This is a genomic window from Streptomyces sp. VRA16 Mangrove soil, from assembly GCF_017377775.1.
Lineage (GTDB): Bacteria > Actinomycetota > Actinomycetes > Streptomycetales > Streptomycetaceae > Streptomyces.
This window is the reverse complement of the sequence record NZ_JAFVLN010000011.1, coordinates 167,094-224,367: the sequence shown is the minus strand read 5'-3', so window position 1 is coordinate 224,367 and position 57,274 is coordinate 167,094. Positions and strand designations below refer to the sequence as shown.

Below are 57,274 nucleotides of genomic sequence, written 5' to 3'. Positions count from 1 at the left end.
GCAGCGGGCGTTCGCCGCGCTGTGGCGAAAGGCCCGCCGCCTGCTCGACGAGCGCGTCCCCGGCCACGACGTCGGGGCGCTCACCGTGACCCCGCTCGCCCCCGGCGCCGGCGTCCACCCCGCGGCCCACGGCGAACCGGCGCTGGGCGTCGCTCCCGACGCCGAGCCCGACGCGGTGGCCCTCGGCGCCTGGCGCGCCCACCGCGCCGCCCGGCTGCGCGCCCTGCGCGAGTGCGCCGATCTCTGCCTGGCCGGCAGCCCCGCCGCCCGGCTCATCGACGAGGCCGAGCACTGGACGGCGACGGCGCGCTACACCGGCGACGGCACCGCCGCCGCCCGCGCCCGCGACGCGCTCTCCCGCATCAGCGGCGACCAACTGACCGGAAGCGGCAAGGAGTTGGTGTGCCGCCTGACGGACGAGGTGCCCCATGTCTGACGCCACCGGCCGGCTCCCCGGCTTACTGCGCTCCCTGGGCGTCCGCCGGGGCGGGGTCCTGCTCGTGCACGCCGCGCTCGGCGGGACCGGCCTCGACGCCGGTGCGGTGCGCGACGCGCTGCTCGACGCGCTGGGCCCCGGCGGCACACTCGTCGTGCCCGCCTTCACGCCCGAGAACTCCGACACCTCCACGGCGCACCTGAAGCGTGTCGCCCATCTGTCGCCCGCCGAACAGGACGCGTTCCGGGCGGACATGGCGCCGTTCGACGCGCGGCGCACACCGTGTCCGGAGATGGGCGCGCTCGCCGAGTGCGTGCGCGCGACGCCCGGAGCCGTGCGCAGCACCCATCCGCAGACGTCGTTCGCCGCGCTGGGCACGCGGGCCGCGCGGCTCATGGCGGGGCACGGCCTCGACTGTCACCTCGGGGAGCGGTCGCCGCTCGCCAAGCTGTACGCCGTCGACGCCCAAGTCCTGCTGCTGCGCGCCCCGTTCGGGTCGTGCACCGCGTTCCATCTCGCCGAGTACCGGCTCGATCCCGCGCCCGGGACGCGCACGTACCGGTGTGTGGTCGGTGAGCGGGCGGGAAACTGGATCGCGTACGAGGATCTGGAGCTCGACGACAGCGACTTCGACCGGGTCGGTGCCGGGCTGGCCGGAGATCTCGTCCGCGAGGGCACCCTGCACGGGCGGTCCGTCCGGTTGTTCGCACTGCGCGACGCTGTCGAGCATGCGCGCAGGAATCTGGCCGAACTACGCCCTTGGTTGACCTGAAATGCACGACGTGTGCTGAAGGTTCATCCGGCACATTAGGAGTCCGATCAGGGCCAGGGGGATGCATGGAGTCTTTGGGCGGCCAGGATCTGCGGAGTTCGTTCGGCACCGGGGAGCCGCAGGTCCCGTACTTCTTCCTGAGTTACGCCCACACGCCCGGCTTCCCCGGCGAGTCCGACCCCAATCACCTGGTGGGCAGACTCTTCAAGGACCTGTGCCATGTCATCCTCCAGCTGACGACGCTGTCCAGCCCGGAGGAAGCCGGGTTCATGGACCGCCAGCTGCGCACCGGCGACGGCTGGCCGGTGTTGCTCGGCCAGCGTCTCGCCACCTGCCGGGTCTTCGTCCCGCTCTACTCGCCGCGCTATTTCTCCAGTGCCGAGTGCGGGCGCGAGTGGTACGCGTTCAGCCGCCGGGTGCAGAACGCCCGGCACACCGGCAACGGCGAGTACCCGGCCATCGTCCCCGCCCTGTGGACCCCGGTGCACCACGTCGATCTGCCGCACCCCGCGAAGCCGTTGCAGGTGGTCCACGACGAGTACGGCGCCGAGTACGCGCGCGACGGCTTCTACGGGCTGATCAAGGTCAAGCGGTACGAGGACGCGTACCACGAGGCCGTGCTGCGGCTCGCCCGGCGCATCGTCGACGTGGCCCACCAGAGCGCGCCGCCGCCGTGCGCGGACATCGACTACATGGAGACCCCGAGCGCGTTCAGACCGGTCGGCCAGGCCACTCGCACGATCCGGCTGACCGTCGCCGCCCCGGCCCGCGACACGCTGCCCCTGGACCGCGCCCCGGACCACTACGGGTCCACGGCCCTCGAATGGCGCTCCTACCCGGCCGAGACCGAGGTGCCGGTCGCGAAGATAGCCGGGGAGCACGTCCGCTCCCTCGACCACCAGGCCACCACCGAGGACTTCGACGAGGGGCCTTCCGCGCACCCGCCCGGCGAGGCGCACGGCGGTCCGCACATCCTCGTGCTCGACCCGTGGGCCCTCGACGACGAGCTCCGCCGCGGCCGCCTCGCCCAGTTCGACTCCGCCGCCGAGCCCTGGACCAGCCTCGTCGTCCCGCACGCGCACGCCGACCTGCAGAACCGCTCCGAGCGGGGCCGGCGCCTGCTGGACCAGGTCGCCGAGACGCTGCCCGAACTCACCGGCCGGGGCCGTCTGTCGGCCACCCGCCGCGCCGTCAACGGGGTCCCGTCGCTGGACGTGTTCAACGACGTGCTGCCCAAGGTCATCGCCGAGACGACGGCCCGCTTCTTCCGCCACGCCAAAGCCCATCCGCCGGCCGGCGACAACCCGCCCAGGCCCCGGCTGCAAGGCCCCCTGTTCGGTCAGGACGACCCGCCCCACCCCTCGAACATCCCGCCTGCCACGCCTCCTGGAGGACCCGCATGACCGCGGCCCGCGACGGACGGATCATCACCTTCTACTCGTACAAGGGCGGCACCGGACGAACCATGGCGCTCGCCAACACCGCCTGGATCCTCGCCGCCGGCGGCAAGCGCGTCCTCACCGTCGACTGGGACCTGGAGGCGCCGGGCCTGCACAGGTTCTTCCACCCCTTTCTCGACCAGCAGGTTCTGGGGGCGACCAGCGGGGTGATCGACATCATCACCGAGTACTGCTGGCAGGCCATCACCGGCGGTCCGCGCGACGGCGCCTGGCACCACGAGGCGGCCCGTGTCGAACCCCATGTGGTCTCGCTGCGCCCGGAGAAGCTCGGCTGGCGCTTCCCGAAGAACGCCACCCTCGACTTCCTCTCCGCCGGGCGGCAGAACCGCGAGTACTCGGCGAGCGTGTCGTCGTTCGAGTGGGACAACTTCTACGAGCGGCTCGGCGGCGGCCTCTTCCTGGACGCGCTGCGCGCCGACATGAAGGCCACCTACGACTACGTGCTGATCGACTCGCGCACCGGCCTGTCCGACAACGCGGACATCTGCACGATCCACATGCCCGACGTCCTCGTCGACTGCTTCACCCTCTCCGACCAGGCGCTCGACGGCGCGGCCGCGATCGCGCGCAGCGTCGAGGCCGGGTACCGGGGCCGCCCCATCCGGGTGCTTCCGGTGCCGATGCGCATCGACGAGGGCGAGAAGGAGAAGGTCGACGCGGGCCGGGCGCTGGCCCGGATGAAGTTCGACGGGCTGCCCAGGGGCCTGTCGGGCGAGGAGCTGACCACGTACTGGGGCGCGGTCGAGATCCCGTACCGGCCCTACTACGCGTACGAGGAGACCCTCGCGACCGTCGGCGACGAGCCGGGGCTCGCCAACTCGCTCCTGTCGTCGTTCGAGCGGCTCACCGCCGTGCTCACCGACGGCGAGATCAACGGGCTCGTGCCGGTCCCCGAGCAGGTCAGGCTGCGCTGCCGGGACGCCTACATACGCCGCCGGCCGCAGGCCGCCGCCGTCGAGGTGACGCTCGTGTACGTGGCGGAGAACCGCATGTGGGCGGATTGGATCGAGTCCGCGCTGACCCGCGCCAACTGCCGGGTGACGCTGCGCGATCTGTCCACCGACACCGAGCCGGGCGTCCCGGAGACCCTGCCGGGCGCCCACACGCTCGTCCTGCTGTCCCCGTCGTTCCTCAAGTCCCGCCGCGCGGAGGCGGTCTGGCGTTCGCTGCTGCTGTCCGGCGGGCACGGCGGTCACGAGCTGCTGCACCCGCTGCGGGTCGAGGACGCCCGGCTCACCACCTCCTACCTGGAGCGCAACCCGGTCGACCTGCACCGGGTCGACGAGGCGCAGTGCCTGGCCGCGCTGCTGCGCTGCGTGGACCTGCCGGTGCAGGTCCCGGACGGGACCGGTCCGCGGTTCCCCGGCAAGATCCCCGCGATCTGGAACGCGCCGCCGCGCAACGTCACCTTCACCGGCCGCGACCTGGTCCTCGACGGGCTGCGCGACCAGCTGAGCGCCGGCATGTCCGCGGTGCTGCCGCAGCCGCAGGCCCTGTACGGGCTCGGCGGCGTCGGAAAGACGCAGGTCGCGATCGAGTACGTGCACCGGTTCCTCGCCGACTACGACCTGGTGTGGTGGATCTCCGCGGAGGACACCGACAACGTGGTGGCCTCGCTCGCCGATCTCGCGGCCCGGCTCGGCATCCCCGTCGACGACATCTCGCTGGCCTGCACCGAGGCGCTGCGGATGCTCGGCGCGGGGCGGCCCACGGACCGCTGGCTGCTGGTCTTCGACAACGCCGACGACCCCGAGCGGATCACCCCGTACTTCCCGCACCAGGGCGCGGGCGGCACCGGGCACATCCTGGTCACCTCCCGCAACCAGGCGTGGACGCAGCTCGGCGCCTCGCTCGGCGTGGACGTGTTCCTGCGCGAGGAGAGCGTCGAGCACCTCACCCGGCGCGCCCAGGGGCTCAGCCCCGCCGAGGCCGACCAGGTGGCCGCCGCCCTCGGCGATCTGCCGCTCGCGGTCGAGCAGGCGGCGGCGTGGCTCGCCGAGACGGCCACGCCCGTCGAGGAGTACCTGGCCCAACTGGCCGCGCAGACCACGGACGTGCTGAAGCTGATGGCGGACGCGCCCGGCTACCCGAAGTCGGTCGCCGCGACCTGGAACATCTCGATCGCGCGACTGCGTGAACGTTCCCCCGCGTCGGTCCGGCTCCTGGAGCTCTGTGCGTTCCTCGCCCCCGAGCCCATCTCCAACCAGCTGCTCTACAGCCGGGAGATGATCGAGGCGCTCAAGCCGTACGACCCGACGCTCCAGGAGAAGCTGGTCCTCGGCCGCGTCATCCGGGAGATCGGCCGGTTCGCGCTCGCCAAGATCGACCAGGTGGGCAACAGCATCCAGGTGCACCGCCTGGTGCAGGCCGTGATCCGCTCGCAGCTCAGCGAGGACGCGCAGCGCGAGGCCCGGCACGTCGTGCACACGGTGCTCGCGGGCGCCAGGCCCGACGACGACGAACCGATCGACGACCCCGGCAACTGGCCGCGGTTCGACCTGATCTGGCCGCACCTGGGCGCCAGCGACGCCCGGCACTGCAGCGAGCCGGAGACCCGGCGCCTGCTCATCGACCGTGTCCGCTACCTGTGGAAGCGCGGCGACTTCGAGCGCGCCCACGTCCTCGCCGAGGACCTGCTCGCCGACTGGCGCGACCTGCTCGACGAGAACGACGTGCAGTACCTCTATCTGCGCGGCCAGCTCGCCAACATCCAGCGCTCCCAGGGGCGTTACGTGGAGGCGCGCGACATCGACAAGGCGCTCCTCGCCGTCCAGCGGGACGTGCTCGGCGACAGCCACCCGCACACGTACGTCACCACGTCCAGCCTCGCCAGCGACCTGGCCGCGCTCGGCGCGTACGAGTCGGCGGTGGAGCTGGCCCGGGAGGCGCACACCGGGTTCAGCCAGATCTTCCACGAGTCGCACCCGCGGACCCTGTCGGCCGCCAACAACCTGGCGCTCGCGCTGCGCATGGTCGGCCGGTACGGGGAGGCGCGCGCCCTGGACCAGGACATCCTGGACCGGCGCATGGAGGTGCTCGGCCCCGAGCACCCGTACACGCTGGCCTCGGCCGCGGCGCTCGGCCGCGACCTGCGCGAGGTCGGCCGCTACGGCGACTCGGTCACCCTGCTCTCGCGCACGTACGAGTCGCACAAACGCCTCCTCGGCAAGGCGTTCCCCGGCACGCTCGCCTGTGCCAAGTCGCTGGCCGTGTCACTGCGCAGGGACGGGCAGTTCGAGGACGCGCGCCGGCTGACGACGGCGACCCGCGGCGAGTACCGCAGCCAGTTCTCGGTGCACACCCCGGACACGCTGGCCTGCGACCTGAATCTCGCCGCCGACCTGTTCGCCGCCGATGAGCGCGCCGAGGCGCTGCAGGTCGCCGAGGCGGCGCTCGCCGAGTACATGAAGGTCCCCGGCGAGAACCACCCGTACACCCAGGCCGCCCTCAACAACCTGGGGATATTCCACTGGGGCTGCGGCGATCCCGAGCGGGCCGCCGAGGTCCTGGCGCGGGCCCACCGCCGCATGGGCGAGGTGCTCGGCACCCGCCACCCCCACACGCTGTTCTGCGGCGTCAACTACGCCAACGCGCTGGCCGACATGGACCGGCTCTCCGAGGTGCACGAGCTGGAGGCGGAGGCGGCCGACACGCTCGGCGAGATCCTGGGCCACCATCACCCCGAAACCCTCGCGGTGCGCACCAACCACGCCCTGACCCTCGGTGCGCTGGGCCGCAAGGACGAGTCCCACCGCCTCCGCGAGGAATCCCTGGAGGAACTCCGCGTCCTCCTGGGCGAACACAACGGCCTCGTACGCGTGGCGGCGGACCAGCGCCGCGTCTACCGGGACCTGGAACCGCTGGCGGTCTGACTTTCGCGGGGAGCGTCCCCCTCCACCGGGAGCGCTCCCCCACGCGGCCGCCTACCGCACCACCTTGAACAATCCGCCACCCGGGGCTCTCCCACCCCGGTCGGCTACCGCGCCGCCTTGGGCAATCCGCCGCCATGGGGCTTCCCCACCCCGGCCGGCTACCGCGCCGCCTTGGGCAATCTGCCGCCATGGGCGGCAGGGTGGGCAAGGCGGCACCCCGGCGCGGGGTGAGCGCTCCCGGGCGGCCTCCAGCTCGGTCCCGGGCGCTTTGTCGCCGGGTGCAGCGCCGTCTCGGCTGGTCGCGCAGTTCCCCGCGCCCCTGCGGGGCGCGACCACCGCCGGTCGGGCCCGCACGGCAGAGCCGCAGATCGACACAACCCCGCACCCCCGACAGGGCACGACCACAACCGGCCACGCCCGCGCGGCGGAACCGCACACCGACACAACCCCGCGCCCCCCGACAGGGCACGACCACAACCCCCTGCTCAAGCAGCCCGTGCTCGTCGGCCCCCCGCACCCCCTTCATCCCCGTCGACCAACCACCGCAGCACCTCCGGCAACGCCCGCAGCGCCGCGAAGTGCGCCGCAGCCGGCTCCAGCACAGCCAACGCCCCAGGAATCCGCCCCGCCAGCCACTCCATGTGCGAGGCCGGAGAGAAGACGTCCCGCCGCCCGTGCCACAACAACACCGGCACCCGGATCGCCGCCGGCTCGAACCCCCACGGCCGCGCCAGCGCCAGCGCGTCGTCGATCCAGCCATAAGGAGAGCGCCGCACCGCCTCCCCATAGGTACGCAACAGCATCGACCGCATCCCGAGGTCGGAGACCACCCGCAGATCGTCGTCCGTCAGCTCGGCCCGCAACAGCTCGATGAGCCGCGCCGGATCACTCCGGATCTCCGCGGACCGCGGAATCAGCATCCGCGCGAACCCCTCCGGATCCACCGCGGCCGCCCGGAAGTCCGCGACGTTCGAACCGGCCATCCCCGCATACCAGTCGAGCCCGTCCGCGTCCCGCGGCGCGAGCCCCACCATCGCCGCCGCCCGCGTCACCCGCTCCGGCAACAGCGCCGCGCAGGCCAGCGCGTGCGGCGCGCCCGCCGACCGCCCGACGACCGCGAACCGCCCGACCCCCAGCGCGTCCGCCACCGCCACCACGTCCTTCACCCCGTCGACGACGCTCCGGCCGCGCTGCCGGCCCGAACCCCCGTACCCGGGGCGGTCGTACGAGATCAGCCGGGTGCGCCGCTGATAGAGCACCATGCCCCGGGGCCGCGGCCCGACCCTGCTGCCCGGCATCCCGTGCAGCAGGAACACCGGACTGCCCTGAGGGTCCCCCACCCATTCGACACGCAGTTCACGCCCGTCCCCCGTCGTCACCCTCACCCGCGGCTCCTCCTGATTCCTGCGGTCCCACCCCTGAGACGCCCTGAGACACACGCCTGCCCTTCCTCACCGCGGCACGATGTCCGGTGCCCCAAGCCGGGCCGCGTCGGCCGTCAGATCGTCCGGCTGCAACTGCGACTCCCGCTCGGCCTCGACCCGCTTCTCGTAGTGCTCGACCTCCCGCTCCACCTGGTCCTTGTCCCAGCCGAGGACCGGCGCCATCAACTCGGCGGCCTCGCGCGCCGACCGCGTCCCACGGTCGAACGTCTCGATCGAGATGCGCGTACGCCGGGTCAGGACGTCGTCGAGGTGCCGGGCCCCCTCGTGCGAGGCGGCGTACACCACCTCGGCCCGCAGATAGTCGTCGGCGCCGCCCAGCGGCGCCCCGAGTCCCGGGTCGGCGGTGATCAGTTCGAGGACCTCCTCGGCCAGCGCCCCGTACCGGTTGAGCAGATGCTCCACGCGCACGACGTGCAGCCCGGTGCGCGCCGCGATCCTCGCCCGCGCGTTCCACAGCGCCCGGTACCCCTCGGCGCCCACCAGCGGCACGTCCTCCGTCACGCACTCGGCGACCCGCTGGTCGAGCCCGTGCACCGCCTCGTCGACGGCGTCCTTCGCCATGACCCGGTACGTCGTGTACTTGCCGCCCGCGACGACCACGAGCCCCGGCACGGGGTGGGCGACCGTGTGCTCGCGCGACAGCTTGCTGGTCGCGTCGGACTCCCCGGCGAGCAACGGCCGGAGCCCGGCGTACACGCCCTGCACGTCGTCCCGCGAGAGCGGCACCCCGAGCACCGAGTTCACATGCTCCAGCAGGTAGTCGATGTCGGCGCTCGACGCCGCCGGGTGCGCCTTGTCCAGGTCCCAGTCCGTGTCCGTGGTCCCCACGATCCAGTGCCGCCCCCACGGGATGACGAACAGGACGCTCTTCTCGGTCCGCAGGATCAGCCCGGTCGTCGAGTTGATCCGGTCCTTGGGCACCACGAGGTGGATCCCCTTGGACGCCCGTACGTGGAACTGCCCGCGCTCGCCGACCATCGCCTGGGTGTCGTCGGTCCACACCCCCGTCGCGTTCACCACCTGCTTGGCGCGGATCTCGTACTCGCCGCCGCCCTCGACGTCCTGCACCCGCGCCCCGACGACCCGCTCGCCCTCCCGCAGGAAGCCGGTGACCCGGGCCCGGTTGGCGACCTTGGCGCCGTACGCGGCCGCGGTGCGCACCAGCGTGGCGACGTACCGCGCGTCGTCCATCTGCGCGTCGTAGTACTGCAGCGCGCCCACCAGCGCGTCCTTCTTCAGGCAGGGCGCGACGCGCAGCGCGTGCTTACGGCTGAGGTGCCGGTGCACGGGCAGCCCGCGGCCGTGCCCGCGCGCCATGGACATCGCGTCGTACAGGGCGACGCCCGATCCCGCGTAGAGCCGCTCCCATCCCTTGTGCTGCAGGGGATACAAGAACGGCACCGGCTTCACGAGGTGCGGCGCGAGCCGCTCCAGCAGCAGTCCGCGCTCCTTCAGCGCCTCGCGTACGAGCGCGAAGTCCAGCATCTCCAGGTACCTGAGCCCGCCGTGGATCAGCTTGCTGGAGCGGCTCGACGTGCCGGACGCCCAGTCCCGCGCCTCGACGAGGCCGGTGGCCAGGCCCCGGGTCACCGCGTCGAGCGCGGTCCCCGCACCCACGACGCCCGCACCCACGACCAGGATGTCCAGCTCCCGGTCCGCCATCGCCGCCAGCGCCTGTGCGCGCTGCTCGGGTCCCAGTGTCGCTGCCTTCACTGCTGCCTCCCGCTGTCGGCGTCATGCGGCATGCTCCCGATTCTGAGCCTCCTGCCCCATTTCAGCCACCACCGATCCCCCACCTGTGGACAACTTTCGGCATGCCGCGCTTTCCGTCGCCGGTGCGGCGGCAACACTCCGTAACACATCACCCCACAATCCCGCATATCGGTCATATTTACTCCTAGTCTGACTGTGCGTTCGTCCGGACTGTCCACCGGGCTTGCGCCCACGTCCCGCTCCGGCTAAAGCCGGTCCGCCTCCCGGGAAGGACGGCCACTGCCATGCCCGCTGATCCAGGTCCCGCCCAAAGCTCCCTCGCGGCGTCACGACGCCCGGCACTCCCTCCGCGGGGAAACTCCCGGCAGGACCTAGCCGTCATCGGCCTCGGCCACCTCGGCCTGCCGCTCGCCCAGGCCGCCGTCGCCGCCAGGATCGCGACCGTCGGCCACGACACCACCCGCGCCCAGGACCTGGCCGCGGGCCGGCTCCCCTGCGACGCGGACGCCGCGGCCCTGACCGCCGCCGACCTCCGCCGCATGCTGGCCGCCGGATTCCGCCCCACCGCGAACCCCGCCGAACTCGCCCGCGTCCGCACCGCCGTCATCTGCGCCCCGACCCCGCCGGGCGCGGACGGCAGTCCCTCCCTGCTCCCGGTGATCGAGGCGACCCGCACCCTCGCCGCCCACCTGCGCCCGCACACCACGGTGATCGTCGAGTCGCCGGTCCCCCCCGGCACCACCGAGACCGCCCTGCTCCCCCTCCTCGAAGAGGGCTCTGGGCTGCGCGCGGGCCGCGACTTCCATCTGGCCCACTCCCCGGGCCGGATCGACGCGGGCCACCGCGCCCACCCCTACTCCGCCACCCCGAAGGTCATCGGCGGCCACACCCCGGCCTGCACCGAGTCGGCGGCCACCTTCTACAGCCGCCTGACCGACAAGGTGGTCCGGGCCCGCGGCCTGCGCGAGGCGGAGACGGTCCACCTCCTGGAGACCAACTACCGGCACGTCAACATCGCCCTGGTCAACGAGATGGCCGTGCTCTGCCACGACCTCGGCGTCGACCTGTGGGACGTGATCCGCTGCGCGGAGACCAAGCCCTTCGGCTTCCAGGCCTTCCGCCCGGGGCCCGGCGTCGGCGGCCACGCCCTCGCCCAGGACCTGACCTCGCCGCACCTGCCCACCCGCCCGCTGCGCCTGGTCGAACTGGCCCGCCAGGTCAACGACCACATGCCGTCGTACGTGGTCCAGCGCGCCGCCACCCTGCTCAACGAGCACGGCAAGTCGGCCCGCGGCGCCCGCGTCCTGCTCCTCGGCATCACCTACAAGCCCGACCTCCCCGACCGGCAGGGCGCCCCCGCCGAGGAGATCGCGACCCGCCTGATGCAGCTCGGCGCGGCCGTCAGCTACCACGACCCGTACATCCCGTCCTGGAACGTCCTGGACCGTCCGGTCCCCCGCGCCGACTCGCTCTACGAGGCGGCGGCCGACGCGGACCTGACGATCCTGCTCCAGCACCACCGCACGTACGACCTCCAGGGCCTGGCGGTCAAGGCCCAGCTCCTCCTGGACACCAGGGGTGCCACTCCGGCAGGAGCGGCCCACCGCCTCTGACTGCTACTGTGCGGCCCCTCTGGGCACACACGTGCCCACGTTCACACTCCAGGGGGACCGCATGACCCAGCCGCCTCAGCCACAGGACGGCAACCCGTACGCCCAGCAGCAGCCGCAGCAGCCGCAGCAGCCGGGTTACGGCTACCCGCAGCAGCCCCAGGCCCCGCAGCAGCCGTACGCCGCCTTCCCACAGCAGCAGCCCGCTCCGGGCGGCTTCGCACCGATGCCGCCCGCGGGTGGCAGCGGCGGGAACCCGGCTCTCGGCATAGCCGTCGGCGTTGTCGTGGCCCTCATCCTGGCCTGGGCGTACGGCGCGATCATGAAGGCGACCGAGCACGAGATCGGCTACGCGGCCATCGCCGTCGGCTTCCTCGTCGGCCTGGTCGCGGGCAAGCTCGGCGGCCGCAACATGGCGGTGCCGGTCGTCAGCGCCCTGGTCTCGATCGGCGCCGTGTACTTGGGTCAGCTCACCGGGCTCGCGATGGCCTACGGCGATTACGTGCACATCTCGTTCATCAAGGCCCTTACCGACCAGTTCAGCCTGATCAGCGAGGCATGGAAGCAAGAGGCGGACTTCAAGACGTACGCCTTCATCGTCATCGGTGGCATCGCCGCCTTCGGCTCCGCCAAGAAGGCCGCCTCCTGACGCCTGCCGCACGCACATACACATGGGCCGGGCCCCGCCGAAGAAACGGCGGGGCCCGGCCCATGTCCGCACGCGCGGACGGAAAGCGTGTCAGCGGCGATGCTGCGAGTCCGCGACCGTGACCTCGACCCGCTGGAACTCCTTGAGCTCGCTGTAGCCGGTGGTGGCCATCGCGCGCTTGAGGGCGCCGAAGAAGTTCATCGAGCCGTCGGGCGTGTGCGACGGGCCGGTGAGGACCTCCTCGGTCGTGCCGACCGTGCCGAGGTCGACCTTCTTGCCGCGCGGCACGTCCTCGTGGACGGCCTCCATGCCCCAGTGGTGACCGCGGCCGGGCGCGTCCGTGGCGCGGGCCAGCGGGGAGCCCATCATGACGGCGTCGGCGCCGCAGGCGATGGCCTTGGGCAGGTCGCCGGACCAGCCCACGCCGCCGTCGGCGATGACGTGCACGTAGCGGCCGCCGGACTCGTCCATGTAGTCGCGGCGCGCGGCGGCGACGTCGGCGACGGCGGTGGCCATCGGCACCTGGATGCCCAGAACGTTGCGCGTCGTGTGGGCGGCGCCGCCGCCGAAGCCGACGAGCACACCCGCGGCGCCGGTGCGCATCAGGTGCAGCGCGGCCGTGTACGTGGCGCAGCCGCCGACGATGACCGGCACGTCGAGCTCGTAGATGAACTGCTTCAGGTTCAGCGGCTCGGCGGCGCCGGAGACGTGCTCGGCGGAGACCGTGGTGCCGCGGATCACGAAGAGGTCGACGCCCGCGTCCACCACGGCCTTGGAGAACTCGGCGGTGCGCTGCGGGGAGAGCGCGGCGGCGGTCACGACACCGGAGTCGCGGACCTCCTTGATGCGCTGCTTGATCAGGTCGGCCTGGATCGGCGCGGAGTAGATCTCCTGGAGGCGGCGGGTCGCGGCCTCGGGCGTCAGCTCGGCGATCTCGTCGAGCAGCGGCTGCGGGTCCTCGTACCGGGTCCACAGACCTTCGAGGTTGAGCACGCCGAGGCCGCCGAGCTCACCGATGCGGATGGCGGTGGCCGGGGAGACCACGGAGTCCATGGGGGCTGCCAGGAACGGCAGCTCGAAGCGGTAGGCGTCGATCTGCCAGGCGATCGAGACCTCCTTCGGGTCGCGGGTGCGCCGGCTCGGTACGACGGCGATGTCGTCGAAGGCGTACGCGCGGCGGCCGCGCTTGCCGCGCCCGATCTCGATCTCAGTCACGTTGGGGGGCGCCTTTCCATACTGGGTCCCTCTAGGGCCTGCCCGTCCAGTATCCCCGACGCATGAACAAGGGGCGGCCCCGGGAATCCGGGACCGCCCCTCACACGGGCTGAGCAGCGCTTACTTACGGCTGTAGTTCGGCGCCTCGACCGTCATCTGGATGTCGTGCGGGTGGCTCTCCTTGAGGCCCGCCGAGGTGATCCGGACGAAGCGGCCCTTGCTCTCCATCTCGTCGATGGTGGCCGCGCCCACATAGCCCATCGTCTGGCGCAGACCGCCGACGAGCTGGTGCAGGACGGCGGAGAGCGGACCGCGGTAGGGCACCTGGCCCTCGATGCCCTCGGGCACGAGCTTGTCGTCGGAGGCGACCTCGGCCTGGAAGTAGCGGTCCTTGGAGTAGGACCGGCCCTGGCCGCGGGACTGCATGGCGCCGAGCGAGCCCATGCCGCGGTACGACTTGAACTGCTTGCCGTTGATGAAGAGCAGCTCGCCGGGCGACTCCTCACAGCCGGCCAGCAGGCTGCCGAGCATCACGGTGGAGGCACCGGCGGCGAGCGCCTTGCCGATGTCGCCGGAGTACTGGAGGCCACCGTCGCCGATGACCGGGACGCCGGCCTCACGGGCCGCGAGCGCCGCCTCGTAGATGGCCGTGACCTGCGGGACACCGATACCGGCGACGACGCGAGTGGTGCAGATGGAGCCGGGGCCGACCCCGACCTTGACGCCGTCGACGCCGGCGTCGATCAGGGCCTGGGCGCCGTCACGCGTCGCGACGTTGCCACCGATCACGTCCACGTTCACCGCGGACTTGATCTTCGCCATCCAGCTCAGCGCGTTGCTGTTGTGGCCGTGCGAGGTGTCGACGACGAGGAAGTCCACGCCCGCGCCGGCCAGCGCCTGGGCGCGCTCCAGGGCCTCGGGGCTGGCGCCGACCGCGGCACCGACGAGGAGGCGGCCCTCGGCGTCCTTCGCCGCGTTCGGGTACTGCTCCGCCTTCACGAAGTCCTTGACCGTGATGAGGCCCTTGAGCACACCGGCGTCGTCGACCAGCGGAAGCTTCTCGATCTTGTGGCGGCGCAGCAGCTCCATGGCGTCGACGCCGGAGATGCCGACCTTGCCGGTGACCAGCGGCATCGGCGTCATGACCTCGCGGACCTGACGGCTGCGGTCGGTCTCGAAGGCCATGTCGCGGTTGGTGACGATGCCGAGCAGCTTGCCCGCCGGGTCGGTCACCGGGACGCCGGAGATGCGGAACTTGGCGCACAGCGCGTCGGCCTCGGCCAGCGTCGCGTCCGGGTGCACCGTGATCGGGTCGGTGACCATGCCGGACTCGGAGCGCTTCACGAGGTCGACCTGGTTGACCTGGTCCTCGACGGACAGGTTGCGGTGCAGCACGCCGACGCCGCCCTGCCGCGCCATGGCGATGGCCATGCGGGACTCGGTGACCTTGTCCATCGCCGCGGAGAGCAGCGGGATGTTGACGCGCACGTTGCGGGAGATCCGGGACGAGGTGTCGACCGCGTTCGGGAGAACCTCGGACGCGCCCGGCAGCAGCAGCACGTCGTCGTAGGTCAGCCCGAGAGTCGCAAATTTGCCGGGCACGCCGTCGACGTTCGCAGTCATGACACCTTCTCCAAATGGCCTTGATCGGTGCGGGTGTCCATGCTAACGGCCAGAGGGCGTGTCTCATTCCACGACCAAGATCATCGGCTTTCTTTGTACGTTCACACGTACCCGGCCGGGGAAATGTGCTACCCCGGCCGAACCGCCCGATTACTGCTCCGCGAGCGCCCGCAGGCGGCTGAGAGCCCGGTGCTGGGCCACGCGCACGGCTCCGGGTGACATCCCCAACATCTGCCCGGTCTCCTCCGCGGTGAGCCCGACGGCGATGCGCAGCAGGAGCAGCTCCCGCTGGTTCTCCGGGAGGTTGGCGAGGAGCTTCTTGGCCCATTCGGCGTCGCTGCTGAGCAGCGCCCGCTCCTCGGGGCCGAGGGAGTCGTCGGGCCGCTCCGGCATCTCGTCGGAGGGCACCGCCGTGGAACCGGGCCCGCGCATGGCGGCCCGCTGCAGATCCGCGACCTTGTGCGCGGCGATGGCGAAGACGAACGCCTCGAAGGGGCGCCCGGTGTCCTTGTAGCGCGGCAGTGCGAGCAGCACCGCGACACAGACTTCCTGGGCGAGGTCCTCGACGAAGTGCCGCGCGTCCCCCGGCAGTCGGGAGAGCCGCGTACGGCAGTACCGGATGGCGAGGGGATGGACGTGCGCGAGCAGGTCGTGGGTCGCCTGCGCGTCGCCGTCGACGGCGCGGCCGACGAGCGTACCGATGGCCCCCTGCTGGGCCGCTGCCTCGTCGTCGCGCATCGATCCATGGTGCCCTGCCGAGGCGCGGTCCGCGGCACCACGCCCCTGGTTGTGCACCGAAGCGTTATGGACCGATGCGCCAGGGGCGCCCGGAGCGCCCGAAGCGTTATGGGCAGGTGCGCCGGAACTCATCTCCTGCGCCCTCCCCTCTCGCTGACCCTGCTCGCCCGACTCGTCGTCCCCGAGGAACTCCACACCTTCAAGGATGCGGCATCCCGCGCGAAACGAGGGTATGGCGCTGACATGGGGGGCGACTACGCCCCGTCAGGGGCGCGGGGAACTGCGCGACCAGCCACGACGAACCCGCAGCCGGCTGGGCGCGCAAAGCCCCGCGGTGCTCTACCGAACCAGACCCCAGCGGAAGCCCAGAGCCACCGCGTGGGCCCGGTCCGAAGCCCCGAGCTTCTTGAACAAACGCCGGGCATGCGTCTTCACCGTGTCCTCGGAGAGGAAGAGCTCCCGCCCGATCTCCGCGTTGGACCGGCCGTGGCTCATGCCTTCCAGGACCTGGATCTCACGCGCGGTGAGCGTGGGCGCGGCGCCCATCTCGGCCGACCGGAGCCGGCGCGGGGCCAGCCGCCACGTCGGGTCCGCGAGCGCCTGCGTCACCGTCGCCCGCAGTTCGGCGCGCGAGGCGTCCTTGTGCAGATAGCCGCGGGCACCGGCGGCGACCGCGAGGGCCACACCGTCCAGGTCCTCGGCCACGGTCAGCATGATGATGCGGGCTCCCGGATCGGCCGAGAGCAGCCGCCGCACGGTCTCGACGCCGCCGAGACCCGGCATGCGTACGTCCATCAGAATCAGGTCCGAGCGGTCGGCGCCCCAGCGGCGGAGGACTTCCTCGCCGTTGGCCGCGGTCGTCACGCGCTCGACGCCGGGCACGGTCGCGACCGCGCGGCGCAGCGCCTCTCGGGCAAGCGGGGAGTCGTCGCAGACGAGGACGGATGTCATGACCGTCCTCCGCAGCTGATGCGCGTCACCTTGAGCCTCCAGGCTTTGTACGAATCGTCACCTGTGCGGTCGACACTCAGCAAGCCAATCGGACAGATGCCCGAGCGCTTGTTCCTTCAACCGCCTCCGCACTCTCAACGATGGTCACTCGAAAGAGTTACGGGTCGGACGGCCTAGTTCGGCACTCTACGTGAGGGGCCGGACACGGCGGAGGCAGCGCGGCAGACCCTCAAGGTTTCATCACAAGCTATGCCCCATTTAGCGCCTTTTCTTCCCTTTTGCTGGTGTCTGTGGCTAGATTCCCAATGAGTCATATTTTCATCTCCTTAGACAGTAGATGTACGGTCATGGGCACCGTATCCGCGTCACAACGGCTACAAGGGGACACACCAATGGCAGATTTCTCCCGCCTTCCCGGACCGAACGCAGATCTGTGGGACTGGCAGCTCCTCGCGGCCTGCCGCGGGGTCGACAGCTCTCTCTTCTTCCACCCCGAGGGCGAGCGGGGCGCCGCGCGCAGCGCCCGCGAGAACTCGGCGAAGGAGGTCTGCATGAGGTGCCCGGTGCGCGCGGAGTGCGCTGCTCACGCCCTACAGGTGCGTGAGCCGTACGGGGTGTGGGGCGGACTCACCGAGGATGAGCGCGAAGAGCTGATGGGGCGGGCCCGCAACCGGCTCGTCACGGCGTCGGCGGCGGGCGGCGGACCGACGCCGACCGCTGCCTCGCACAGCTGAAGGAACGTTTCTTCAATCGCGGAGCCCGTGGGCGCACCCGGTGCGCCCACGCGCGCGTTCAGCGCGCGGCGGCCTTCTCGGCGGCGCGCGCCAGATGATCGAGGGTCGCGGCGACGGCCGGAACCTGGGCCAGATCGGGCAGTGTGAGCGCGACGATCTCGCGCTGCACCGCCGGTTCGACGGTCACTGTCCGTGCACCCTTGGGCCGAACGGACTCGATCGCCAGTTCGGGCAGTACGGCAACCCCGAGTCCCGCGCCGACGAGTCCGACCACCGCCGGGTAGTCGTCCGTCGCGAAGTCGATGCGCGGGGCGAACCCGGCGCCCCGGCACACCTCGACCAGCTGTCGGCGGCAGCGCGGGCAGCCCGCGATCCACGACTCGTCCGCGAACGCGTCGATGGTGACCGAGCCCTTCTCGCCCACGGAGGCCAGCCGGTGCCCCTCGGGGACCAGGCCCACCAGGCGGTCGGCGAGCAGCGGACGGACGACCAGGTCGTCCCACTCCTCCGCGACCTGCGCGCCCTTGTAGCGGAACGCCAGGGCCACGTCGCAGTCGCCCTCGCGCAGCATCTCCACCGAGCGCGGCGGCTCGGCCTCGACGAGGGACACGCGCGTGCCGGGGTGCTCGGCGCGCAGGGCGGCGAGCGCGGTCGGCACGAGCGTGGAGCTGCCGCTGGGGAAGGAGACGAGCCGGACCCGGCCGGCCCGCAGGCCCGCGATGGCGGCGACCTCCTCCTCGGCGGCGGTGAGTCCGGCAAGGATGCCCGCCGCATGCCGCACGAGCGCCTCGCCGGCCTGGGTCAGCCGCATCTCGCGGCCGGTGCGGATGAGCAGCGGGGTGCCCGCCGAGGTCTCCAGGGCCTTCATCTGCTGGCTGACCGCGGGCTGGGTGCACCCCAGCTCGCGGGCGGCCGCCGAGAAGGAGCCGGTGGCGGCGACGGCGCGCAGGACACGGAGGTGGCGGGCTTCGATCACCCTTCAAGCATAAGTCGAGCTTGGGGATCGCGCCGAATAATGCGTGGCGACTTTGATCACGGTCCCGTAGCGTGCCGCTCATGAAGCTTCTGTCTCTCAATCTGGGCCGCGCGAAGTCAGTCGACTACACCGACCAGGTCGACGGCGTCACCGGCATCGACAAGCAGCCGGTCGAGGGTCCCGTGCACGTGTCCGCGCCGGGCCCGAAGGGGATCGGCGGGAGCGGCCTCGCCGGGGACGCGGTGTGCGAGAAGCGGCACCACGGCGGCGACGACCAGGCCGTGTACGCGTACGCGCGCGAGGACCTGGACACCTGGGAGCGTGCCCTGGGGCGGGCGATCCCCAGCGGCGGCTTCGGCGAGAACCTCACCACCGAGGGCCTCGACATCACGGGCGCGCTGATCGGGGAGCGCTGGCGGATCGGGCCTGACGTGGTCCTGGAGGTGACCTCCAGCCGGATCCCGTGCCGGACCTTCCAGGGACACCTCGGCGAGCGGGGCTGGGTCAAGCGGTTCACGCAGGAGGGGGTGGCGGGCGCGTATCTGCGGGTGATCGAGCCCGGCGAGATCAGGGCCGGGGACCCGATCGAGGTCGTGCACCGGCCGGACCACGACGTGACGGTGGCGCTGGCGTTCCGCGCGGTGACGACGGAGCGGTCGCTGCTGGCGCGCATGCTCGCGGCGGGCGACGCGCTGCACCCGGAGGAGCTGCGGGCGGCGCGAGAGTACGTGGCGAAGTACGGCTCGTGAGTACGTGGACGTGGCGAAGTACGGCTCGTGAGGTCAGGCCCGTAACGACTCGTAGCGGCTCGTAGGGGAAAACCCTTGCTGGGCAAGGGAGTTGAGGTCGGGGGTGGCTCCGGGGCCGTCCCCGATGTGCCGGGCCCCGGGTCGGCGGGACGCTCGGCGCATGACTCCGAAGCCCCGCAGGTCCCGGCTCAGGCGCGTCCTCGTCGTGCTCGGCTCGCTCACCGTCGTCCTCGCGCTCGCGATTGGCGGCGGGGTGCTGTGGCTGTGGAGCGGCGCCAAGGTGAGCACCGCGGGCGATGGCGGGTTCCGCAACGAGCTGACCGTGCCGCCGCTCGCCCGGTCCCACGTCGACGAGAAGACCGGGCGGCGCGTCTTCGACCTGCGGATGCAGAGCGGCACGACGGAGTTCACCTCCGGTGTGCGGACGCCGACTTGGGGGTTCAACGGGAGTTATCTCGGGCCGACGCTGCGGGCGAAGCGCGGCGAGAAGGTCGAGGTGCGGATCCGCAACGGGCTCGACGAGGCGTCCACCGTGCACTGGCACGGCATGCATCTGCCGGCCCGGATGGACGGCGGCCCGCACCAGATGATCGCGCCGGGCGGCCGCTGGGCCCCGCACTGGACGATCGACCAGCCCGCCGCCACCCTCTGGTACCACCCGCACCCGCACGGGGAGACCGAGCAGCACGTGCGGCGCGGGCTCGCCGGGATGTTCCTGGTCGACGACACCCGCGGCGCGCGGCTGGCCCTCCCGAAGAAGTACGGGGTCGACGATCTGCCCGTGATCGTGCAGGACGTGCGGTTCGACGGGGCGAAGCTCGACTCCGGGCACAAGATGATGCAGAACGTGGGCTTCCTGGGCGACCGCACGATGGTCAACGGCACCCTGGACCCGTACAAGGTCGTGCGCGACGAGCGCGTACGGCTGCGGCTGCTGAACGCGTCGACCGCGCGGACGTACGACTTCGGTTTCTCGGACGGGCGGAAGTTCGCGCTCGTCGGCACCGACGGCGGGCTCCTCGGCCGGCCGGCCGCGCTGGACCGGATCCAGCTGTCGCCGGGCGAGCGGGCCGAGATCGTGGTGCGGATGCGGCCCGGCGAGCGGACCGTGCTGCGCAGCTTCCCGCAGGGCGACTACGGGGACGCGTGGCAGCGGCGGTTCAACGGCGGGGACGACTCGTTCGACGTGCTGCAACTGAGGGCGGCCCGGACGCTGCGCCCCTCCCCCGGCGTCCCGTCCCGGCTGGCCGCTCCGGAGCTGCCCGATCCCGCGGACGCGGTGCGCTCGCGCTGGTTCGATCTGCGGATGAGCGGCATCAACGGGCGCGCGATGTCGATGAACCGGATCGACGAGACGGTCACCCGCGGCACCACCGAGGTGTGGACGGTCCACAACGGCAACGGGATGCCGCACAACTTCCACGTCCACGACGTGCAGTTCCGGGTGGTGTCGGTGAACGGGAAGAAGCCGCCGGTGGAGTTGCGCGGGCGCAAGGACACCGTGTTCGTGCCCAGCGGTACGACGGTGAGGCTGGCGCTGCGCTTCGACGGCGGCCCCGAGTTCGCCGATCCGAGCACCCCGTACATGTTCCACTGCCATCTGCTCTACCACGAGGACGGCGGCATGATGGGGCAGTTCGTGGTGGTCGACAGGGGGCAGCGGGCCGCCGGGACGGCCCCCGGTGGATCCGGTGATCACCTGCACCACTGAGCCGTCACTAATCTGGGGCCATGACTACGGCACTGATCACCGGATCCACCGCGGGCATCGGCGCCGCGTTCGCCCGGCGCCTGGCCTCCGACGGCCACAACCTGGTCCTCGTCGCCCGTGACACCAAGCGGCTCCAGGAGCAGGCGACCGAACTCCACGACCGGCACGGCATCGAGGCCGAGGTGCTGACCGCCGACCTCGCCACGGACGACGGCATCGCGGCCGTCGAGGAGCGCCTGCGGGACCGTAAGGACGCGGTCGATCTGCTCGTCAACAACGCCGGGTTCGGCAACAAGGGCCAGTACCTGGAAGTGTCCATGGCGGACGAGCTGACGATGCTGAAGGTGCACTGCGAGGCGGTGCTGCGGCTGACGTCCGCGGTCACGCCCGTGATGCGCGAGCGCGGGCGCGGCGGCGTGGTGAACGTGGCGTCCGTGGCGGCGTTCGTGCCGCGCGGCACGTACGGGGCGTCGAAGGCGTGGGTCGTGCAGTTCACGCAGGGCGCGGCGAAGGACCTGGCGGGCAGCGGGGTCCGGCTGATGGCGCTGTGTCCCGGCTTCGTGCGCACGGAGTTCCACCAGCGGGCCGGGATGGGCACGGACAACATCCCGAAGTGGATGTGGCTCGACGCGGACAAGCTGGTCGCGGCGGCCCTCACCGACCTGGCCCGCGGCAAGTCGCTGTCGATCCCGGATCCGCGGTACAAGGCGCTGATGGGCGTGGTGAAGGTGACGCCGCGGGCGCTGCTCGGCGGGATCACGTCGCGGACGGGGCGCAAGTACGGGCCGCAGTAGCGTCACAGCTCGACACGGATACCGTCAACACGGGCTCTTTCAGCGGTAGTTGAATCTATCGTCCTGTCATGTCCGTCAACCTGCGCAGCCCCAGGTCACTGCGGCCTCTTGAGCGCCGCCTCGTCGTGTGCGCGGTGCGCGGCGAGGCGCTCGATCTGCTGGACGGCGGCGAGGCCACCGTCGCCACCATGCGCGGCTGGGGGCCCGACCGCCGGATCCGGGCCGACGTCATCCGGGAGCTGCTGCGCGGCCGGCACGCGGAGCCCGTCGACCCGATCGGGGTGCGGGTGCGCGGCGCCGTCGTCGAGGGGCGGCTCAACCTCGACTCCATCAGCGCCACCCATCCGCTCGGCCTCGACCACTGCTATCTGCCGCACGGTCTGTCGGCGCGCGGGGCGGCCGTGCCCGGGGTGACGCTGCGCGGCTGCCGCCTTGAGGGGCAGGACCTGTCGCCGCTGTTCGCGCCCGGGCTCACCACGGACTGGATCGATCTGACGGACGCCTCCGTCAAGTTCGGCGGCAGCGGCACCGCGATGTTCCTGCCCGCGGCCAAGGTCGCGGGCAGCCTGAACCTCACCGACGTGTACATCTCCAGCCCGCACGCCCGGGCCGTCTTCGCTCAGGGCCTGGAGGTCGGCGGCGATCTGGTGCTGCAGGGGCGCTTCCGGGCGATCGGCGCGGACCCGCGGGCGCTGGTCGACCTGGCGGGCGCCCGGATCGGCATCGACATGTCGTGCGCGTCGGCGACCGTCGAGAACAAGGAGGGGCCCGCGCTGCACGCACGCGGTCTGCACGTCGGCGGCCGGCTGCTGCTGAACGGCGGGCTGAGCGTGACCGGCAGGACCGACCGGGCCGCGCTCAACCTCTCAGGCGCCGACATCGGCGGCTGGCTCTACCTGGACGACGCACGGATCGACAACTCCGCGGGCGCGGCCCTGTGGATGTCGCACGCGCGCATCGGCGGCAGCGTCAAGGTCGGACCCGGCGCGCGGATGACCGGCGGCGGGTCGCTGGCCTCCGTGGACATGGACCGCTGCCGGGTCGCCGGCAACGTCCAGTTCGAGCAGGCCACGCTGACCAGTACCGGCGGCACCTGCGTCTCGCTGCTGCGGGCCTCGATCGGCGCCTCGCTCTCCTTCTACGGCGAGGTGCATCTGCGCAACGCGGGCGACGATCCGCTGGTGCGGCTCGGCGGCATCGCCGTGGGCGGCAACGTGAGCTTCGAGCGCAGTACGTTCGAGGCCCGGCGCAGCGTCGCGATATCCGCCTCGAACGCGCAGATAGGCAATGACTTCCTGCTGGGCGACGAGGTGACCATCACCTGTTCGAGCCGCGACGACGCCGTCACCCTCAAGCGGTCCCAGCTCGGCGGCGACCTCAACCTCCAGGGCGTACGCATCGAGAACCGGCGCGGCGGCGCCCTCGCGGCCTTCGACCTGACCGCGGTCAACGTGCGCGTCGAGGGCCACTCGATCGTGAAAGCCTCGTCGCCGCGCCCCGTCGTCCGTCTCTACGGCGCCCGCATCCGGGCCAGGCTGCTGCTCGGCGAGGCCGAACTGCACAACGACCGCGGGCCCGCGCTGTCCTGCTTCAACGCGCAGGCCCGCGACTCCCTGCGGATCTTCGAGGGGTTCCGCGCGGTGGGCCGTACCGATCAGACCGACCAGGAGGACGCCTGCACGATCGACTTCGGCAACTTCCGGGTCGACGGCGATCTCGTCATGAATCTGAACGGCGTACGGAACGTGGGGCGGGACACCAGCCGGGTGAGCCTGGACGGCATGACGTACTCCGGCATCCCGCGCGGCCTGGACGTGCACGGGATGCTGACGCTGATCAGGGACGGCTCGACGGTCTACGCGGCGCAGCCGTACCAGCAGCTCGCGGCCGTCTACCGGGCCGCGGGCCACGACCGTGAGGTGCGCCGGATCCTGATGGCGCAGCGGCGCGACCAGAGCGCGGGCGATCTGGACGGCGTGGCGCAGCGGACGTGGCTGCGGCTGTCCGGGCTGCTGCTCGGTTACGGGTATCAGCCCTGGCGCGCTCTGGTGTGGCTGCTGTGCGTGCTGATGGTGTCGGTCGGGCTCGCCCTCGTGCTCGGCTCGCAGGGCGCGCTGGTGCACACGGCGCAGTCGGCGGCGCCGGGCACGCAGTGCTCGGCGGTCGAGCAGATCGGGGCGGGGCTCGACATGGGGCTGCCGCTGGTGAAGACGGGCCAGGCCGCGACGTGCCGGGCGGCCGCGGACGGCTGGGGGCAGGCGCTGGTCGCGGTGGGGTGGCCGTTGCAGGTGACGGCGTGGGCGTTCGCGACGCTGTTCGTGGCCGGGTTCACGGGGGCGGTGCGGCGCAACGCGTGAGGCCCGTCCCCCCGCGACGGGGGGACGGGCCTCAGTCAGCTACCTGCGCAGCTGCCGGCTCGGGTCAGTGCGAGTGACCGTGGCCGTGGCCGTGACCGGCCTCGGCCTCCTCCTCGGCCGGCTTCTCGACGACCAGGGTCTCGGTCGTGAGGAGCAGGGAGGCGATGGAGGCGGCGTTCTCCAGGGCGGAGCGGGTCACCTTGACCGGGTCGATGACGCCGGCCTTGACCAGGTCGCCGTACTCGCCGGTGGCGGCGTTGTAGCCCTGGCCCTTCTGCATCTCCTTGACCTTGGAGACGATGACGTAGCCCTCCTGGCCGGCGTTCTCACCGATCCAGCGGAGCGGCTCGACGACGGCGTTGCGGACGACCGAGACACCGGTGGCCTCGTCGCCGGTCTTGCCCAGGCCGTCCTCCAGGACCTTGGAGGCGTGCACCAGAGCGGAGCCACCACCGGAGACGATGCCCTCCTCGACCGCGGCGCGGGTCGCGGAGATGGCGTCCTCCAGACGGTGCTTCTTCTCCTTGAGCTCGACCTCGGTCGCGGCGCCGACCTTGATCACGCAGACGCCGCCGGCGAGCTTCGCGAGGCGCTCCTGGAGCTTCTCGCGGTCCCAGTCGGAGTCCGTGTTCTCGATCTCGGCCTTGATCTGGTTCACGCGGCCGACGACGTCCTCGGAGTTGCCGCCACCGTCGACGATGGTGGTGTCGTCCTTGGTGACGGTCACGCGGCGGGCGGAGCCCAGCACGTCCAGACCGGCCTGGTCGAGCTTGAGGCCGACCTCTTCGGCGATGACGGTGGCACCGGTGAGGGTGGCCATGTCCTGCAGCATCGCCTTGCGGCGGTCACCGAAGCCGGGGGCCTTGACGGCGACGGCGTTGAACGTGCCGCGGATCTTGTTCACGACCAGGGTCGACAGGGCCTCGCCCTCGACGTCCTCGGCGATGATCAGGAGGGGCTTCGAGCCGCCGGCCTGGATGACCTTCTCCAGGAGCGGGAGCAGGTCCTGGATCGCGCCGATCTTGCCCTGGTGGATCAGGATGTACGGGTCGTCGAGGACGGCCTCCATACGCTCCTGGTCGGTGACGAAGTACGGGGACAGGTAGCCCTTGTCGAAGGCCATGCCCTCGGTGAAGTCGAGCTCCAGGCCGAAGGTGTTGGACTCCTCGACGGTGATGACACCGTCCTTGCCGACCTTGTCCATCGCCTCGGCGATGAGCTCGCCGACCTGGCTGTCCTGGGCGGACAGACCGGCGACGGCGGCGATGTCGGACTTCTCGTCGATCGGGCGGGCCGTGGCGAGGAGGTCCTCGGAGACGGCCTTGACCGCGGCGTCGATGCCCTTCTTCAGGGCGGCCGGGGAGGCGCCCGCGGCAACGTTGCGCAGACCCTCCTTCACCAGGGCCTGGGCGAGCACGGTGGCGGTGGTCGTACCGTCACCCGCGATGTCGTTGGTCTTGGTCGCCACCTCCTTCACCAGCTGGGCGCCGAGGTTCTCGTACGGGTCCTCGATCTCGACCTCACGGGCGATCGTGACACCGTCGTTGGTGATGGTGGGGGCGCCGAACTTCTTGTCGATGACGACGTTGCGGCCCTTGGGGCCGATCGTCACCTTGACCGTGTCGGCCAGCTTGTTGACGCCGCGCTCGAGGGCGCGACGGGCGTCCTCGTCGAACTTCAGGATCTTCGCCATGGGAGCGGTTCAGCCCTCTCGGAAATCTCGGGGTGAAGCTTGGTGAACGAACTGCGCCCCCGACCCCGGCTTGTTAAAGATCGCGGGTGCCAGGGGCGCAGTTCAAAGCAACTAAAGCTGCTTCAGGTGATGCGGGGTGACTTACTTCTCGACGATCGCGAGCACGTCGCGAGCCGAGAGGACGAGGTACTCCTCGCCGTTGTACTTCACCTCGGTGCCGCCGTACTTGCTGTACAGCACGATGTCGCCGGTCTTGACGTCGAGCGGCAGACGCTCGCCGTTCTCGAAGCGGCCCGGGCCCACGGCCAGGACGACGCCCTCCTGGGGCTTCTCCTTGGCGGTGTCCGGAATGACCAGGCCGGAGGCCGTGGTCTGCTCGGCGTCGAGCGGCTGGACCACAATGCGGTCCTCGAGCGGCTTGATGGCAACCTTGGAGCTGGCGGTCGACACGATCCGGTCTCCCCCTTCGGAGATCTACGGGGTTAACAGTCTGGGGTGGCGACCAGGTGGATCCGTCGTCGCGGGTGCCGGACCTGCCCGTCGCTGTTGGCACTCTCATGGTGGGAGTGCCAGAGCCGAGACTATGACCGCGATTAGCACTCGGTCAAGCGGACTGCTAATCGCTTCCGGCGCGGGGCGGGATTTTCCGCTGGGCCGGGCCGCCTTCCCCGTGCCCGGCCGCCCGCCGCGGGGAGTGCTCTTCGTGGCCGAGTGCGGCCCGGTGGTCCGTCCTCGCGCAGTTCCCCTCGCCCCTGGAGCGAGCTCCGCTCGCCCGGGGGAAGTCGCACGCAGCGCCGGCCTCAGACGTAGTCCTCCAGCCGTCCCACCGTGAACCCCTGCTCCTGGATGCGGCGGAGCATGCGGGTGGTCATGTCCGTCAGGGTCGTGCCCTTCAGGTCCGACGGGCCGCGGAAGTGGGCCAGGATGATGTCGCCCGCGCGCAGCCGGTCGCCGTCGGCGTAGCGAAGGTCGTGGATCTGCATCGAGGCGCGCCACAGGACGATCGCGTCGATGCCGCAGTCGGCGGCGGCCCGCAGCGTGTCCGCGTCGTAGTTGCCGTAGGGCGGGCGCAGGAGGCGCGGGGCCGCGCCGAAGCGGGACGCGAGACGGGTCTGCTGGCCGCAGATCTCGGCGTGCTGGCCGACGTAGCCGAGGCCGGGCAGGAACGGGTGGGTGAGGGTGTGGTTCTCCACCGCGGCGCCGGCGCGCCGGAGTTGGCCGAAGTGGTCGTAGCCGGGGCCCGCCACCGAGTCCGTCAGGAACATCGAGATCGGCAGCCGCAGATCGCGGACCATGTCGACGAAGCGGGGGTCCTGCTCCGCGCCGTCGTCGTAGGTGAGGAAGACGACCTTGTCGCGGACCGGGACCCGGTCGATCACCGGCGGGACCTTGCCGGGCGCGCGGGGCGGCACCACCCGGCGCGGCCGGGGCGCCGGGGCCAGCGGCGCGGCCAGGCCCCAGCGGCGGTACGCGTCGGCCGCGGGCGCGCCCGCGGGCGGGGGCGCAGGGTGGCGGCGGACCTTCTGCGCGGCCTTCCTGCCCATCCGCTCGATCGGGTCGACGGACTGCGCGCACCCGGTGAGCAGCGCGGCGGCCAGGACGCAGGCGACGGCCGCCCGCACCCCGGTCCGCCGGACAGCGGCCCCCGCCCCGGCGGTTGTCACAGGTAGTCCTCCAGGCGGGCCACCGCGTACCCCTTGTCGGTGACGTACTTCATGAACGTACGGATCATGTCGGGCATCGTGCCCTTCCAGTCCTCGCGACCCCGGAAATGCGTGAGGATGATGTCGCCCGGATGGATGTCCCGGTCCCACTCGCGGTAGTCCATTCGGTCCACGAACACTTCCGCGTTCCAGAGGGGCGCGTACTTGACGCCGCAGGACTTGGCGGCCTTCAGGGTGTCCTGGTTGTAGTTGCCGTACGGGGGACGGAAGAGCACCGGCCGCTTGTCGTACTGCTTCTCGATGACGTCCTGCATCCCGCAGATCTCGTGCTTCTGGCCCGCGTACGACAGGCCCGGCAGATACGGGTGGTGCAGCGTGTGGTTGTTCAGGGTCACCCCGGCCCGCTGCATCTTCTTGAAGTAGCCGTAGTCCTCCTTGGCGAGGTAGTCGCTGAGGAAGGCGGTGTACGGGATCTTCAGCTCGCTCATCATGCGCAGGAACGCCGGGTCCTTCTCGGCGCCGTCGTCGATGGTGAGGAAGACGACCCGGTTCTTGGTGGGGATCGTCGTGAAGACCGGGGGCAGGCCGAGTTCCCGCTGGTCGTCGACCTCGAAGCCCTTGCGCGGCAGGATGTGCGGCTTGCGCGCCGGAGGAGCGGGGGCGGTCAGCGGCGGCTTGGCCAGGCCCCAGCGCTTCGCGGCGGCGACGATCCGGGCGCGCTCGGCCTTGAGGTGGGTGGCGTACGTGTCGAGGGCGCGGGCGGGCGGGGCCTGGAGCGGCTGCTGGCCGGCCGCGCCGCGGACCGCCTCGCCGTCGCCCGCGGAGCAGCCGGTGGCGAGCGCGGTGACGGCCAGAACGGCGACCCCGACCCGCCGCACGGCCCGCCCTCCGGTCCTTCTTCTGGCTGTTTCTTCCTTTTGTCGTACTAGTGTCATGGCGCCGGATCCTCGCAGCTCACGCCCCTGATCCCGGGCCGACACCGCCGCCGCGCGCGGCATCGTCCACCGACTGGCGGACAATGGGCCGGGTGAACGACCCCGCCTCCTTCGCCGCCCTGCTCACCCCCGAAGGCCGCGCCCTGCTCGACGCACTGCGCGACCACGACCCGGCCCAGGAACTCGCGCTCGCCACCCGGCTGCGCCGCGAGCACCCCGCCGGCCTCGTGTCGGCCGCGCTCGCCCAGGCGCGCCTGCGGCAGCGGGGCGTGGCGAAGTTCGGCGCCGAGGACGCGGCCCGGATGTACTTCACGCCCAACGGCGTGGAGCAGGCGACCCGGACCAGTGTCGCCGCGTACCGCGCGGAGTCCTTCAAGGCGCTCGGGGTCACCTCCGTGGCCGACCTGTGCTGCGGCATCGGCGGCGACGCCATCGCGCTGGCCCGCGCCGGCATCCGCGTGCTCGCCGTCGACCGCGACCCGCTGACCTGCGCCGTGGCCCGCGCCAACGCCGAGGCGCTCGGCCTCGCCGACCTCGTCGAGGTGCGGGAGGCGGACGTGACGGAGGTGGAGACGTCCGCGTACGACGCGGTCTTCGTGGACCCGGCCCGCCGGGGCGGCCGGGGCCGCATCTTCGACCCCGAGGCCTACTCCCCTCCCCTGTCCTGGGCCGTCTCCGCCGCGCTCAAGGCGCCCCGCGCCGCGCTGAAGATCGCGCCCGGCATCCCGCACGAGGCGATCCCGGCGCAGGCCGACGCCGAGTGGATCTCGGACGGGGGTGACGTGAAGGAGGCGGTGCTGTGGTTCGGGACGGAGCCGGGCCGGGTGCGGGCCACCTTGCTCCCCGGGCCGCGCGCACTGGCCTCGCGCGGGCTCCCCGATCCCGAAGTGCGCCCCGTGGGGCGGTACTTGTACGAGCCCGACGGCGCCGTCATCCGCGCGCACCTGGTCGCCGAGGTGGCCGACGAGGTCGGCGGCGGGCTCATCGACGAGACCATCGCGTACATCACGGCCGACGAGCTGAAGCAGACCCCGTACGCGACCGCGTACGAGATCACCGACCGACTCCCCTTCAACGTCAAGAAGTTGAAGGCGCTGCTGCGCGAGCGCGGGGTCGGGGTGCTGACCGTCAAGAAGCGCGGCTCCGCCGTGGAACCGGAGGAACTGCGCCGCAAGGTGATGCCGAAGCCGTACGGGAAGGCGTCGGCGACGGTGTTCCTGACCCGGGTCGCGGGGGCGCCGACGATGCTGGTGGGGGCGCCCGCCTAGGGCGTGTTTCGAAAGTCCCGTCGTCCGCCCGAAGGGCGGGCCCCGCGGCGTCTGGTGCGTGCGATCGCAAGGCGCCGGAGCGTCCTCATAGCGGAGCTATTCGGGCGTTTCGGCAACGCCGCGAGCGTGCGTGCCAGGCGTCGCGGGGCAGGCGGGACTTTCGAGACACGCCCTAGCCGTCGATCCGGCCGAGCAGATACTCCCGTTCCCGCTCGTTGCTCGTGAGCGCCGCCGCGCGCGCGAACTCCTCGCGCGCCTCCGCCGTCCGCCCGAGCCGCTCCAGCAGGTCCCCGCGCACACTGGGCAGCAAGTGGTAGTCCCGGAGCGCGGGTTCACCGGCGAGGGCGTCCACGATCGCGAGGCCCGCCTCGGGGCCCTCGGCCATGGCGACCGCGACCGCCCGGTTCAGCTCCACCACCGGTGACGGGGCGCGGGCCGCGAGCAGGGCGTAGAGCGTGGCGATCCGGGGCCAGTCGGTCTCCTCCCAGCGGCGGGCCTGCGCGTGGCAGGCGGCGATGGCGGCCTGGAGGACGTACGGTCCCGGCGGCCCCGGCGCCTGCGCGGTCGCCCGGTCGAGCGCGGTGAACCCGCGCCGGATCAGCAGTGGGCTCCACCGGGTGCGGCTCTGGTCGCGGAGCAGGACGGGCGCGCCGTCGGGCCCGGTCCGGGTGGCCGCGCGCGAGGACTGGAGCTCCAACAGCGCGGCCAGGCCGTGCACTTCGGGCTCCTTCGGCATCAGCGACTGGAGCACGCGGGCCAGCCGCAGGGCGTCCTCGCACAGCCCGGGGCGCAGATGGTCCTCGCCCGCCGTGGCCGCGTACCCCTCGTTGAAGATGAGGTAGATGACCTCCAGGACCGAGTCGAGGCGGGCCTCCCGGTCGGGCCCGTACGGCACCTCGAAGGCGACGTTCTTCGTGGCGAGGGTGCGCTTGGCGCGCACGATCCGCTGGGCGACGGTCGGTTCCGGGGCGAGCGTGGCGCGGGCGACCTCGGCGGTGGTCAGACCGCCGAGCAGCCGCAGGGTGAGGGCGACGCGGGCCCCGGCGGAGAGCACCGGGTGACAGCTCATGAAGACGAGCCGCAGCAGATCGTCGTCGATGTCGTCCGGGCCGGCGGGCGGCTGCTCCTCGTAGGCGAACGCGGTGGCCCGGCCGACCTCCTCCAGCTTGCGCGCGTAGTTCTCGCGGCGGCGTACGAGGTCGACGGCGCGGTGCCGTGCGGTGGCCGTCAGCCAGGCCCCCGGGTTGTCGGGGACGCCGGTGTCCGGCCACTTCTCCAGCGCGGCGACCAGCGCGTCCTGCGCCAGTTCCTCCGCGATGCCGACGTCCCGCACGATGCGGGTGACGGCGGCGATGACGCGGGGCGCCTCCATGCGGAAGACGGTCTCGACGGTGGCGTGGGCCGTGCGGTCCTGCGCTCGTTCTGTCACGACCCACCATCAGACACCGCGGCGGCCGTCCGGCCAAGGCCCGAGGGCGTCCTGTCAGCCCTCGGCGATCTCCCGCACCTCGCAGGTGACCGTCCAGTACTCCTCGTGGACCTGGAGGAACTTCTTCGCCCACTCGACGGCCTCCGCCATGTCCTTGCACTGCATCAGGGCGTAGCCGCCGATGACCTCCTTGGACTCGGTGAAGGGACCGTCGGTGACGGACGTCCGCCCGCCCTCCCAGCGGACCCGCTTGCCCTGCGCGGAGGGCAGCAGACCGGCGGTGTCGAGCATGACGCCCGCCTTGGTGATCTCCTCGATCAGCTCTCCCATCCGGCGTCCGAGCTCGGGGCTCGGGCCCTCGGCGGGCGCGGTGGTCTCGTCGATGCGGACGATGGAGATGAAGCGCGGCATGGTGACTCCTCGGGTGCGGTGGACCGGGTTCTCCCGGCCTTCTCACCCTTGCGTCGATCGGGACGGCCCGGGATCGACACACGCGCGGAATCTTTTTTGAAGCCCTGGAGAAGTGCCGGAAAATCCTCCTACTGTGCGGCTGTGACCATACCGAGCACCCTCCGCAAGACCTTCCGCACCCTGGACATGGGCGACGGCTCCGACGGCGTCTGGGCGGCCCACGTGCGCCCCATGTGGCCGCTCGCCGAGAGCTGGCTGACCGCCGAGGGGCGTACCCCGCAGGGCGCGGAGCGGGCCCGGAAGCTGTTCGAGGAGCACATGCCGGAACTGGTGCCGGCGCTCGACCGGCTCGCAGGGCAGCTGGGGCGGCCGGAAGCGGCGACGTTCCTCACGCTCGCCGCGGTACGGCCGTTCTTCTCGGGGTGCACCCAGACCGGTGCGCCGGGGTCACTGCTGCGCAACTACGACTTCCCGCCCGACGACGTCGAGGGCACGGTCGTCCGCTCGCACTTCCTGCGGCCCGTCATCGGCATGCAGGAAGCCGGCTGGGGGCTGCTCGACGGGATGAACGACGCCGGGCTCGCCGTCTCCCTCACCTTCGGCGGGCGCGAGGTGCACGGGCCGGGGTTCGCGGTCGTCCTCGTGCTGCGCTACCTGCTGGAGACCTGCGCCACGGTCGACGAGGCGCTCGCCAGGCTCGCCAGGATCCCCGTCGGCATCCCGCAGAACGTCACCCTCGTCGACCACGAGCGGGCCGTCACCGTGTACGTGGGTCCCGACATCCCGATGACCATGGCCCCGGACGCCTGCGCGGCCAACCACCAGCATCTGCCGGTGCCCGACGCCCAGGAGCGCGCCACCCGCACCCGGGCCCGGCTCGACGCCGTACGGCGGCCGGGCACGGACGTGGCCGCCATGCTCCGGCCGCCGCTGCACAAGGGCACGTACGAGGACGGGCTCGGGACGGTCTACACCGCGCACTACGAGCCGGGGGCAGGGCGGGTGACGTACCACTGGCCGGGGGCGGAGAGCTGGCGGCTGGGCTTCGAGGACGCCACGGGCGCTGCCGGCTCCGGTGGTTTCACGGGTGAGGAGCGGGTCGTCGTGCTCGGCGGTCATGACCCGGCCGCTACAGCAGGGACGTGACGTCCCAGATCCGGACCGTGCCGTCCGTTACAGCAGGGACGTGACGTCCCAGATCCGGACCGTGCCGTCCGTGCCCGCCGAGGCCAGATGACGGCCCTCGGAGTCGAAGGCCAGACAGGCGACGCCGCCCAGGTGGCCCTGGAGTTCCCGGATCCGGCGCGGCCCGGGACCCGTCGACCAGAGCTCGACGGTGCCGTCGGCCCGTTCCTCGTAGTCGGCCAGGCGGGAGCGGCCGAGCGCGAGGACGGGCCGGGTGGGGTGGTGGGCGGCGGCGGTCGCGCCGGGCAGCCGGTCCACGAGGGACCAGTGGCCGCCTGTCGGACGCCAGAGCCCGCCGCGGTCACCGCTCGCCACGTAGAGCAGGGCCTCGTGCGGGGCCACGGCCAGCACGTCGGCGGTCGCGTCGCCCGTGTGCGCGGCGGTGACGACGGCGTCCGCGCCGACGTAGCGCGGCGGGTCGTAGCGCACCACCACCTCCTGCGACAGCGCCCACAGGGCGCCGTCGGGCGTGAAGACCGGCCGTGTCACCTGCGGGGCGGTCTCCGCGCCGTCCGGCTCGCGCACCGAACGCAGCGTTCCGTCGGCGGCCGCCCGCCACACCCCGAGGTCCGTGACCCGGGCGGGCACCCCGGCCAGCAGCCGGCCCCCGGCGCCGACGGCCAGCTCGCGGACCGGCGAGGTACGGGTGTCCGACGGCAGCCAGCGCCCCGCGCGCCGCAGCAGCAGATGGCCTCCGGCCGCGACGACCAGGAGCTCCCCGCCCGGGTCGAAGGCGAGCGTGTCGACGCCGGCGGGCAGCACCCGGCCGTCGCGGTCCACCGCGAGCCGGGCCGGCCGGGGCAGGGCGAGCCGCGCCGCCCCGCCGATCCGGTCCCCCGTCCAGACCCGGCCGCGGGCGTCGCCCCAGACCAGCTCGCCGGTGCCCGGCCGGAAGGCGACGGCCCGCATCCGCGCCGCGTCCGGCGCCGAGAACAGCAGCCGGCTCGTGTCCCGGGTCCGGGTCAGCGCCACCGCGCCACCGCCGACCAGCACCGCGGCGCCCGTCACGAGCAGCACCCGGCGGCCCACCACGCCGCGCGGCGCCGTGTCCGGCCGGGCCTCGGCGTGGGCCGGGCGGGCGGCCAGCGCCTCCTGGAGCCGGATGTGCCGGAACTGGTAGGCGCCGCCGGACTGGCGCAGGATCTCGCGGCGCCGGGCGTCCGCCAGGAACGCGAAGAGCCGCCAGGGCAGCTTCCCGCGCGCGGCAAGCCAGACCCGCGCGAGCACGAAGCGCGGCCAGGCCCGCGACAGCAGGATGAAGTAGCCGAAGACGGCCCCCGGCAGCACCATCAGCCAGCCGGGCCCCTGGTGGGCGACGCCGAACGCGTGCCCGGTGCGCCGCCAGTCGTGGCCGAGGAACGCCCCGGCGTCACCGTGCCCCGGCCAGCCCGGCCAGCCCGTGGCCCAGCGGAACACGAGCCCGCCCGTGACCAGGCCCGCCCGCAGCCCGAACGCGGCGAGCCCGCCGAACACCAGGCCCGCCACCAGCGCCCCCGCCAGGCTCGACACCCGGTCCTGCACGGCCGAGCCGACCGGGCTGACCTGCGCGGCGCTGGACGGCGGCGCGTTCAGCCAGGAGTGCGCGGCGAGCGCGAGCCCGGTGACGACGCACAGCGCGAGACAGATCGTGAGCAGCTTGGTGAACTCCTCGGTGCTCTGCAGCGACCCGAACCCCGCGGTGTAGGAGACGACACGGATCAGCGTCACCACGACGGCGACCGGCCCCACGGTCCACGCGCACAGCGCCGCCCCGCGCCAAAAGCCGCTCTGCAGCCGCTGCGCCGACCCGTGCAGCGACCACGAGAGCCGGCCGGGCGGATGGCCCGCGGTGACGTACCAGACCACCGAGGAGACCAGGGCGAAGGCGATCCCGAAGCTCAGCGCGTTGTAGACGGCGGTGGTCGCGTCGCCGAGGCCGCCGTCCAGCTGGTCCCAGGCGAGCACCGCGGCCACGCACACGAGCCCGCCGCCGAACCCGAGGACGGGCCCCAGCCACACCGGCAGCACCCGTCCGCTCAGCTGCCACCACGCCAGATCGCGCTCGCGGTGGTCGTGCAGCTGGCAGGCGAGGAAGGTGAGCCAGCGCCGGGCCCGCCGGGCGTCCCACAGCGCCGCCTGCCCCGGCTCCCCCGACGGCTCGTACGCCGTGTCGATCACCCGGTGCGTGAGGTGGTCCTCGACGGCGTACCGGCAGTCGAACCGCACGGCGTCGAGGAGTTCGCCGGGGTCCTGAGCGGGGCCGCGGTAGACGAGGCGGGCCGTGGTCACCATCAGGGGGGTGGAGAGCGCCTGGGCGAGCGGTCCCGCGGGCTCGGCGCGCAGCCGGTCGTAGACGGGGTCCCAGCGCTCGGCGGCGGTCTCGTCGAAGCCGCGCAGATACGCGATGACGTCAGCGGGCGGCACCGGCAGCACCTCGACGACCGGGGCGTGCCGCAGCGCCGGGGCACCGCCCTTGATCAGTTCCTCGTACTCGACGGCGCGGCAGGTGACGACCACCGGGCGGTCGCCGCCCAGCCCTTCGTTGATGCCGCGGATGGCGCCGCGCCGCGCGGACTCCGGGATCTCGTCGAGGCCGTCGAGGACCGGCAGCAGCAGGCCCTGGGTGAGCAGGGTGCGCGGGATGTCCGGGTCGCCGCCGTAGTAGGGCACGGCGAGGGAGCGCACGATCCAGTCGTCGAGCCGTTCGCGCACCGGGTCCCAGGTCGACACCGGCAGCAGCACGGGCACCCGGCCGCCGGGCGGGCGTTCGTCGAGCAGTCCGAGCGTGAGCAGCAGCGCGAGGACGGACTTGCCGGCGCCGGGCTCGCCGATGACGACGAGCCGCCCGTCGGGCAACTGGTCGTATCCGGCGGCGAGTTGACCGGTCGCCTCGGTGAAGTCCCCGGAGAGCCTGCCGTCCAGCCGGCGGCGCAGCACCCGGCCGCCGGCGCCGCCCGCGCCGCGCGCGTCGGGCGGGTCGGCGACCTCGCGCCGGGTGGTGGCCCAGCCGAGCGGGAGCACGCCGGGTTCGCGCAGCCGCCGGGCCGCGGCCTCCTCGCGCCACTGGACGCGCACGGTGCGGGCGAGGTCGTCGGCGTAGACGCCGGGCTCGACGACGGGCGCCGTCCGGTTCAGCCGGGCCGCGAGGCTGACCAGGAGGCCCGCGACGCCGATGAGCAGGGAGACGACGGCGGCCACCTCGTCGGCGCCGAACCCGCCGACGAGCATCCACCCGGCAAGGGCCAGCGCCCCCGTCCCCACGACGCCGAGCAGACCGGCGCGGACGAGGCGCAGATGTGTGTCCCGACGTCCGGACGGCCCCCGTAGCACAGCAGCATTGTGCGGCCGGGCGATGCGCGGGGACCCCGCCGGGAGGCCCTCACTTGCGCCCCCCGGACCGCCGCCGTCACAGCGTCACCGCAGCGATTCCCACAGCTCATCGGCCTCCGGCTGGTCCGCCACGACCCGGTTGTGGTCCGAGGGCGCCTGCACCACCGGCATCATCACGGTCTTCACGGAGTCGGCGCTCAGCCCCTGCAGACTCCGGGCCAGACCGGCCAGTTCCGTCAGGGAGTCGAGGCCGGTGTCGGTGGTGAGCGACCCGGTGGCCGCGTCGGCGATCTCGTAGAGGCGGGTGGGGCTGGTGAGCAGCCCGGAGCCCGCGACCTGCTCCACGAGCGCCTTCACCAGCTGCTGCTGGAGCTTGATGCGGCCGAGGTCGCTGCCGTCGCCGACGCCGTGCCGGGTGCGGGCGAAGGCGAGCGCGGTCTTGCCGTCGAGGTGGTGGTCGCCGGCCTTGAGGTGGAGCTGGCTGAGGTCGTCGTCGATGTCCTCGTCGGTGGTGACGTCCACGCCGCCCAGCGCGTCGATGAGCCGGGCGAAGCCCGCGAAGTCGACCTCCAGGTAGTGGTCCATGCGCACGCCCGTCATGGTCTCGACGGTCTTCACCGCACAGACCGGACCGCCCAGCGAGTAGGCGCTGTTGAACATGACGTTGTACGCGACCGCGGTCGTGCCGCCGGACTCCGTCGGGCAGGCGGGCCGCTCCACGAGGGTGTCGCGCGGGATGCTGACGACGGTCGCCTTCGTGCGGTCGGCGTTCAGGTGCAGGACCATCGCGGTGTCGGAGCGGGCGCCGCCGCTGTCACCGCCGCCCAGCTTCTTGTTCTCCTTGCCGGAGCGCGAGTCGGAGCCCAGGACGAGGACGTTCAGGACGCCCTTCTCCAGCGGCTCCGCCGAGGGCGAGGCCGACGCGGACGGCGAGGCCGCGACCTGGTCCGCGCGCATCGGGCGGTTGTCGCCGAGCGCCTTGTCGATGTCGACGCTGTGGATGTTGTGGTCCAGGTGCCAGTACACCCAGCCGGCGCCCCCGCCGCCGAGCACGAGGGCGCAGCCGAGCACAAGGCCGGTGATCTTCACCGCACGCCCACGGAACCGTTTCTTCTCAGTCACGGAGGGAACGTAAGTCCGAATTATTACAGCGGTAAACCTCTTCCCCCGCTTCTTCGGAAAATCTCAGACGCAGACCACCGCGAACCCGCCCCTATCGGGCCGGTGTCCCGCGCCCTACGCCGTCTCGAACCGCCACCGGTGCACCGTCCGGGTCACCAGCTCCCCGTCCGGCTCCGGGAGTTCAGGGAGCTCGGCGTCGTAGGCGGCGTCCCACCAGGTGATCACGAGGACCCGGTCCTGCGGCGCGCGCAGCGTCTCGCGCCGCTCCGGCTCACGGGCGAGCCGCTGTTCCTTCGCCCAGGCGAGCAGTTCCTCGCCCCGGCCCGCGACGGCGCGGGCCTCCCACATCAGCACAGTGGCACTCATGAGCGAAGCTCATTCCTTGCGAGGGCGGTGGTGGGTGACGGGTGGGCACTCACGAGTACAGGTTCTCCTTGCTGACCTCGTGCACGTGGTCGTGGTGGTGGTGACCCGGCACGTGGGTCTCCGTCACGGGCAGCGAGGAGTCCGCCGACAGGTCCCAGGACGAGGCGGCCCGGTTCCTGGCCACCATCTCGGCGCCCAGGGCGGCGACCATCGCGCCGTTGTCCGTGCACAGCTTGGGGCGCGGCACGCGCAGCCGGATCCCGGCCCGCTCGCAGCGCTCCTCGGCGAGGGCGCGCAGCCGCGAGTTGGCGGCGACACCGCCGCCGATCATGAGGTGGTCGACGCCCTCGTCCTTGCAGGCCCGCACGGCCTTGCGCGTCAGCACGTCGACGACGGCCTCCTGGAAGGACGCCGAGACGTCCCGCACCGGCACGTCCTCACCGGCGGCCCGCTTGGCCTCGATCCAGCGCGCCACGGAGGTCTTGAGGCCGGAGAAGGAGAAGTCGTACGCCGGGTCGCGCGGGCCGGTCAGTCCGCGCGGGAAGGAGATGGCGTTCGGGTCGCCCTCCTTCGCGTACCGGTCGATGACCGGACCGCCCGGGAAGCCGAGGTTGAGCACGCGCGCGATCTTGTCGAACGCCTCGCCCGCCGCGTCGTCGATGGTCGCGCCGAGCGGCCGCACGTCGGAGGTGATGTCGGTGGAGAGCAGCAGCGAGGAGTGCCCGCCGGAGACGAGCAGCGCCATCGTCGGCTCGGGCAGCTTGCCGTGCTCCAACTGGTCGACGCAGATGTGCGAGGCCAGGTGGTTGACGCCGTAGAGCGGCTTGCCGAGGGCGTACGCGTACGCCTTCGCGGCCGAGACACCGACGAGCAGCGCGCCCGCGAGGCCGGGCCCGGCGGTGACGGAGATCCCGTCGAGGTCCTTGGCGCTCACCCCGGCGTCCTTCAGGGCCCGCTGGATCGTGGGGACCATCGCCTCCAGGTGGGCGCGCGAGGCGACCTCGGGCACGACGCCGCCGAAGCGGGCGTGTTCGTCGACGCTGGAGGCGACGGCGTCGGCGAGCAGGGTGGTGCCGCGGACGATGCCGACGCCGGTCTCGTCGCAGGAGGTCTCGATGCCGAGGACGAGCGGTTCGTCAGCCATGGTTCTTCTCTTCGGTCGTGTTCTCAGTGGTCAGGCGCATCACGAGGGCGTCCACGTTGCCCGGCTGGTAGTAGCCGCGCCGGAAGCCGATCGGCTCGAAGCCGAAACGCTCGTACAGCTTCTGCGCCCGGGTGTTGTCGACGCGCACCTCCAGCATCACCTCGGCGGCCTCGAAGGCGGTGGCGTGCCGGAGCAGCTCGGTGAGCAGCCGGGAGCCGAGCCCGGTGCCCCAGTGGTCGCGGGCGACGGCGATGGTCTGGACGTCGGCCAGCTCCCCGGAGGCGGCGAGCCCGCCGTACCCGACGAGCCGGTCGCCCTCGTACGCGACGACGTACCGGCGCGTCGACCCGACCCCGCGCGCATGCGCCAGCTCGGACCAGAACATGCCGCGCGACCAGGCGTCGTCCGGGAACAGCTCCTTCTCCAGGACGAGCACGGGATCGATGTCCCACCAGCGCATTTCGCGGATGTCGGCGTCCACGGGAGAAGTCACTTGGGGGTGACCACCTTGTAGTTCTTGGGGACCTGCGCGTCGGGGCGGCGCAGGTACAGGGGCCGCGGTTCGAGCAGCTCCTCGCCCGCGGCCAGCTTCTCGGCGGCGAGGGCGGCGAGCGCGGCGGCGGAGACGTGCTCGGGGCCGCGGGCGTCCGGGAACGCCTCGGGGTACAGACGCCCGCCCGCGCCGACGACGGGCAGCCCGGCCACGGCGTCGGCGAGGTCGGCGGGCCGGTCGACGGCGGCCTCGGTGGTCCGGGTGCGCGGGTCGTCATAGCGCGCCCAGTACACCTCCTTGCGCCGGGCGTCGGTGGCGACGACGAAGGGGCCGTCCACGTCCGCCTCGTACGCGAGCCCGTCGAGGGTGCAGACGCCGTGCACGGGCACGTCGAGCGCGAGCCCGAACGTGTCGGCGGTCATCAGGCCGACCCGCAGTCCGGTGTACGGGCCCGGACCCACGCCCACGACGATCCCGGTGACGGCGTCGAGTTTCACCCCGGCGTCGGCGAGCACCCGGTCGACGGCGGGCAGCAGCAGCTCCCCGTGTCTGCGGGCGTCCACCTGACTCGACTCCGCGAGGACGGAGGAGCCGTCGTGGAGGGCGACGGTGACGGCGGGGGTGGCGGTATCCAGAGCGAGCAACAGCACGCGAACAGCCTACGACCCCGGGGGCCCGGACACGTCCGCGCTTCCGGTCAACCCGCTGGCGGGCCGGGTCCGGCTGCTACCGTCACCCGGAGAAGTCCGGAGAGCGAGAGGCAGGCACCTGGTGGCACGGAGCAGCACCGGATTCGTGACCGCGTTGACCGCGGGCGCGCTGGCCGTGGTCGGCTTCCTCGCCTATCAGGCCTCGGCGAGCGCACCGGCCGATCTCGGCAAGTCACCCTCCGTCTCGGCCTCCTCCTCGGCGTCCAGCTCCCCCAAGCAGAAGAAGGACCCGAAGGCGCTGCCCGCCCAGTCCGGCAAGGGCGAGCGCGTCGTCTACGCCCTGGGTGCGAACCGGGTCTGGCTGGTCGGCGGGCGCGACAAGGTGCAGCGCACGTACGAGGTGACGCCCGGCACGGTGGACCCGGCGCCCGGCAAGTACGCGGTGACGTCGCGCTCCGGCGCCATCACCGGCACGGACGGCACGCCGATCGAGCACGTGGTGCGGTTCGCGAGCACCGACGGGGTCGTGATCGGGTTCAGCGCCGCCGTCGACGGCTCCACGCCCGACCCCGACCCGTCGAAGCAGACCGGCGGCATCCGCGAGTCGCGGGCCGACGGCAACGCGATGTGGGAGTTCGCGACCTACGGGCGCTCCGTGGTGGTTGTCCCGTAGCTCACGCCGCGTCCCTGTGCTCCTCGCCGCACGCGGGGTGGACGCGTTCGGGAGCGGGCGGTGGTGTCGACACGGCACGGGCCGCCGCGCACGAGGCCAGCAGCTCGCTCATCGGCACTGCGCGTGGCACTGCGCGCGGCACGTCGTGTGCCTCACGTTCCGAAGCCGGCATGGGTGCCTCCCGGGACCGTCGCAGTTCACGTAGTTAGGTAGACCTAACCAAGTCCGGTCTCCATGTGAACACGCCGCGGTGCCGTCGCGCAACACTTTGCCGACAGCCTGTCGGCACCCTGTCACCGTCCAGCTGGGCGGCTCACCCCCCGAGCGACCCCAGCCCCTCCCCGGCCCAGCGTCCCCCGATCCCGTTGAACGTCACCACGCGCACCTCGTCCGACGTGTCCCCCGTGGCCCGGTCGATCAGCACGTGCAGGCGGTCGTCGGAGAGCTCCTCGACCTTGCCGTCGCCCCACTCCACGACGACCACGGAGTCCGGCAGCGAGACGTCGAGGTCCAGGTCCTCCATCTCGTCGAGGCCGCCGCCCAGCCGGTACGCGTCGACGTGCACCAGCGCGGGGCCGTCCCCCAGCGGCGGGTGGACGCGGGCGATCACGAAGGTCGGGGAGGTCACCGCGCCGCGCACGCCGAGGCCCTCGCCGAGGCCGCGGGTCAGGGTCGTCTTGCCCGCGCCGAGTTCACCGGTGAGCATCACGAGGTCGCCGGGGCGCAGCTGTTTGGCCAGGGCCAGGCCCAACTCCCGCATTTCTTCCGGGGAGTTGACGGTGACCGTGACGGTCGTGACGGGGGTGGCGGGTTCAGCCGCCGGGTTGTGCGGTGCTGCCGGTGTCTCCATAAATCCCCACGGTAGCCGCTGCGGGCACGGCCCCCGTACGGGCGAGGAGGTCGGCGAGCCGGTCGGTGACCACCTCGGGGTGCTCCAGCATCACCAGGTGCCCGGCGTCCGGCACCAGCACGAACTCGGCGTCCGGCAGCAGCTCCGCGATGGCCTCGCTGTGCTCGCTCGGCGTGACCAGGTCCTGCTCGCCGGCGAGGACCAGCGCCGGCAGTCCGGCGAAGGCTGCGAGCGCGGCCGTCTTGTCGTGCTCCTGGAACGCCGGGTAGAACTCGGCGACCACGTCGATCGGTGTGCCCTCGATCATCCGCTCGGCGAACCGGGCGATCGCCGGGTCGACGTCGCGGCTCGCGAACGAGTACCGCTTGATGATCCCGGCGAACAGGTCGGCGGTCGCTCTGCGGCCCTTCTCGACCAGTTCGGCGCGCTGGCCGAGGGCCTTCAGGACGCCCGGCAGGACCCGCCGCACCACGTTGACCCCGGCCACCGGGAGCCCGTAGTTGACCTCGCCGAGCCTGCCCGACGACGTACCGACGAGGGCCGTGCCCACGACCCGCTCGCGCACCAGACCGGGGTGCTGGTCGGCCAGCGCCATCACGGTCATGCCGCCCATGGAGTGGCCGACGAGGACCAGCGGGCCCTCCGGCGCGGCCGCGTCGACGACCGCCTTGAGGTCGCCGCCGAGAGTGTCGATGGAGACCGGCGTGCCGGCCTCCACCTGCTCCGCGCCGCGCCCCGAGCGGCCGTGGCTGCGCTGGTCCCAGTACACGCAGCGCACCACGCCGCGCAGGGCCGCGCGCTGGAAGTGCCAGGAGTCCTGGTTGAGGCAGTAGCCGTGGCTGAAGACGACGGTGACGGGGGCCGGCGTCTTGCGGCCGAACAGCCGCCGCCTGCGGGTGCCGGTGCCGCTCTCGTCGATCTCGTCGACCTCGTAGTACAGCTCGGTGCCGTCGGCGGCGTACGCCTTGCCGGGGACGCCGCGCAGTGATCCGTACGGACCGGACGCGTCGAGGGCGAGCCGGGCCTTCCTGCGCATGCCGCGCCCGACCGTGAGCCGCTCGACGGCGACCCCGGCGGCCGCGCCCGCGGCGACGACGCCTATCGCGGCGCCCGCGAGACCGGCCCGCCGCCAGCTCCCCGAAGCGGCCGCTTCGGTGACGGCCGCCGTGGCCTGTGCGCTGGTCTCGCTCACGTGCCGCTCCCTCGCTGTGATTCCCGTACGGTCCGTGCTACCCCCGGGGTACCCCGGGACTCCGGGTCAGGCGCCGCCCTCGTCCACGTAGACGCGCGGGACGCGGGATCCGATCCGCGTGACGATCTCGTACGCGATGGTCCCGGACGCCGCCGCCCAGTCCTCCGCGGTCGGCTCGCCCCGGTCGCCGGGGCCGAACAGGACCGCCTCGTCGCCCACGGCCGGCTCGTCCCCGCCGAGGTCGACGACGAACTGGTCCATCGCGACCCGGCCCGCGACCGTGCGCCGCTTGCCGCCGATCAGGACCGGGCCGGTGCCCGAGGCGTGCCGCGGGATGCCGTCCGCGTAACCGAGCGGCACCAGACCGAGGGTCGTCGGACCCGGTGTGACGTAGTGATGCCCGTAACTGACGCCGAGTCCACCCGGCGCGTGCTTCACCAGCGCGAGCGACGCCTTGAGCGTCATGACCGGGCGAAGACCGAAGTCCTCCGGCGTGCCGAGCTCGGGGCTCGGCGAGATCCCGTACATGGCGATGCCGGGGCGGACGAGGTCGAAGTGGGTCTCCGGGAGCGTGAGCGTCCCCGGCGAGTTGGCGATGTGCCGTACCTCGGGGGTGATGCCCTCGCCCTCCGCGTACCCGACCATCTCGCGGAACGCGGCCAGTTGGGCGGCGGTCGCCGGGTGGCCCGGCTCGTCGGCGCACGCGAAGTGCGACCACAGGCCGGTGACGGTGACGTGCCCCGCCCGCTGCGCCGCCAGGGACTCGCGCACCAGCTCGGGCCAGTCGGCCGGCAGGCAGCCGTTACGCCCCAGGCCCGTGTCGGCCTTCAGCTGGATGCGGGCCGTGCGGCCCGACTCCCGTGCGGCGGCCACGACTTCGCGCAGCGCCCACATGCCGCTGACCGACAGGTCGAGGCCCGCCTCGACGGCCTCGCGCCAGGGCCCGCCGGGCACCCACAGCCAGCACATGATCCGGCCCTCGACGCCGGCCGCGCGCAGGGCGAGCGCCTCCTCGGGCGTGGCGGTACCGATCCACTCGGCGCCCGCCGCCTTGGCGGCGCGGGCCACCGGAAGCATCCCGTGCCCGTACGCGTCGGCCTTCACGACGGCCATGAACGCGGCCCCCGGCGCGTGTGCGCGCAGGGACCGCACATTGGCCTTGAGCGCGGCCAGATCGATCTCGGCGCGGGCGCGGAGCGGGGCAGTCACGTTCTCGTTCATGGTGCGCCCAGTCTCTCAGAGCCCGCCGACAACACCTCAGAGCCTCAGGTTCCGGGCTTGCGCCCCCACACGTAGACGCGGTCGCCGCGCTTGAGGACGCCCCACAGGCGCTTGGCGTCACGGACGCGGAGATTGACGCAGCCGCGCGAGCCGGGCGGGCTGTAGACGTTCCCGTAGATGCCGTGGAACGCCTGGCCGCCGCTGAAGAACTGGCTGTACGGCATGGGGCTGTTGTACAGCGTCGACCAGTGGTTCTTGTGCTTCCAGTAGACCTTGTGCCAGCCGGTGCGGGTGCGGTTGCCCGCGCGTCCGCTGCGGATGGGCACGGGCCCGTAGACGATCTTCTTGCCCTTGCTGACCCACATCAGCTGGCGCGGCAGGTCCACGCAGGCGAGCCGGTACGCGCGCGTGGGGCACTTCTTCGCGGCGTTGGGGTTCTTGCGGGCGCTGAGCCAGCGCATCCGTGACCAGGTGACGGGTCCGGCGAAGCCGCTGTTGGGGCGGATGCCCTGCCGGGTCTGGAAGGCGCGGACGGCCCGGCAGTCGGCGGCCGACTGCCTGCCGTCGACCTTCAGGCGCAGCCAACGCTCCACCTGGCGCTGGTAGGGGCCGGTCCGCCGGGTGCAGGCGGCCGCCGCGGGCGCGCCGGGCGCCCCGCCGGCCGGGCCCGGCAGGACCACCTCGCCCGGCGGCACGTACTCGACGAGATCGTCGGTCCCGGCCGGTGCGGGCAGCGGCTCGATCGCGTCCTCCTCGGCGCTCGGCTCGTACACGCGCGGCGGCAGCACCTGGTCGGGGGTGTCCATCCGCCACGGGTCGTAGGGCGCGGACGGGACGCCGGGGACGAGTTCCGGGGCCTGGGCGGGGGCGGCGGGCCGGGGCGGCGGCTCGGGGTCGGCGACGGCCTGGCCCGCGGGCAGCGCCACGCAGAGGGCGAGCAGCACGGCGAGCGAGCCGCGCACGGTGGGTCTTGTCATGGGCGTGAGGGAACCCCGGCCGCACGGCCGAACACGGGCACCCGCGCGGCGCGCCTCGCGAAAAGCGATGGATCGGCCTACGTCCGCCTAGGTATCGTAAGCAGAAACCTAGGGCCCCTAGGAACGGTCCCGGGCAGCCCCGGGAGGACGGGACGGAGGACCCGGATGATGGCCAGAGCGGGCCTGACCAGGGAACGCGTGGTGGCGGCCGCCGCCGACCTCGCGGACACGGTCGGCTTCGAGAACATCACCGTCGCGGCGCTCGCCCGCGGCTTCGGCGTGAAGGACGCGAGCCTGTACGCGCACGTCCGCAATCTCTCCGATCTGAGCGCCCGGGTCGCGGTCCTGTCGGGCCTCGACCTCGCGGACCGGATCTCGGACGCGCTGGCGGGCCGCTCGGGGCGCGACGCGCTGCTCGCCTTCGCGCACGCCTACCGCACCTTCGGCCTGGAGCACCCGGGCCGGTACGCGGCGACGCAGCTGCGGCTCGCCCCGTCGGCGCTCGACGACCACCCGGGCCTGCGCCGCAACCTCACCGGCCCCTACGCCCTGCTCCAGGGGTACGGGCTCACGGAACCGGCGCTGACCGACGCGGTGCGGCTGCTGCGCAGCACGTTCCACGGTTTCGTGACCCTGGAACTGGCGGGCGGCTTCCGCCACCACCGGGACGTGGAGCTGTCGTGGGCGAACACCCTGGAGGCGCTGCACATCGCGCTCTCCCACTGGCCGGGCCCCGACACGTCACAGGAGCCGGACCGACAGGAGCCGGCCCCCGGCACGTCACAGGAGAAGGACCCCGACACGTCACAGGAGAAGGACCGTTGATCACCTCGCACACGCTCGCCGTGCCCGGCGCGACCCTGCACCACGAGACCCGCGGCAGCGGCCCCGCCCTGCTCCTGCTGCCCGGCGCGGGCGGCGACGCGGCGGTCCTCGACCCGGTCGCGGACGCCCTCGCCGCGGACTTCACGGTGCTCACGCACGATCCGCGCGGCTACTCGCGCAGCACCCTGGACGGGCCGTGGACCGAGCAGCGGGTGCCGGACCACGCGGACGACGCGCTGCGCCTCCTGGACGCGGTGGCGCCCGGCGAACCGGCGTACGTGGCGGGCGCGTCCAGCGGCGCGATCGTCGCCCTCGACCTCCTGGCCCGCCACCCGGAGCGGCTGCGCGCGGTGGTGGCGCACGAGCCGCCGTCGTGGTCCGTGCTCCCGGACGCGGCCGAGCAGTTGGCGTTCTTCGACGAGGTGTACGAGCTCTTCATGACACAGGGCCTGCAGGCGGCGGGCGAGCGCTTCCTGCACGGCATCGGCGGTGCGATGCGGCCCGCTCCGTGGCTCGCCGACCCCGAACTCCCGCCCCGCACCCAGGAGATGCTCGCGCGTGTGACGGCGAACGCACCCCTCGCGATCCAGTACGAGCACCGCAGCTTCGCGGCATACGTGCCCGATCTGGCGGCGCTCGCGAAGTCGTCCGGAAAACTCACCCTGGCGACGGGCGAGGAGACCCGCCCGCACCTCCCGTCCCGCCCGGCGGCGCTGCTGGCGGACGCGCTGGGCATCCGCCTGGCGGACTTCCCGGGCGCCCACAACGGCTGGTCGACCCATCCGGCCGAAACGGCGGACCTGCTGCGCGCCCACCTTCTGGGGGACACTCGATGACATGCGCACTGCCTACGACGTGGAAACGGTCAGGACCGCCGAACGCGCACTGATGGCGCGCCTGCCGGAAGGCGCCCTGATGCAACGGGCGGCCGCCGGACTCGCCGCCGCCTGCGCCGACCTGCTCGGCAAGGTGTACGGGGCCCGGGTCGCGCTGCTGGTCGGCTCGGGCGACAACGGCGGCGACGCGCTGTACGCCGGCGCCCGCCTGGCCCGCCGCGGCGCCGGGGTCACCGCGCTGCTGCTCGCCCCGGACCGGGCGCACCCCGGCGGCGTCGCGGCGCTGCGCGCGGCGGGCGGCACGGCCTTGGACGCGCAGACCCCGGCGGCGCCGGAGCTCGTGGGCCGGGCCGATCTGGTCCTGGACGGCATCGTGGGCATCGGCGGCAAGGGCGGCCTGCGCCCGCGCGCGGCCCAACTGGCCGAGGCCGCACGGGGACTCGTGGTCGCGGTGGACCTGCCCAGCGGGGTGGACGCGAACACCGGCGAGGTGCACGGCGACGCGGTCCGCGCGGACGCGACGGTCACCTTCGGCACGTACAAGCCGGGCCTGCTGATCGACCCGGCGCGCGAGTACGCGGGCGCGCTCCGGCTGGTGGACATCGGACTCGAACTCCCGCCCGCCGACGCCCGGTTGGAGGCCCTGCAGCACGCGGACGTGGCGGAGCTGCTGCCGAGCCCGACGGGCGAGAGCGACAAGTACCGCCGGGGCGTGGTCGGCGTGGTGGCGGGTTCGGCCCGCTATCCGGGGGCGGCGGTCCTGGCGGTGGCGGGCGCCCTGCACGGCGGCGCGGGCGCGGTGCGCTACGTGGGCCCGGCGGCGGACGCGGTCCTGGCCCGCTTCCCGGAGACGCTGGTGTCGGCGGGACCCCCGGCGAAGGCGGGCCGCGTCCAGTCCTGGGTGATCGGCCCCGGCCTCGGCGACGACGCCTCCGCGCTCCCCGACGTCCTGGCGTCGGACGTGCCGGTGCTGATCGACGCGGACGGCCTGCGTCTGGCGGGCGCCGCCGCCGTGCGCGCCCGGACGGCCCCCACCCTGCTCACCCCGCACGCCGGGGAGGCGGCGGCGCTCCTCGGCGTGGCCCGGGACGAGGTGGAGGGCCAACGCCTGCAATCGGTACGGGAGTTGGCGAAGCGCTATCGGGCCACGACCCTCCTGAAGGGCTCGACAACGCTCGTCGCGGCCCCCTCCGGCGCCGCGGCCCGCGTCAATCCGACCGGCACCCCGTGGCTCGCCACCGCGGGCAGCGGCGACGTGCTCTCGGGCCTGACGGGCTCCCTGCTGGCAGCGGGCCTGCACCCGCTGGACGCGGCGTCGGCGGGCGCGTACCTGCACGGCCTCGCGGCCCGTTTCGCGGCGGACGGGGCGCCGGTGTCGGCCCAGGACGTGGCAGGCGCGGTGCGGGCGGCGTGGCGGAGCGTCCAGGACGGCTGAACCGTCGCGCGGCCCCGCTCACACCGCGATCGGCACGTGCCGCACCGCCCGCCCGCCGTCGTCCAGGATCCGCCCCATGCGCTTGGCCGTGCTCAGGGTGACCGTGCGGTCCTGGACCCGCAGCCGCGGGAAGCGTTCGTCGAGCAGTGACTCCAGGGCCGCGATCCCGTCGAGGTCGCGCAGCCACACGGAGAAGAGCAGGTTGCACGATCCGGTGACGGACGCGCACAGCCGGACCTGCGGCAGCCGGGCGAGCGCCGCGCCGGTCGCGTCGAGCTCGCCGTGCGGGACGGTCGCCCGGTACGTGGTGACGGCCGGCCAGCCCGCGACCTGCTGGGCCAGGTCGCAGCGGACCAGGATCTTCTGGTCGCGCAGTTCACGGGTGAGGCGGCGGCGCACCGTGGACTCGCTCAGGCCGGTGCGCGCGGCGAGTTCGGCCCAGCCGGCGCGTCCGTCGGCGCCGAGCGCGGTCAGCAGCCGGGGGTCGAGAGCGCCGCGCGCCCGGTGCGGCTCCAGGCCGCCGAACCGGGCATGGGCGGCGGGCCGCGCCCCTTCGAGGCGGGCCCGGCCCGCCGGTTCCAGGGCCCGTACCTTCCAGCCGCTGCCCTCCCGGTAGACGCGGATGCCGAGCCGGGTGCGGGTGGACCGGACGCCGGGCAGCAGGCCGAGGTCGGTGCGCACGCGGCGGCCGAGGGAGGGCAGATCGGCCGCCGCGACGGTCAGGAACAGGTCGAAGTCGCCGACGACGTGCTCGACGCTGAGCACCCACGGCAGGCCCGTGAGCCGCTCGCTCAGCTCGGCGAGGCGGCGCGGCCTGCACGTGACCTCGATGTAGCCGACGGCCGCGAACACCGGGCCCGCGTACGCCGTGACCCAGGCGAGGCCCGCGCCCTCCAGGCGCGCCCAGCGGCGGGCCGCGGTCGTCGCGTCGATGCCGACGGCCGGCCCGATCCGGGTCCAGGGGGCGCGGGGGTCGGTCTGCAGGGCGTCGACCAGCGCGAGGTCGAGCTCCTCGAAGCCGGTCCCGTCACGGCCGACGTCACCGACGTCACCGACGTCACCGACGTCACCGACGTCACCGACAACATCGGCACCACCGGCGTCACCGGCGGAATCCGGCTTCGAAGCGGTCTGCCTGCCGGTTTCCTGCATTCTTCGCGCCTTTCTGTGCGGTGGCCGGACTCTGTCCCCACTTCCGAGCCGCACCACCTGCCCGCGACGCCCACTCTAGAAGGAGTGCCCGTGGCTCCACCGGCCCCGCCCCGTGCCAGGGAGCGCCTCGACCGAGGCGCGAAGATCACGGTCGCGCTGCTCTTCGGCGCCTGGCTGATCGACTACGTCGACCGGCTCGTCATCAATCTCGCGCTCCCCTCGATCGGCGAGGAGTTCGACCTCAGCCGCACCGAACAGGGGCTCGCCGTCTCGGCGTTCTTCCTCGCCTACGCCGCCTTCCAGATCCCCGGCGGGATGCTCGCCGACCGGTTCGGCGCCAAGCGGGTCACCTGCTGGGCGCTGCTGGTCTGGTCGGCGTTCACCGCGCTGACCGGGCTCGCCGGGTCGTTCGCGATGCTGCTCGTGGTGCGGTTCCTGTTCGGGGCGGCGGAGGGGATCTTCCCCGGCGCCTCGATGAAGGCCGTCACCGAGCGGACCACGCCGGGCCAGCGGATGAGCGCCAACGGTGTCGTGCAGTCCGCGAACGCCGTCGGCGCCGTGGTCGCGCCGCTGGTCGCGGCCCCGCTGATCATCCACTTCGGCTGGCGCTCGGCGTTCTTCACCGTGGCGGGCGTCGGGGTGTTCGTGCTGGCGGCGGTCCGGCTGTGGCTGCCGGGACCGCGGACCGGGCAGGACTCCGGCGCCCCGGTGGCCCGGACGTCCGGCGGCACCCGCGCCGTGCTGCGCTCCCCCGCCATGTGGGGCTTCGCCGCGATGTTCTTCGGCTACGACATCATCGTCTGGGGCCTGAACACCTGGGTGCCCTCGTATCTGAGCCAGGAGCGGGGCATCTCGCTGACCTCGGCCGGTGCGCTGGCGGTGGTCCCGGCGGGCGCGGCGGCCGTCGCGGTGATCGTCGGCGGCCGGCTCTCGGACCGGCTCGAAGGGCGGCAGCGGCTGATCGTGGTGCCCGCCATGACCGTGGCCGCGATCGCCCTGGTCCTGATGGCGACGGCGCCGACGACGACCGCGTTCATCGCGTGGATGACCGTGGCGACCGCCTCGTCCTCGCTCTCGTACATGCCCGTCTTCGCGGTGCCGCTGCGCAGCCTGCCGCCCGCGCTCACCGGCGCGGGGGCCGGGCTGATCACCTTCGGCGGGCAGTTCGCCGGGGTCGTGGCGCCCACCGCGATGGGCCTGCTCGCGGACCGCGCGGGCTTCGCCGCCGCCTTCGGGTTCCTGGTCCTGGGCGCCGTACTGGCCGCCGTGCTCGCCCTGGTCACCCCGCAGGACTCGGCCGCCTTCCGCCGCTCCCTCGGCCTGCCCGGGCCGACGGACACGCCCGCCCCCGTGGAACTCGTAGAAAGCGAGCAGCACTCATGACCGGTCTCGACACCCTCCTGCCGTCCCTGCGGGAGCTGTACCAGGACCTGCACGCCCACCCCGAGCTCTCGCTCCAGGAGACCCGGACGGCCGCGCTCGTCGCCTCCCGGCTGCGGGCGCAGGACGGCTGGGAGGTGACCGAGGGGGTCGGCGGCACCGGGGTCGTGGGCGTGCTCCGCAACGGCGAGGGCCCGACCGTGCTGGTGCGCGCGGACATGGACGGCCTGCCGGTCCTGGAGGCGACCGGCCTGCCGTACGCGTCCGTGGACCGGGCCACCGACCGCGACGGCAACGACGTACCGACGATGCACGCCTGCGGCCACGACATGCACGTCACGTGTCTGCTGGGCGTGACGGAGCTGCTCGCCGCGGAGCGGGCGGACTGGCGCGGCACGGTCGTCGCCGTGTTCCAGCCCGCCGAGGAGACCGGCGAGGGCGCCCGGAACATGCTCGACGACGGCTTCGCCGAGCGCTTCCCCACGCCCGACGTCTGTCTCGGCCAGCACGTGGGCCCGTTCCCGACGGGCGTCGCCGTGACCCGGCCCGGCGCGCTGATGGCGGCGTCCGACAGCTTCCGGGTGCGGCTCTTCGGCCGGGGCGGGCACGGCTCGTCGCCCGAGTCGACGGTCGACCCGGTGGTGATGGCGGCGGCGGTCGTGCTGCGCCTGCAGACGGTGGTCTCGCGCGAGGTCGGCGCCTCGCAGGCGGCCGTGGTGACGGTCGGCTCGATCCACTCCGGCACGAAGGAGAACATCATCCCGGACGAGGCGGAGCTCAAGCTCAACATCCGCTCCGTCGACCCCGTCGTGCGCGAGAAGGTGCTCGCGGCGGTGCGCCGTGTCATCGAGGCCGAGGCGGCGGCGTCCGGCGCCCCGAAGCCGCCGGAGATCACCCCGCTCAACGCGTTCCCGCTCACGGTGAACACGCACGCCGCGACCGACGCGACGATCACCGCGCTGCGCGAGGTGCTCGGCGACGGGGCGGTGCTCACTCTCCCCCACCCCATCAACGGCAGCGAGGACTTCGGCCTGTTCGGCACCGGGCTCGGCGCCCCGTCGGTGTTCTGGCACTTCGGCGGCGCCGACCCGGCCGCGTTCGCCGGCGTCGACGCGGACACGCTGGCCACACGCGGACTGCCCGCGTCGATCCCGATGAACCACTCGCCGCTGTACGCGCCGCTCCAGGACCCGACGATCGAGCTGGGTGTCCGCGCCCTGCTCGGCGCGGCCCGCGCCTGGCTCGCCCCGGCCGTGTAGAGCCTGTGTCTGAACCGCCGTCGTCCGCCCGAAGGGCGGGCGCAGCGGCGTCCGGTGCGTGCGATCGCCGTGCGCGCCGGGCGTCGGGGCGCAGCCAGGGGTTCAGACACAGGCTCTGACGCCGGGCTACGCCTCCGCCACCACCACGGCGGAGGCGACCCCCGCGTCATGGCTCAGCGACACGTGGAACGACCGCACCCCGAGCTCGGCGGCCCGCGCCGCCACGGTCCCGCTGACCCGCAGCCGGGGCTGCCCGCTCTCCTCGACGTACACCTCGGCGTCGGCCCAGCGCAGCCCCTTCGGCGCCCCCAGCGCCTTGGCCGCCGCCTCCTTCGCCGCGAACCGGGCGGCCAGCGAGGCGACCCCGCGCCGCTCGCCGCTGGGCAGCAGCAGCTCCGCGTCCGTGAACAGCCGCCCGGCCATCCCTGGCGTGCGCTCCAGCGCCGCCGCGAACCGCTCGATCTCGGCCACGTCGATTCCGACCCCGATGATGCTCATGGCGAGCACCTTACGGAGCCGGGAGGAGGAGGGCGGACAGCGCCGGGAGCCGGCGCCCCCGCGAAAGGTCTTCCAGGCTTCGTGGAAGGCGTCCACGCCCCGGCCCGCGGCCCGGTCGAACGCGTCGGCGGCCCCGGCCCGCGCGGCCTCGATGACGGCCCAGAGCGCGTCGTCGTCCATGGCCGCGCACTGTGCCACGGCCCACTGACAACCGGCCCCGGCTACTCCACCGTCACCGACTTCGCCAGATTGCGCGGCTGGTCCACCTCGTTGCCCCGCGCCGTCGCCAGCTCGCACGCGAAGACCTGCAGCGGCACCGTCGCGACCAGCGGCTGGAGCAGCGTGGGCGTCGCCGGTACGCGCACCAGATGGTCCGCGTAGGGGACGACCGCCTCGTCGCCCTCCTCCGCGATCACGATCGTGCGGGCCCCGCGCGCCCGGATCTCCTGGATGTTGGAGACGATCTTGTCGTGCAGGACGGACCGGCCGCGCGGCGACGGCACGACCACCACCACCGGCACCCCGTCCTCGATCAGCGCGATCGGCCCGTGCTTGAGCTCGCCCGCCGCGAAACCCTCGGCGTGCATGTACGCGAGCTCCTTGAGCTTCAGGGCGCCCTCCAGGGCGACCGGGTAGCCCACGTGCCGGCCCAGGAACAGCACCGTGTCCTGATCCGCCAGCGAACGGGCCAGCTCGCGCACCGGCTCCATCGTCTCCAGGACCCGCTCGACCTCCTCGGCCATGCGTGCCAGCTCCCGTACGACGGCCAGGATCTCGTCGCCCCACTTGGTGCCCCGCACCTGGCCCAGGTAGAGCGCGACCAGGTAGCAGGCCACCAGCTGCGTCAGGAACGCCTTGGTGGAGGCGACGGCGACCTCGGGCCCGGCGTGCGTGTACAGGACGGCGTCGGACTCGCGCGGGATCGTCGAGCCGTTGGTGTTGCAGATGGCCAAGGCCGTGGCGCCCTGTTCGCGCGCGTGGCGCAGCGCCATCAGCGTGTCCATCGTCTCGCCGGACTGCGAGATCGCGATGACCAGCGAACGGGCGTCGAGGATCGGGTCCCGGTAGCGGAACTCGCTCGCCAGCTCCACCTCGCACGGGATCCGGGTCCAGTGCTCGATGGCGTACTTGGCGATGAGCCCCGCGTGGAAGGCGGTGCCGCACGCCACGATGACGACCTTGTCGACCATCCTCAACACCTGGGTGGGGATGCGCAGTTCGTCGAGCGTGAGCTGTCCCTCGGCGCCGATCCGGCCGAGCAGCGTGTCCGCGACGGCCTTCGGCTGCTCGGCGATCTCCTTGAGCATGAAGTAGTCGTAGCCGCCCTTCTCGGCGGCGGAGGCGTCCCAGTCGACGTGGTACCTGCGCACGTCGGCGGCCCGCCCGTCGAAGTCCGTCACCGTCACCGCGTCCCGGCGCAGCTCGACGACCTGGTCCTGGCCCAGCTCGATCGCGGAGCGGGTGTGCGCGATGAACGCGGCCACGTCGGAGGCCAGGAACGCCTCGCCCTCCCCCACGCCCACCACGAGCGGCGAGTTGCGGCGCGCGCCCACGACCACGTCCGGCGCGTCCGCGTGCACCGCGACCAGCGTGAACGCGCCCTCCAGACGGCGGCACACCCGGCGCATCGCCTCCGCCAGGTCGCCCGCGAACTCCTCGCCGAGCAGATGCGCGACGACCTCGGTGTCCGTCTCGGAGGCGAGCCGGTGCCCGCGCCCGGCCAGCTCCTCGCGCAGCGCCGCGAAGTTCTCGATGATGCCGTTGTGGACGACGGCGACCCGGGAGGCGTTGTCCAGGTGCGGGTGCGCGTTGGCGTCCGTGGGCCCGCCGTGGGTGGCCCAGCGGGTGTGCCCGATGCCGGTGGCGCCGACCGGCAGCGGCCGGTCCACCAGCGCCTTCTCCAGATTGGCGAGCTTTCCGGCCTTCTTGACCGAGGCGAGCGCCCCCTCGGAGACGACCGCGATCCCCGCCGAGTCGTATCCCCGGTACTCCAGGCGCTTCAGTCCCGCCAGCACCACGTCATGAGCCGACTGTGAACCTACGTATCCCACGATTCCGCACATACGTCGCAGCGTAGGCCCGTACGGTGCGAGTTCAGCGGCCCCACGCGATCCGGTCCCGCGCGTCCTGGAGGAGGCCCAGGTACTCGGCCTCCTCGCAGCGCGGCTTGCTGCCCATCTCGTACAGGTCGAGGCAGTCGTCGAGGTCCTCGCCGATGTCCTCGTCCGGCAGATCGAGCGCGAGCTCGCTGCGGACCCGGCCCGCCCAGTCGTCGTCGCGGCCCGCTCCGCCCCACGCCCGGACGAAGGCGGGCATCCGGGGCAGGCGTGGACGCGGCGGAAGAGGGAGTCGGTGGAGACGGTGAGCGGTGTGAGAAGCCCGGGACGCACGGGCAGCACGGGCAACACGGAGTACGGACATCGCGGCTTTCCTCCCGCCCCGCGGGACCGGCTCCGTCCCACGGGTCTCCCCGGAACGTATCGCCGCCTCCACCCCGGGTCCATACCTGTGCGCATGCTGTGACGGCCGGGCGCCGTGGGACCACCCGGCGTGACGCACCCCACCTCCACGTCCCGCCACACAGCCGTAACAATGGACTGTGATCTCACCGGTCTCCGAAAACCTGCGGAGCGCCCACCGGCACCGGCCGGAGGCGACTCCCTACGTCGACCTCACCCGCTCCGAGTGGAGCGCCCTGCGCGACAAGACGCCGCTGCCGCTCACCGCCGAGGAACTGGAGCGGCTGCGCGGCCTCGGCGACGTCATCGACCTCGACGAGGTCCGCGACATCTATCTGCCGCTCTCCCGCCTCCTGAACCTGTACGTCGGCGCCACCGACGGCCTGCGCGGCGCGCTCAACACCTTCCTCGGCGACGCCGGCAAGAAGGGCTCCCAGTCGGGCACGCCCTTCGTCATAGGAGTCGCCGGGTCGGTGGCGGTCGGCAAGTCGACCGTGGCCCGACTGCTGCAGGCCCTGCTGTCGCGCTGGCCCGAGCACCCGCGCGTGGAGCGGGTGACGACGGACGGCTTCCTGCTGCCGACCAAGGAGCTCCAGGCCCGCGGCCTGATGTCGCGCAAGGGCTTCCCCGAGTCGTACGACCGCCGGGCCCTGACCCGGTTCGTCGCCGACATCAAGGCGGGCAAGGACGAGGTCACCGCCCCCGTCTACTCCCACCTGATCTACGACATCGTCCCGGACGAGCGGCTTGTGGTGCGCCGCCCCGACATCCTCATCGTCGAGGGCATCAACGTGCTGCAGCCCGCCCTGCCCGGCAAGGACGGCCGCACCCGCGTCGGCCTCGCGGACTTCTTCGACTTCAGTGTGTACGTGGACGCGCGCGAGGAGGACATCCAGCGCTGGTACCTCAACCGCTTCAAGAAGCTGCGCGCGACGGCGTTCCAGAACCCGTCCTCGTACTTCCAGAAGTACACGCAGGTCTCGGAGGAGGAGGCACTCGACTACGCGCGCACGACCTGGCGCACCGTCAACAAGGTCAACCTGCTGGAGAACGTGGCGCCGACGCGCGGCCGCGCGAGCCTCGTCATCACCAAGGGCCCCGACCACAAGGTGCAGCGCCTGCGTCTGCGCAAGCTCTAGTCGCCGACCCTGCCGCTGCTGTTAAAAAGGCGTCATGCTGCATCTGCGTCTGATCACCCCGCCCGACACGACCGACGACGTGCTGCGCCTGATCGACAAGACGGTCGGCACCACGCATCTCGCGGTGGTGCCGGGCGCGGCCCGCAACCCGGCGGGCGACGTCGTGATGTGCGACGTCGCCCGCGAGGCCGGGGACGAGCTCATCGCGGGACTGCGGGAGCTGGGCATCGACGAGTCCGGCTCGATCGCCGTGGAGAACATCGACCTGTCGCTCTCCCAGCGCGCCGACAAGGCGGAGGAGGACGCACCGGGCGAGGGCGCGGACGCGGTCATCTGGGAGCAGCTGACGGACGCCACGCACGAGGAGTCCACGCTCTCGGTGACGTATCTGGCCTTCATGGTGATCGCCACCATGATCGCGGCCTGCGGTGTGGTGCTCGACAACGCGATCCTGATCGTCGGCGCGATGGCCGTCGGCCCCGACTTCGGCCCGGTCGCGGGTCTGTGCACCTCGCTGGTGCGACGCGCCCCGCGCCTGGCCCTGCGCTCACTGGTGGCGCTGCTGGTCGGGTTCCTGGTGTCGATGGTGGTGACGGTGGGCTTCAGCGCCTTCATGGACGCCGTGCACCTGTTCAGCGACGCCCAGGTGGAGGCGGACCGCCCGAACACCAGCTTCATCTACAACCCCGACTGGTTCTCGTTCGTGGTGGCGGTCCTCGCGGGCGCCGCGGGCACCCTCTCGCTCACCTCGGCGAAGTCGGGCGCCCTGGTCGGCGTCGCCATCTCGGTGACGACGGTCCCGGCGGCGGCGAACGCGGCGGTGGCCTTCAGCTACGACGAGTACCGCCAGGCGTGGGGCTCGACGGAACAGCTCCTGCTGAACCTGCTCGGCATCGTCCTGGCGGGCACCCTGACCCTCCTGGCCCAGAAGTGGTTCTGGGCCAGGAAGAAGAGGGCGACGGCTGCAGCGGCCCCCGGGGCCTAGCCCAGCGCCGACTTCACGACATCGGCGAGCCGCCCCGCGACGGACCGGGCCTGCTCGATGTCGGCGGCCTCGACCATCACGCGCACCAGCGGCTCGGTCCCCGAGGAACGCAGCAGCACCCGCCCGGTCGACCCGAGCTCCCGCTCCGCGTCGGCCACCGCGGTGGCGATCTCCGGGGCCGAGCCCACCCGGGACTTGTCGACGTCCGGGACGTTGATGAGCACCTGCGGCAGCCGCTCCATGACGGACGCGAGGTCCTTGAGCGAACGCCCGGTCTGCGCGACCCGCGCCGCGAGCAGCAGCCCGGTGAGCGTGCCGTCACCGGTGGTGGCGTGGTCCAGCACGATGACGTGCCCCGACTGCTCACCGCCGAGCGCGAACCCGTGCTCCTTCATGTTCTCCAGGACGTACCGGTCGCCGACCGCGGTCTGCACGAGCGTGATGCCCGCGCGCTCCATGGCGAGCTTCAGCCCCAGGTTCGACATGACGGTCGCGACAACGGTGTCGTGCCGCAGCGCGCCCCGCTCCTTCATCGCGAGCGACAGCACGGCCATGATCTGGTCGCCGTCGACCTCGGACCCGGTGTGGTCCACGGCCAGGCAGCGGTCGGCGTCACCGTCGTGCGCGATGCCGAAGTCGGCCTTCTGCTCGACGACGGCGGCCTTCAGCAGGTCCAGGTGGGTGGAGCCGCAGCCGTCGTTGATGTTGAGCCCGTCCGGCTCGGCGCCGATGGTGACGATCTCGGCCCCGGCCCGCGTGAACGCCTCGGGCGAGACGCGGGACGCGGCGCCGTGCGCCTCGTCGAGCACGATCTTCAGCCCGTCGAGCCGGTTCGGCAGGACGCCCACCAGGTGGGCGATGTACTGGTCGAGTCCCTCGTCGTACGACTTCACGCGGCCGACGCCGGCCCCCGTCGGGC

At 72.7% G+C, this 57,274-nt stretch carries 49 protein-coding genes (2 of these 49 only partly in view); 21 read left to right on the top strand and 28 right to left on the bottom strand.

The window, feature by feature from the left end; translation table 11 throughout:
• The 4 genes from J3486_RS28090 to fxsT form a co-directional block, all read left to right on the top strand.
• Positions 1-436: the end of an FxsB family cyclophane-forming radical SAM/SPASM peptide maturase gene (locus J3486_RS28090; protein WP_207825110.1), read on the top strand. 1,637 nt of this gene lie to the left of the window's left edge; only the last 436 of its 2,073 coding nucleotides appear in the window; the start codon falls outside the window, past its left edge; it ends in the stop codon at positions 434-436.
• On the top strand, positions 429-1,208 hold the full coding sequence (locus tag J3486_RS28085) for an aminoglycoside N(3)-acetyltransferase (RefSeq protein ID WP_207825109.1): 780 nt from the start codon (positions 429-431) through the stop codon (positions 1,206-1,208). Before J3486_RS28090 ends, J3486_RS28085 begins: the two co-directional genes overlap by 8 nt.
• A gap of 65 nt (positions 1,209-1,273) precedes the next feature.
• A complete protein-coding gene (locus tag J3486_RS28080; protein WP_207825106.1) occupies positions 1,274-2,611 on the top strand; it encodes a TIR-like protein FxsC in 1,338 nt (445 codons plus the stop codon).
• Positions 2,608-6,540, top strand: a complete 3,933-nt coding sequence (gene fxsT / locus J3486_RS28075) for an FxSxx-COOH system tetratricopeptide repeat protein (RefSeq protein ID WP_207825104.1) — start codon at positions 2,608-2,610, stop codon at positions 6,538-6,540. The genes J3486_RS28080 and fxsT overlap by 4 nt, the downstream gene beginning before the upstream one ends.
• A 485-nt stretch (positions 6,541-7,025) precedes the next feature.
• Here fxsT and J3486_RS28070 read toward each other — a convergent pair whose 3' ends face one another.
• Entirely contained in the window at positions 7,026-7,919 is an 894-nt protein-coding gene (locus J3486_RS28070; RefSeq protein ID WP_207825273.1) for an alpha/beta fold hydrolase, read from the bottom strand.
• A 72-nt stretch (positions 7,920-7,991) separates the two neighbouring features.
• Positions 7,992-9,698 (bottom strand): glycerol-3-phosphate dehydrogenase/oxidase, encoded by a 1,707-nt coding sequence (locus J3486_RS28065; protein ID WP_207825102.1) that lies wholly within the window; start codon positions 9,696-9,698, stop codon positions 7,992-7,994.
• A gap of 284 nt (positions 9,699-9,982) precedes the next feature.
• On the opposite strand from J3486_RS28065, the gene J3486_RS28060 reads away from it, so the two are divergent.
• Positions 9,983-11,311: a nucleotide sugar dehydrogenase gene (locus J3486_RS28060; RefSeq protein ID WP_229378689.1), complete on the top strand. Its 1,329-nt coding sequence runs from the start codon at positions 9,983-9,985 to the stop codon at positions 11,309-11,311.
• Between the two features lie 61 nt (positions 11,312-11,372).
• On the top strand, positions 11,373-11,957 hold the full coding sequence (locus J3486_RS28055; protein ID WP_207825100.1) for a hypothetical protein: 585 nt from the start codon (positions 11,373-11,375) through the stop codon (positions 11,955-11,957).
• Between the two features lie 90 nt (positions 11,958-12,047).
• Here J3486_RS28055 and J3486_RS28050 read toward each other — a convergent pair whose 3' ends face one another.
• The 4 genes from J3486_RS28050 to J3486_RS28035 form a co-directional block, all read right to left on the bottom strand.
• On the bottom strand, positions 12,048-13,172 hold the full coding sequence (locus J3486_RS28050; protein ID WP_207825098.1) for a GuaB3 family IMP dehydrogenase-related protein: 1,125 nt from the start codon (positions 13,170-13,172) through the stop codon (positions 12,048-12,050).
• 120 nt (positions 13,173-13,292) lie between these two features.
• Entirely contained in the window at positions 13,293-14,795 is a 1,503-nt protein-coding gene (gene guaB / locus J3486_RS28045) for an IMP dehydrogenase (protein WP_207825096.1), read from the bottom strand.
• A gap of 150 nt (positions 14,796-14,945) precedes the next feature.
• Positions 14,946-15,533 (bottom strand): sigma-70 family RNA polymerase sigma factor, encoded by a 588-nt coding sequence (locus J3486_RS28040; protein WP_229378688.1) that lies wholly within the window; start codon positions 15,531-15,533, stop codon positions 14,946-14,948.
• A gap of 339 nt (positions 15,534-15,872) precedes the next feature.
• Positions 15,873-16,484 carry a response regulator transcription factor gene (locus J3486_RS28035; protein WP_003948568.1) on the bottom strand — a complete coding sequence of 204 codons (612 nt, stop codon included), beginning with the start codon at positions 16,482-16,484 and terminating at the stop codon, positions 15,873-15,875.
• 392 nt (positions 16,485-16,876) lie between these two features.
• Here J3486_RS28035 and J3486_RS28030 point away from each other — a divergent pair, with 392 nt between their 5' ends.
• Positions 16,877-17,218, top strand: a complete 342-nt coding sequence (locus tag J3486_RS28030; RefSeq protein ID WP_207825086.1) for a WhiB family transcriptional regulator — start codon at positions 16,877-16,879, stop codon at positions 17,216-17,218.
• 58 nt (positions 17,219-17,276) lie between these two features.
• Here J3486_RS28030 and J3486_RS28025 read toward each other — a convergent pair whose 3' ends face one another.
• Entirely contained in the window at positions 17,277-18,194 is a 918-nt protein-coding gene (locus J3486_RS28025; protein ID WP_207825083.1) for a LysR family transcriptional regulator, read from the bottom strand.
• An 80-nt stretch (positions 18,195-18,274) separates the two neighbouring features.
• On the opposite strand from J3486_RS28025, the gene J3486_RS28020 reads away from it, so the two are divergent.
• The 4 genes from J3486_RS28020 to J3486_RS28005 all read left to right on the top strand — a co-directional run bounded on the left by J3486_RS28020 (position 18,275) and on the right by J3486_RS28005 (position 23,805).
• On the top strand, positions 18,275-18,943 hold the full coding sequence (locus J3486_RS28020; protein ID WP_207825081.1) for an MOSC domain-containing protein: 669 nt from the start codon (positions 18,275-18,277) through the stop codon (positions 18,941-18,943).
• Between the two features lie 160 nt (positions 18,944-19,103).
• Positions 19,104-20,654, top strand: a complete 1,551-nt coding sequence (locus tag J3486_RS28015; RefSeq protein WP_207825072.1) for a multicopper oxidase family protein — start codon at positions 19,104-19,106, stop codon at positions 20,652-20,654.
• Positions 20,655-20,674: 20 nt separating this feature from the next.
• The gene (locus J3486_RS28010; RefSeq protein WP_207825063.1) at positions 20,675-21,448 is read left to right on the top strand and encodes an SDR family oxidoreductase; all 774 of its coding nucleotides are present in this window, start codon (positions 20,675-20,677) and stop codon (positions 21,446-21,448) included.
• A 68-nt stretch (positions 21,449-21,516) separates the two neighbouring features.
• A complete protein-coding gene (locus tag J3486_RS28005; RefSeq protein ID WP_207825060.1) occupies positions 21,517-23,805 on the top strand; it encodes a hypothetical protein in 2,289 nt (762 codons plus the stop codon).
• Between the two features lie 64 nt (positions 23,806-23,869).
• Here J3486_RS28005 and groL read toward each other — a convergent pair whose 3' ends face one another.
• The 4 genes from groL to J3486_RS27985 form a co-directional block, all read right to left on the bottom strand.
• On the bottom strand, positions 23,870-25,498 hold the full coding sequence (gene groL, locus J3486_RS28000; protein ID WP_207825058.1) for a chaperonin GroEL: 1,629 nt from the start codon (positions 25,496-25,498) through the stop codon (positions 23,870-23,872).
• A 141-nt stretch (positions 25,499-25,639) separates the two neighbouring features.
• A complete protein-coding gene (gene groES, locus J3486_RS27995) occupies positions 25,640-25,948 on the bottom strand; it encodes a co-chaperone GroES (protein WP_207825056.1) in 309 nt (102 codons plus the stop codon).
• 350 nt (positions 25,949-26,298) lie between these two features.
• Positions 26,299-27,162: a polysaccharide deacetylase family protein gene (locus J3486_RS27990; RefSeq protein WP_374194777.1), complete on the bottom strand. Its 864-nt coding sequence runs from the start codon at positions 27,160-27,162 to the stop codon at positions 26,299-26,301.
• Positions 27,159-28,097, bottom strand: a complete 939-nt coding sequence (locus J3486_RS27985; protein WP_207825054.1) for a polysaccharide deacetylase family protein — start codon at positions 28,095-28,097, stop codon at positions 27,159-27,161. The genes J3486_RS27990 and J3486_RS27985 overlap by 4 nt, the downstream gene beginning before the upstream one ends.
• A gap of 83 nt (positions 28,098-28,180) precedes the next feature.
• Here J3486_RS27985 and J3486_RS27980 point away from each other — a divergent pair, with 83 nt between their 5' ends.
• The gene (locus tag J3486_RS27980) at positions 28,181-29,365 is read left to right on the top strand and encodes a methyltransferase domain-containing protein (RefSeq protein WP_207825052.1); all 1,185 of its coding nucleotides are present in this window, start codon (positions 28,181-28,183) and stop codon (positions 29,363-29,365) included.
• Positions 29,366-29,537: 172 nt separating this feature from the next.
• On the opposite strand, the gene J3486_RS27975 is transcribed toward J3486_RS27980, so the two are convergent.
• Together J3486_RS27975 and J3486_RS27970 are read right to left on the bottom strand one after the other, a co-directional pair.
• Complete coding sequence (locus J3486_RS27975) at positions 29,538-30,737, bottom strand: RNA polymerase sigma factor (protein ID WP_207825259.1); 1,200 nt, start codon at positions 30,735-30,737, stop codon at positions 29,538-29,540.
• A 111-nt stretch (positions 30,738-30,848) separates the two neighbouring features.
• Positions 30,849-31,205 (bottom strand): YciI family protein, encoded by a 357-nt coding sequence (locus tag J3486_RS27970; protein ID WP_207825050.1) that lies wholly within the window; start codon positions 31,203-31,205, stop codon positions 30,849-30,851.
• Between the two features lie 141 nt (positions 31,206-31,346).
• Here J3486_RS27970 and J3486_RS27965 point away from each other — a divergent pair, with 141 nt between their 5' ends.
• The gene (locus J3486_RS27965; protein ID WP_307804962.1) at positions 31,347-32,351 is read left to right on the top strand and encodes a C45 family peptidase; all 1,005 of its coding nucleotides are present in this window, start codon (positions 31,347-31,349) and stop codon (positions 32,349-32,351) included.
• 27 nt (positions 32,352-32,378) lie between these two features.
• Here J3486_RS27965 and J3486_RS45025 read toward each other — a convergent pair whose 3' ends face one another.
• The 6 genes from J3486_RS45025 to tsaB all read right to left on the bottom strand — a co-directional run bounded on the left by J3486_RS45025 (position 32,379) and on the right by tsaB (position 39,474).
• A complete protein-coding gene (locus J3486_RS45025) occupies positions 32,379-35,699 on the bottom strand; it encodes a hypothetical protein (protein WP_207825048.1) in 3,321 nt (1,106 codons plus the stop codon).
• A gap of 84 nt (positions 35,700-35,783) precedes the next feature.
• Complete coding sequence (locus J3486_RS27955; protein WP_307804967.1) at positions 35,784-36,788, bottom strand: LCP family protein; 1,005 nt, start codon at positions 36,786-36,788, stop codon at positions 35,784-35,786.
• Between the two features lie 147 nt (positions 36,789-36,935).
• Positions 36,936-37,187 carry a hypothetical protein gene (locus J3486_RS27950; protein ID WP_207825046.1) on the bottom strand — a complete coding sequence of 84 codons (252 nt, stop codon included), beginning with the start codon at positions 37,185-37,187 and terminating at the stop codon, positions 36,936-36,938.
• A gap of 49 nt (positions 37,188-37,236) precedes the next feature.
• Positions 37,237-38,331, bottom strand: coding sequence for a tRNA (adenosine(37)-N6)-threonylcarbamoyltransferase complex transferase subunit TsaD (gene tsaD, locus J3486_RS27945; RefSeq protein WP_207825044.1), 1,095 nt, complete (start codon positions 38,329-38,331; stop codon positions 37,237-37,239).
• Positions 38,324-38,791 (bottom strand): ribosomal protein S18-alanine N-acetyltransferase, encoded by a 468-nt coding sequence (gene rimI / locus J3486_RS27940; protein ID WP_229378735.1) that lies wholly within the window; start codon positions 38,789-38,791, stop codon positions 38,324-38,326. Before rimI ends, tsaD begins: the two co-directional genes overlap by 8 nt.
• A 29-nt stretch (positions 38,792-38,820) precedes the next feature.
• Positions 38,821-39,474: a tRNA (adenosine(37)-N6)-threonylcarbamoyltransferase complex dimerization subunit type 1 TsaB gene (gene tsaB, locus J3486_RS27935; protein WP_207825040.1), complete on the bottom strand. Its 654-nt coding sequence runs from the start codon at positions 39,472-39,474 to the stop codon at positions 38,821-38,823.
• A 121-nt stretch (positions 39,475-39,595) separates the two neighbouring features.
• Between tsaB and J3486_RS27930 the strand changes: the two genes are divergently transcribed.
• Positions 39,596-40,147, top strand: a complete 552-nt coding sequence (locus J3486_RS27930; protein WP_207825038.1) for a hypothetical protein — start codon at positions 39,596-39,598, stop codon at positions 40,145-40,147.
• Positions 40,148-40,460: 313 nt separating this feature from the next.
• Here J3486_RS27930 and tsaE read toward each other — a convergent pair whose 3' ends face one another.
• The 4 genes from tsaE to J3486_RS27910 form a co-directional block, all read right to left on the bottom strand.
• Positions 40,461-40,997, bottom strand: coding sequence for a tRNA (adenosine(37)-N6)-threonylcarbamoyltransferase complex ATPase subunit type 1 TsaE (gene tsaE / locus J3486_RS27925; RefSeq protein WP_207825036.1), 537 nt, complete (start codon positions 40,995-40,997; stop codon positions 40,461-40,463).
• The gene (locus J3486_RS27920; protein ID WP_207825028.1) at positions 40,960-42,189 is read right to left on the bottom strand and encodes an alpha/beta fold hydrolase; all 1,230 of its coding nucleotides are present in this window, start codon (positions 42,187-42,189) and stop codon (positions 40,960-40,962) included. The genes tsaE and J3486_RS27920 overlap by 38 nt, the downstream gene beginning before the upstream one ends.
• A 66-nt stretch (positions 42,190-42,255) precedes the next feature.
• Positions 42,256-43,410, bottom strand: a complete 1,155-nt coding sequence (gene alr / locus J3486_RS27915; protein ID WP_207825026.1) for an alanine racemase — start codon at positions 43,408-43,410, stop codon at positions 42,256-42,258.
• Between the two features lie 44 nt (positions 43,411-43,454).
• On the bottom strand, positions 43,455-44,387 hold the full coding sequence (locus J3486_RS27910) for a L,D-transpeptidase (protein ID WP_207825024.1): 933 nt from the start codon (positions 44,385-44,387) through the stop codon (positions 43,455-43,457).
• A gap of 168 nt (positions 44,388-44,555) precedes the next feature.
• Between J3486_RS27910 and J3486_RS27905 the strand changes: the two genes are divergently transcribed.
• From J3486_RS27905 to J3486_RS27895, 3 genes are read left to right on the top strand one after another with little or no spacing between them, the layout of a single operon-like run.
• On the top strand, positions 44,556-45,212 hold the full coding sequence (locus J3486_RS27905; RefSeq protein WP_229378732.1) for a TetR/AcrR family transcriptional regulator: 657 nt from the start codon (positions 44,556-44,558) through the stop codon (positions 45,210-45,212).
• A complete protein-coding gene (locus J3486_RS27900; protein ID WP_207825022.1) occupies positions 45,209-46,048 on the top strand; it encodes an alpha/beta fold hydrolase in 840 nt (279 codons plus the stop codon). Before J3486_RS27905 ends, J3486_RS27900 begins: the two co-directional genes overlap by 4 nt.
• A gap of 1 nt (position 46,049) precedes the next feature.
• Positions 46,050-47,483 carry an NAD(P)H-hydrate dehydratase gene (locus J3486_RS27895; RefSeq protein WP_207825019.1) on the top strand — a complete coding sequence of 478 codons (1,434 nt, stop codon included), beginning with the start codon at positions 46,050-46,052 and terminating at the stop codon, positions 47,481-47,483.
• A gap of 18 nt (positions 47,484-47,501) precedes the next feature.
• On the opposite strand, the gene J3486_RS27890 is transcribed toward J3486_RS27895, so the two are convergent.
• A complete protein-coding gene (locus J3486_RS27890) occupies positions 47,502-48,635 on the bottom strand; it encodes an Lrp/AsnC family transcriptional regulator (RefSeq protein ID WP_207825017.1) in 1,134 nt (377 codons plus the stop codon).
• A gap of 90 nt (positions 48,636-48,725) precedes the next feature.
• On the opposite strand from J3486_RS27890, the gene J3486_RS27885 reads away from it, so the two are divergent.
• Together J3486_RS27885 and J3486_RS27880 are read left to right on the top strand one after the other, a co-directional pair.
• Positions 48,726-50,018, top strand: a complete 1,293-nt coding sequence (locus J3486_RS27885) for an MFS transporter (RefSeq protein WP_207825015.1) — start codon at positions 48,726-48,728, stop codon at positions 50,016-50,018.
• Entirely contained in the window at positions 50,015-51,274 is a 1,260-nt protein-coding gene (locus tag J3486_RS27880) for an amidohydrolase (protein ID WP_207825013.1), read from the top strand. The genes J3486_RS27885 and J3486_RS27880 overlap by 4 nt, the downstream gene beginning before the upstream one ends.
• Positions 51,275-51,400: 126 nt before the next feature.
• Here J3486_RS27880 and J3486_RS27875 read toward each other — a convergent pair whose 3' ends face one another.
• The 3 genes from J3486_RS27875 to J3486_RS27865 all read right to left on the bottom strand — a co-directional run bounded on the left by J3486_RS27875 (position 51,401) and on the right by J3486_RS27865 (position 54,088).
• On the bottom strand, positions 51,401-51,772 hold the full coding sequence (locus J3486_RS27875; RefSeq protein WP_207825254.1) for a holo-ACP synthase: 372 nt from the start codon (positions 51,770-51,772) through the stop codon (positions 51,401-51,403).
• A gap of 221 nt (positions 51,773-51,993) precedes the next feature.
• On the bottom strand, positions 51,994-53,835 hold the full coding sequence (gene glmS / locus J3486_RS27870) for a glutamine--fructose-6-phosphate transaminase (isomerizing) (protein WP_207825010.1): 1,842 nt from the start codon (positions 53,833-53,835) through the stop codon (positions 51,994-51,996).
• A 31-nt stretch (positions 53,836-53,866) separates the two neighbouring features.
• Complete coding sequence (locus J3486_RS27865) at positions 53,867-54,088, bottom strand: hypothetical protein (RefSeq protein WP_207825008.1); 222 nt, start codon at positions 54,086-54,088, stop codon at positions 53,867-53,869.
• A 283-nt stretch (positions 54,089-54,371) separates the two neighbouring features.
• Between J3486_RS27865 and coaA the strand changes: the two genes are divergently transcribed.
• Together coaA and J3486_RS27855 are read left to right on the top strand one after the other, a co-directional pair.
• Positions 54,372-55,370 (top strand): type I pantothenate kinase, encoded by a 999-nt coding sequence (gene coaA / locus J3486_RS27860; RefSeq protein ID WP_207825006.1) that lies wholly within the window; start codon positions 54,372-54,374, stop codon positions 55,368-55,370.
• A 34-nt stretch (positions 55,371-55,404) separates the two neighbouring features.
• Positions 55,405-56,355 carry a DUF389 domain-containing protein gene (locus J3486_RS27855; protein ID WP_207825004.1) on the top strand — a complete coding sequence of 317 codons (951 nt, stop codon included), beginning with the start codon at positions 55,405-55,407 and terminating at the stop codon, positions 56,353-56,355.
• On the opposite strand, the gene glmM is transcribed toward J3486_RS27855, so the two are convergent.
• On the bottom strand, positions 56,352-57,274 hold the 3' portion of the coding sequence (glmM, locus tag J3486_RS27850; protein WP_207825003.1) for a phosphoglucosamine mutase. 436 nt of this gene lie beyond the right edge of the window; 923 of the gene's 1,359 nt are visible here — the last part of the coding sequence; its start codon lies beyond the right edge, outside the window; it ends in the stop codon at positions 56,352-56,354. The genes J3486_RS27855 and glmM overlap by 4 nt on opposite strands.

What these genes read in the sequence shown, in the direction of transcription:
- J3486_RS27950 (WP_207825046.1), bottom strand. Translation starts at nt 37,187, where the DNA reads ATGAGTGCCACTGTGCTGATGTGGGAGGCCCGCGCCGTCGCGGGCCGG.
- tsaE (WP_207825036.1), bottom strand. Translation starts at nt 40,997, where the DNA reads ATGGAGACACCGGCAGCACCGCACAACCCGGCGGCTGAACCCGCCACC.
- J3486_RS27895 (WP_207825019.1), top strand. Translation starts at nt 46,050, where the DNA reads ATGCGCACTGCCTACGACGTGGAAACGGTCAGGACCGCCGAACGCGCA.
- J3486_RS27890 (WP_207825017.1), bottom strand. Translation starts at nt 48,635, where the DNA reads ATGCAGGAAACCGGCAGGCAGACCGCTTCGAAGCCGGATTCCGCCGGT.
- J3486_RS28055 (WP_207825100.1), top strand. Translation starts at nt 11,373, where the DNA reads ATGACCCAGCCGCCTCAGCCACAGGACGGCAACCCGTACGCCCAGCAG.
- J3486_RS27865 (WP_207825008.1), bottom strand. Translation starts at nt 54,088, where the DNA reads ATGCCCGCCTTCGTCCGGGCGTGGGGCGGAGCGGGCCGCGACGACGAC.
- J3486_RS27970 (WP_207825050.1), bottom strand. Translation starts at nt 31,205, where the DNA reads ATGCCGCGCTTCATCTCCATCGTCCGCATCGACGAGACCACCGCGCCC.
- J3486_RS27855 (WP_207825004.1), top strand. Translation starts at nt 55,405, where the DNA reads ATGCTGCATCTGCGTCTGATCACCCCGCCCGACACGACCGACGACGTG.
- J3486_RS27910 (WP_207825024.1), bottom strand. Translation starts at nt 44,387, where the DNA reads ATGACAAGACCCACCGTGCGCGGCTCGCTCGCCGTGCTGCTCGCCCTC.
- J3486_RS28010 (WP_207825063.1), top strand. Translation starts at nt 20,675, where the DNA reads ATGACTACGGCACTGATCACCGGATCCACCGCGGGCATCGGCGCCGCG.
- rimI (WP_229378735.1), bottom strand. Translation starts at nt 38,791, where the DNA reads ATGCGCTGGTGGGACATCGATCCCGTGCTCGTCCTGGAGAAGGAGCTG.
- J3486_RS28040 (WP_229378688.1), bottom strand. Translation starts at nt 15,533, where the DNA reads ATGCGCGACGACGAGGCAGCGGCCCAGCAGGGGGCCATCGGTACGCTC.
- J3486_RS27975 (WP_207825259.1), bottom strand. Translation starts at nt 30,737, where the DNA reads ATGGAGGCGCCCCGCGTCATCGCCGCCGTCACCCGCATCGTGCGGGAC.
- J3486_RS27880 (WP_207825013.1), top strand. Translation starts at nt 50,015, where the DNA reads ATGACCGGTCTCGACACCCTCCTGCCGTCCCTGCGGGAGCTGTACCAG.
- J3486_RS27980 (WP_207825052.1), top strand. Translation starts at nt 28,181, where the DNA reads ATGGGCCGGGTGAACGACCCCGCCTCCTTCGCCGCCCTGCTCACCCCC.
- J3486_RS28085 (WP_207825109.1), top strand. Translation starts at nt 429, where the DNA reads ATGTCTGACGCCACCGGCCGGCTCCCCGGCTTACTGCGCTCCCTGGGC.
- glmS (WP_207825010.1), bottom strand. Translation starts at nt 53,835, where the DNA reads ATGTGCGGAATCGTGGGATACGTAGGTTCACAGTCGGCTCATGACGTG.
- J3486_RS28020 (WP_207825081.1), top strand. Translation starts at nt 18,275, where the DNA reads ATGAAGCTTCTGTCTCTCAATCTGGGCCGCGCGAAGTCAGTCGACTAC.
- J3486_RS28030 (WP_207825086.1), top strand. Translation starts at nt 16,877, where the DNA reads ATGGCAGATTTCTCCCGCCTTCCCGGACCGAACGCAGATCTGTGGGAC.
- J3486_RS28080 (WP_207825106.1), top strand. Translation starts at nt 1,274, where the DNA reads ATGGAGTCTTTGGGCGGCCAGGATCTGCGGAGTTCGTTCGGCACCGGG.
- J3486_RS28015 (WP_207825072.1), top strand. Translation starts at nt 19,104, where the DNA reads ATGACTCCGAAGCCCCGCAGGTCCCGGCTCAGGCGCGTCCTCGTCGTG.
- J3486_RS28005 (WP_207825060.1), top strand. Translation starts at nt 21,517, where the DNA reads ATGTCCGTCAACCTGCGCAGCCCCAGGTCACTGCGGCCTCTTGAGCGC.
- J3486_RS27875 (WP_207825254.1), bottom strand. Translation starts at nt 51,772, where the DNA reads ATGAGCATCATCGGGGTCGGAATCGACGTGGCCGAGATCGAGCGGTTC.
- J3486_RS28035 (WP_003948568.1), bottom strand. Translation starts at nt 16,484, where the DNA reads ATGACATCCGTCCTCGTCTGCGACGACTCCCCGCTTGCCCGAGAGGCG.
- groL (WP_207825058.1), bottom strand. Translation starts at nt 25,498, where the DNA reads ATGGCGAAGATCCTGAAGTTCGACGAGGACGCCCGTCGCGCCCTCGAG.
- tsaD (WP_207825044.1), bottom strand. Translation starts at nt 38,331, where the DNA reads ATGGCTGACGAACCGCTCGTCCTCGGCATCGAGACCTCCTGCGACGAG.
- guaB (WP_207825096.1), bottom strand. Translation starts at nt 14,795, where the DNA reads ATGACTGCGAACGTCGACGGCGTGCCCGGCAAATTTGCGACTCTCGGG.
- J3486_RS27985 (WP_207825054.1), bottom strand. Translation starts at nt 28,097, where the DNA reads ATGACACTAGTACGACAAAAGGAAGAAACAGCCAGAAGAAGGACCGGA.
- alr (WP_207825026.1), bottom strand. Translation starts at nt 43,410, where the DNA reads ATGAACGAGAACGTGACTGCCCCGCTCCGCGCCCGCGCCGAGATCGAT.
- fxsT (WP_207825104.1), top strand. Translation starts at nt 2,608, where the DNA reads ATGACCGCGGCCCGCGACGGACGGATCATCACCTTCTACTCGTACAAG.
- J3486_RS28060 (WP_229378689.1), top strand. Translation starts at nt 9,983, where the DNA reads ATGCCCGCTGATCCAGGTCCCGCCCAAAGCTCCCTCGCGGCGTCACGA.
- J3486_RS27905 (WP_229378732.1), top strand. Translation starts at nt 44,556, where the DNA reads ATGGCCAGAGCGGGCCTGACCAGGGAACGCGTGGTGGCGGCCGCCGCC.